The sequence below is a fragment of the Agrobacterium salinitolerans genome (assembly GCF_027498475.1).
Classification (GTDB): domain Bacteria; phylum Pseudomonadota; class Alphaproteobacteria; order Rhizobiales; family Rhizobiaceae; genus Agrobacterium; species Agrobacterium salinitolerans.
Map to the genome: position 1 here is coordinate 228,802 of NZ_JAPZLN010000004.1, position 57,671 is coordinate 286,472.

At 58.8% G+C, this 57,671-nt stretch carries 50 protein-coding genes, 1 tRNA gene and 3 pseudogenes (1 of these 54 running past the window's edge); 20 read left to right on the plus strand and 34 right to left on the minus strand.

Annotation, left to right across the window (positions count from 1 at the left end; genetic code table 11):
- Positions 1–162 precede the first annotated feature (162 nt).
- A complete protein-coding gene (locus O9X91_RS16270; RefSeq protein ID WP_142913528.1) occupies positions 163–1,683 on the minus strand; it encodes an MFS transporter in 1,521 nt (506 codons plus the stop codon).
- Between the two features lie 130 nt (positions 1,684–1,813).
- On the opposite strand from O9X91_RS16270, the gene O9X91_RS16275 reads away from it, so the two are divergent.
- Positions 1,814–2,665, plus strand: a complete 852-nt coding sequence (locus O9X91_RS16275) for a LysR family transcriptional regulator (protein WP_162520545.1) — start codon at positions 1,814–1,816, stop codon at positions 2,663–2,665.
- Between the two features lie 122 nt (positions 2,666–2,787).
- A complete protein-coding gene (locus tag O9X91_RS16280) occupies positions 2,788–3,570 on the plus strand; it encodes a pyrroline-5-carboxylate reductase (protein ID WP_142913530.1) in 783 nt (260 codons plus the stop codon).
- 54 nt (positions 3,571–3,624) lie between these two features.
- On the opposite strand, the gene O9X91_RS16285 is transcribed toward O9X91_RS16280, so the two are convergent.
- The 6 genes from O9X91_RS16285 to O9X91_RS16310 form a co-directional block, all read right to left on the minus strand.
- Positions 3,625–5,223 (minus strand): MFS transporter, encoded by a 1,599-nt coding sequence (locus O9X91_RS16285; protein WP_142913531.1) that lies wholly within the window; start codon positions 5,221–5,223, stop codon positions 3,625–3,627.
- On the minus strand, positions 5,220–5,660 hold the full coding sequence (locus O9X91_RS16290) for a DoxX family protein (protein ID WP_142913532.1): 441 nt from the start codon (positions 5,658–5,660) through the stop codon (positions 5,220–5,222). Before O9X91_RS16290 ends, O9X91_RS16285 begins: the two co-directional genes overlap by 4 nt.
- A 198-nt stretch (positions 5,661–5,858) precedes the next feature.
- Positions 5,859–7,841 (minus strand): amidohydrolase, encoded by a 1,983-nt coding sequence (locus O9X91_RS16295; RefSeq protein ID WP_137411311.1) that lies wholly within the window; start codon positions 7,839–7,841, stop codon positions 5,859–5,861.
- Positions 7,841–8,131, minus strand: a complete 291-nt coding sequence (locus O9X91_RS16300; RefSeq protein WP_137411310.1) for a XapX domain-containing protein — start codon at positions 8,129–8,131, stop codon at positions 7,841–7,843. Before O9X91_RS16300 ends, O9X91_RS16295 begins: the two co-directional genes overlap by 1 nt.
- Positions 8,132–8,203: 72 nt before the next feature.
- The gene (locus O9X91_RS16305) at positions 8,204–8,896 is read right to left on the minus strand and encodes a hydrolase (RefSeq protein WP_077983585.1); all 693 of its coding nucleotides are present in this window, start codon (positions 8,894–8,896) and stop codon (positions 8,204–8,206) included.
- A gap of 141 nt (positions 8,897–9,037) precedes the next feature.
- A complete protein-coding gene (locus O9X91_RS16310; protein ID WP_077983586.1) occupies positions 9,038–9,970 on the minus strand; it encodes a VOC family protein in 933 nt (310 codons plus the stop codon).
- Between the two features lie 119 nt (positions 9,971–10,089).
- Between O9X91_RS16310 and O9X91_RS16315 the strand changes: the two genes are divergently transcribed.
- Positions 10,090–10,989 (plus strand): LysR family transcriptional regulator, encoded by a 900-nt coding sequence (locus tag O9X91_RS16315; RefSeq protein ID WP_137411308.1) that lies wholly within the window; start codon positions 10,090–10,092, stop codon positions 10,987–10,989.
- Between the two features lie 182 nt (positions 10,990–11,171).
- On the opposite strand, the gene O9X91_RS16320 is transcribed toward O9X91_RS16315, so the two are convergent.
- Both O9X91_RS16320 and O9X91_RS23835 read right to left on the minus strand, forming a co-directional pair.
- Positions 11,172–13,115, minus strand: a complete 1,944-nt coding sequence (locus O9X91_RS16320; RefSeq protein ID WP_269833609.1) for a methyl-accepting chemotaxis protein — start codon at positions 13,113–13,115, stop codon at positions 11,172–11,174.
- Positions 13,116–13,570: 455 nt separating this feature from the next.
- Positions 13,571–13,802: pseudogene (locus O9X91_RS23835) on the minus strand (hypothetical protein); the annotation flags it as partial.
- Positions 13,803–14,024: 222 nt separating this feature from the next.
- Here O9X91_RS23835 and O9X91_RS16330 point away from each other — a divergent pair.
- A complete protein-coding gene (locus O9X91_RS16330; protein WP_080794712.1) occupies positions 14,025–14,471 on the plus strand; it encodes a MarR family winged helix-turn-helix transcriptional regulator in 447 nt (148 codons plus the stop codon).
- On the opposite strand, the gene O9X91_RS16335 is transcribed toward O9X91_RS16330, so the two are convergent.
- Positions 14,463–14,918 carry a hypothetical protein gene (locus O9X91_RS16335; RefSeq protein ID WP_269833610.1) on the minus strand — a complete coding sequence of 152 codons (456 nt, stop codon included), beginning with the start codon at positions 14,916–14,918 and terminating at the stop codon, positions 14,463–14,465. The two genes, O9X91_RS16330 and O9X91_RS16335, sit on opposite strands and share 9 nt — an antisense overlap.
- Before the next feature lie 594 nt (positions 14,919–15,512).
- A complete protein-coding gene (locus O9X91_RS16340) occupies positions 15,513–15,815 on the minus strand; it encodes a hypothetical protein (RefSeq protein ID WP_137411304.1) in 303 nt (100 codons plus the stop codon).
- Between the two features lie 306 nt (positions 15,816–16,121).
- On the opposite strand from O9X91_RS16340, the gene O9X91_RS16345 reads away from it, so the two are divergent.
- The 8 genes from O9X91_RS16345 to ggt all read left to right on the plus strand — a co-directional run bounded on the left by O9X91_RS16345 (position 16,122) and on the right by ggt (position 24,169).
- The gene (locus O9X91_RS16345) at positions 16,122–16,409 is read left to right on the plus strand and encodes a BufA1 family periplasmic bufferin-type metallophore (RefSeq protein ID WP_080794706.1); all 288 of its coding nucleotides are present in this window, start codon (positions 16,122–16,124) and stop codon (positions 16,407–16,409) included.
- Positions 16,410–16,473: 64 nt separating this feature from the next.
- Positions 16,474–17,355, plus strand: coding sequence for an MNIO family bufferin maturase (bufB, locus tag O9X91_RS16350; protein ID WP_269834326.1), 882 nt, complete (start codon positions 16,474–16,476; stop codon positions 17,353–17,355).
- Positions 17,352–18,134, plus strand: coding sequence for an HvfC/BufC N-terminal domain-containing protein (locus O9X91_RS16355; RefSeq protein WP_193559323.1), 783 nt, complete (start codon positions 17,352–17,354; stop codon positions 18,132–18,134). Before bufB ends, O9X91_RS16355 begins: the two co-directional genes overlap by 4 nt.
- Positions 18,131–18,628, plus strand: coding sequence for a DoxX family protein (locus tag O9X91_RS16360; protein WP_142913539.1), 498 nt, complete (start codon positions 18,131–18,133; stop codon positions 18,626–18,628). Before O9X91_RS16355 ends, O9X91_RS16360 begins: the two co-directional genes overlap by 4 nt.
- Positions 18,629–18,855: 227 nt before the next feature.
- Entirely contained in the window at positions 18,856–20,124 is a 1,269-nt protein-coding gene (locus O9X91_RS16365) for a sugar ABC transporter substrate-binding protein (RefSeq protein ID WP_269834327.1), read from the plus strand.
- Positions 20,125–20,137: 13 nt separating this feature from the next.
- The gene (locus O9X91_RS16370; RefSeq protein ID WP_269834328.1) at positions 20,138–21,226 is read left to right on the plus strand and encodes a carbohydrate ABC transporter permease; all 1,089 of its coding nucleotides are present in this window, start codon (positions 20,138–20,140) and stop codon (positions 21,224–21,226) included.
- On the plus strand, positions 21,223–22,104 hold the full coding sequence (locus tag O9X91_RS16375; protein ID WP_080794694.1) for a carbohydrate ABC transporter permease: 882 nt from the start codon (positions 21,223–21,225) through the stop codon (positions 22,102–22,104). Before O9X91_RS16370 ends, O9X91_RS16375 begins: the two co-directional genes overlap by 4 nt.
- A gap of 307 nt (positions 22,105–22,411) precedes the next feature.
- Entirely contained in the window at positions 22,412–24,169 is a 1,758-nt protein-coding gene (gene ggt, locus O9X91_RS16380; RefSeq protein WP_269834329.1) for a gamma-glutamyltransferase, read from the plus strand.
- A gap of 6 nt (positions 24,170–24,175) precedes the next feature.
- Here the strand turns inward: ggt and O9X91_RS16385 are convergent, their stop codons facing one another.
- Complete coding sequence (locus tag O9X91_RS16385) at positions 24,176–24,880, minus strand: anti-sigma factor (RefSeq protein WP_077983602.1); 705 nt, start codon at positions 24,878–24,880, stop codon at positions 24,176–24,178.
- Positions 24,877–25,428, minus strand: a complete 552-nt coding sequence (locus tag O9X91_RS16390) for a sigma-70 family RNA polymerase sigma factor (RefSeq protein WP_077983603.1) — start codon at positions 25,426–25,428, stop codon at positions 24,877–24,879. The genes O9X91_RS16385 and O9X91_RS16390 overlap by 4 nt, the downstream gene beginning before the upstream one ends.
- A 184-nt stretch (positions 25,429–25,612) precedes the next feature.
- Between O9X91_RS16390 and O9X91_RS16395 the strand changes: the two genes are divergently transcribed.
- A complete protein-coding gene (locus tag O9X91_RS16395; RefSeq protein ID WP_077983604.1) occupies positions 25,613–26,401 on the plus strand; it encodes a DUF4394 domain-containing protein in 789 nt (262 codons plus the stop codon).
- Between the two features lie 280 nt (positions 26,402–26,681).
- On the opposite strand, the gene O9X91_RS16400 is transcribed toward O9X91_RS16395, so the two are convergent.
- Both O9X91_RS16400 and O9X91_RS16405 read right to left on the minus strand, forming a co-directional pair.
- The gene (locus O9X91_RS16400; RefSeq protein ID WP_269833625.1) at positions 26,682–27,944 is read right to left on the minus strand and encodes a DUF2254 domain-containing protein; all 1,263 of its coding nucleotides are present in this window, start codon (positions 27,942–27,944) and stop codon (positions 26,682–26,684) included.
- Positions 27,945–28,022: 78 nt separating this feature from the next.
- The gene (locus O9X91_RS16405) at positions 28,023–30,005 is read right to left on the minus strand and encodes a BCCT family transporter (RefSeq protein WP_137411297.1); all 1,983 of its coding nucleotides are present in this window, start codon (positions 30,003–30,005) and stop codon (positions 28,023–28,025) included.
- Positions 30,006–30,294: 289 nt separating this feature from the next.
- Between O9X91_RS16405 and O9X91_RS16410 the strand changes: the two genes are divergently transcribed.
- From O9X91_RS16410 to O9X91_RS16420, 3 genes and pseudogenes are all read left to right on the plus strand, one after another.
- On the plus strand, positions 30,295–31,041 hold the full coding sequence (locus tag O9X91_RS16410; protein ID WP_244634994.1) for a potassium channel family protein: 747 nt from the start codon (positions 30,295–30,297) through the stop codon (positions 31,039–31,041).
- A gap of 128 nt (positions 31,042–31,169) precedes the next feature.
- A pseudogene (locus O9X91_RS16415) lies at positions 31,170–31,513 on the plus strand (IS3 family transposase); the annotation flags it as partial.
- 587 nt (positions 31,514–32,100) lie between these two features.
- Positions 32,101–32,502, plus strand: a pseudogene (locus O9X91_RS16420) (transposase); the annotation flags it as partial.
- Positions 32,503–32,668: 166 nt separating this feature from the next.
- On the opposite strand, the gene O9X91_RS16425 reads toward O9X91_RS16420, so the two are convergent.
- Together O9X91_RS16425 and cpdR are read right to left on the minus strand one after the other, a co-directional pair.
- A tRNA-Val gene (locus tag O9X91_RS16425) sits at positions 32,669–32,743 on the minus strand.
- An 81-nt stretch (positions 32,744–32,824) separates the two neighbouring features.
- Positions 32,825–33,187, minus strand: coding sequence for a cell cycle two-component system response regulator CpdR (cpdR, locus tag O9X91_RS16430; RefSeq protein WP_003497910.1), 363 nt, complete (start codon positions 33,185–33,187; stop codon positions 32,825–32,827).
- A gap of 181 nt (positions 33,188–33,368) precedes the next feature.
- Here cpdR and O9X91_RS16435 point away from each other — a divergent pair, with 181 nt between their 5' ends.
- Both O9X91_RS16435 and hisN read left to right on the plus strand, forming a co-directional pair.
- On the plus strand, positions 33,369–34,253 hold the full coding sequence (locus O9X91_RS16435; protein WP_137411295.1) for an N-formylglutamate amidohydrolase: 885 nt from the start codon (positions 33,369–33,371) through the stop codon (positions 34,251–34,253).
- Positions 34,254–34,571: 318 nt separating this feature from the next.
- Positions 34,572–35,348, plus strand: coding sequence for a histidinol-phosphatase (gene hisN, locus O9X91_RS16440; protein ID WP_142913544.1), 777 nt, complete (start codon positions 34,572–34,574; stop codon positions 35,346–35,348).
- Between the two features lie 20 nt (positions 35,349–35,368).
- On the opposite strand, the gene O9X91_RS16445 is transcribed toward hisN, so the two are convergent.
- A complete protein-coding gene (locus tag O9X91_RS16445; protein WP_077983611.1) occupies positions 35,369–36,310 on the minus strand; it encodes an alpha/beta fold hydrolase in 942 nt (313 codons plus the stop codon).
- A gap of 379 nt (positions 36,311–36,689) precedes the next feature.
- Between O9X91_RS16445 and hspL the strand changes: the two genes are divergently transcribed.
- The gene (gene hspL / locus O9X91_RS16450) at positions 36,690–37,172 is read left to right on the plus strand and encodes a heat shock protein HspL (RefSeq protein WP_003519731.1); all 483 of its coding nucleotides are present in this window, start codon (positions 36,690–36,692) and stop codon (positions 37,170–37,172) included.
- A 65-nt stretch (positions 37,173–37,237) separates the two neighbouring features.
- Here the strand turns inward: hspL and O9X91_RS16455 are convergent, their stop codons facing one another.
- Positions 37,238–38,257, minus strand: coding sequence for a bile acid:sodium symporter family protein (locus tag O9X91_RS16455; RefSeq protein WP_269833614.1), 1,020 nt, complete (start codon positions 38,255–38,257; stop codon positions 37,238–37,240).
- Positions 38,258–38,354: 97 nt separating this feature from the next.
- On the opposite strand from O9X91_RS16455, the gene O9X91_RS16460 reads away from it, so the two are divergent.
- Positions 38,355–39,215 (plus strand): LysR family transcriptional regulator, encoded by an 861-nt coding sequence (locus tag O9X91_RS16460; RefSeq protein ID WP_269823878.1) that lies wholly within the window; start codon positions 38,355–38,357, stop codon positions 39,213–39,215.
- A gap of 5 nt (positions 39,216–39,220) precedes the next feature.
- On the opposite strand, the gene glpK is transcribed toward O9X91_RS16460, so the two are convergent.
- The 15 genes from glpK to ntrB all read right to left on the minus strand — a co-directional run.
- Positions 39,221–40,720, minus strand: a complete 1,500-nt coding sequence (gene glpK / locus O9X91_RS16465; protein WP_077983263.1) for a glycerol kinase GlpK — start codon at positions 40,718–40,720, stop codon at positions 39,221–39,223.
- 69 nt (positions 40,721–40,789) lie between these two features.
- Positions 40,790–42,511 carry an ABC transporter substrate-binding protein gene (locus O9X91_RS16470; RefSeq protein ID WP_077983254.1) on the minus strand — a complete coding sequence of 574 codons (1,722 nt, stop codon included), beginning with the start codon at positions 42,509–42,511 and terminating at the stop codon, positions 40,790–40,792.
- Between the two features lie 74 nt (positions 42,512–42,585).
- A complete protein-coding gene (locus O9X91_RS16475; protein ID WP_077983253.1) occupies positions 42,586–42,879 on the minus strand; it encodes a DUF2160 domain-containing protein in 294 nt (97 codons plus the stop codon).
- Between the two features lie 2 nt (positions 42,880–42,881).
- Complete coding sequence (locus tag O9X91_RS16480; RefSeq protein ID WP_077983252.1) at positions 42,882–43,802, minus strand: carbohydrate ABC transporter permease; 921 nt, start codon at positions 43,800–43,802, stop codon at positions 42,882–42,884.
- Between the two features lie 3 nt (positions 43,803–43,805).
- Positions 43,806–44,672, minus strand: coding sequence for a carbohydrate ABC transporter permease (locus O9X91_RS16485; RefSeq protein ID WP_077983251.1), 867 nt, complete (start codon positions 44,670–44,672; stop codon positions 43,806–43,808).
- Between the two features lie 2 nt (positions 44,673–44,674).
- Complete coding sequence (locus tag O9X91_RS16490) at positions 44,675–45,745, minus strand: ABC transporter ATP-binding protein (protein ID WP_137411291.1); 1,071 nt, start codon at positions 45,743–45,745, stop codon at positions 44,675–44,677.
- Positions 45,746–45,757: 12 nt separating this feature from the next.
- Positions 45,758–46,828 carry an ABC transporter ATP-binding protein gene (locus tag O9X91_RS16495; protein WP_269833615.1) on the minus strand — a complete coding sequence of 357 codons (1,071 nt, stop codon included), beginning with the start codon at positions 46,826–46,828 and terminating at the stop codon, positions 45,758–45,760.
- A gap of 36 nt (positions 46,829–46,864) precedes the next feature.
- Positions 46,865–48,388 (minus strand): glycerol-3-phosphate dehydrogenase, encoded by a 1,524-nt coding sequence (locus O9X91_RS16500; protein ID WP_269833616.1) that lies wholly within the window; start codon positions 48,386–48,388, stop codon positions 46,865–46,867.
- Between the two features lie 108 nt (positions 48,389–48,496).
- Positions 48,497–49,270, minus strand: coding sequence for a DeoR/GlpR family DNA-binding transcription regulator (locus O9X91_RS16505; protein ID WP_269833617.1), 774 nt, complete (start codon positions 49,268–49,270; stop codon positions 48,497–48,499).
- Between the two features lie 153 nt (positions 49,271–49,423).
- Positions 49,424–50,884, minus strand: a complete 1,461-nt coding sequence (gene cysG / locus O9X91_RS16510) for a siroheme synthase CysG (RefSeq protein WP_269833618.1) — start codon at positions 50,882–50,884, stop codon at positions 49,424–49,426.
- Positions 50,856–53,504, minus strand: a complete 2,649-nt coding sequence (locus tag O9X91_RS16515) for a nitrate reductase (RefSeq protein ID WP_269833626.1) — start codon at positions 53,502–53,504, stop codon at positions 50,856–50,858. The genes cysG and O9X91_RS16515 overlap by 29 nt, the downstream gene beginning before the upstream one ends.
- 226 nt (positions 53,505–53,730) lie before the next feature.
- A complete protein-coding gene (nirD, locus tag O9X91_RS16520) occupies positions 53,731–54,066 on the minus strand; it encodes a nitrite reductase small subunit NirD (RefSeq protein WP_003519747.1) in 336 nt (111 codons plus the stop codon).
- A 5-nt stretch (positions 54,067–54,071) separates the two neighbouring features.
- On the minus strand, positions 54,072–56,519 hold the full coding sequence (gene nirB / locus O9X91_RS16525) for a nitrite reductase large subunit NirB (RefSeq protein WP_269833619.1): 2,448 nt from the start codon (positions 56,517–56,519) through the stop codon (positions 54,072–54,074).
- A 5-nt stretch (positions 56,520–56,524) separates the two neighbouring features.
- Positions 56,525–57,322, minus strand: coding sequence for an ABC transporter ATP-binding protein (locus tag O9X91_RS16530; RefSeq protein WP_077983241.1), 798 nt, complete (start codon positions 57,320–57,322; stop codon positions 56,525–56,527).
- A gap of 13 nt (positions 57,323–57,335) precedes the next feature.
- A protein-coding gene (gene ntrB / locus O9X91_RS16535) for a nitrate ABC transporter permease (RefSeq protein WP_142913552.1) crosses the window boundary here: on the minus strand, positions 57,336–57,671 show its 3' portion. The gene runs 558 nt beyond the window's last position; 336 of the gene's 894 nt are visible here — the last part of the coding sequence; the start codon falls outside the window, past its right edge — the gene reads right to left on this strand; it ends in the stop codon at positions 57,336–57,338.

The following is a 57,671-nucleotide window of genomic DNA, read 5'->3' on the forward strand; positions in this document are numbered from 1 at the left end:
ATACGATGGTAAACAAGCCACGGGATCGCAGATTTTCCCGAGCTGGCATCATCCATAAAGCTGATCCATTCCAGCATGCTGCGGCCCTGTTTCCGCGCTTGCAGGCGCAACGCTGCTAATGACGAGGCGAAGAAAACAGCTTTCCCTCTGGCAGCCGTCGCCCTAACCTCGGACGGGTTTTCGCGCCGGACCGAAGATCATGAAACTGATGGCGGCAAGGAACCAGACGCTGATGCCGGCATAGAGCATGACCAGCCCGAACCCGTCCGCAAGCGCGCGATGGACGAGTTCTTCCGAAATCCCCTGCGCCGAGGCGCCGGCAGTTCCCGCCGCGATCTTTTCCGCCAGCGACTGCACTTCATGCACATCCGCACCGGAAGGCAGGTTTGCCCAAAGCGAAGCCTGGACGCCCTCGACCAGAATAAAGCCCATGATCGGGATGTTGATGGCGAGCGAAATCATCCGTGCGCTCATGTCGATGCCCGAGGCCATGCCGGAACGGGCGGGAGAAACCGCACCCGTGGTGGTGTTGGTGACGGGCGTATTGGTCAGCCCCAGCCCGATACCGGCGAGGATGCAGCCGGGCAGCATGGTGAGCCAGCTCGCATTTTCGATGCCGCTTCCCAATTTCATCAGCATAAAACCGAGACCGATGGTGAACAGCCCGGCCGGAATGACGAGGCGCGGCTGATAGCGCAACGACAGGCGCTCCGCCAAGGGCGGCATCACCAGCGCTGGCAGCGTATAGGCAAGCAGGCCGAGGCCGGCGGTGACGCTGTCATAACCGAGGCCCGCCTGAAACCAGATCGGCAGATAGATCATGAATGGCCAGAAGCTGATATTCATCGCCGCAGAGCCGATGATCGCCCCCAAAAAAGGCCTGATGCGGAAGACGGAGAAATCGAACATCGGTCTTGAACTAAGCTTTTCAGCAATCACGAAGGCGATGAAGCTTGCCAGAGAAATGCCAAGGATCAGAAGCGCCGCCGGGCCCACAAAACCGAGCGCGGGTCCCTGGGTGATGAAAAAGGCAAGGCAAAAAACGGCGACTGAAAGCGTGACCATGCCGGCAAGATCGAGACGCGCCGCCTCCGGATCACGCGATTCCCCAACGCCGCCGGCGGCAAGCAGCCATGTTCCCGCGCCGAGCAGGACGTGAACGAGGAAAACCCATTCCCAGCTCCAAAGCGCAACGATGACGCCGCCTACGATTGGGCCGAAGCCCAGCCCCATGCCCGAGACGACACCCCACCACCCGAACGCCATGCCGCGTTCGCGTGCCGTGCGGAACTGATGCGACAGGATGGCGATCTGGCACACCAGCATCGCTCCGCCGCTCAGCCCCTGAAGGAAACGGGCGCCGATCAGCACCGAGACGTCTTCCGTCATTCCGCAGGCCAGAGAGGAGAGTGCAAAAGCGGCGATGCTGGCGATGAAGACACGTTTGCGACCGAAGCGATCTGCCAGCGCCCCCGTCGCCATCAGCACCATCGTTACGCCGATCGTGTAGGCGTTCATGATCCACTGAAGCTGGCGGAAATCCGCATGCAGCACCTGTTCGAGTGTTGGCAGGATCGCCGGAACGCTGGAAATTTCCAGCCCGAACATCAGGGCGGAGAGGCAAACGGCAGCGAGCGCCATGGCGCTTCTGCTGTTTGCTGGTGCGGTAACGGCAAGGGTCATTCTTCAGCCTTTCATGGGTCGGTCCGCCACTGCGAAAACCGGTCTGTGGAGGAGGTACGCTAGACAAAGCTTGACCATAACTGAATTGGATGATTGGCTATTTCAGAGACAACAAATTGGAATGATCGATATGAGCACGCTGGATGTTGAGGCCGTCGAGGCCTTCGTCACCATCGCCGATATGCAGAGCTTCACCCGTGCTGCCGAAGCGCTCGGTACCACTCAGGGCGCCATCAGCGTCAAGCTCAAGCGGCTGGAAGATAGGCTCGGCCAGCGGCTGCTCGAACGCACGCCGCGCTCCGTGCGGCTCTCAGCGCAGGGCGCGGTGTTTCTGGCCCCCGCCCGCGAGTTTCTCGCCGCGCATGATCGGGCGCTGGCGGGTCTTTCCTCGCCGCGCCGCCGCTTCGGCCTTGGCATTGCCGCCCACGTTGCGGGACCGGAGGTTCCGACCCTGCTTGCACGTCTCAACGACCACGACCCCGGGCTTACGATTGAAGTGCGCATGGATCATTCCCGATCCCTGCTGGACGCCTTCGACCGCGGGGAGATCGATGCGGCGATCATCCGGCGCGAGGATGACCGGCGCGACGGCGAAGTGCTCGGACCGGAACACTTCGGCTGGTATGCGACCCCGCAATTCGAATATCGTCAGGGTGAACCGCTGCGGCTGGCGGCGCTCTCACCCGCCTGTGGCGTGCGCGACATCGCCACCCGCGCCCTGGATGCGGCTGCGATTGCGTGGACGGAAGTGTTTCTCGGCGGCACATCGTCGATGGTGACCGCCGCCGTCTCGGCGGGCCTTGCGGTTTCCGCCTTCTCCTGCCGTCTTGCGCCACCCGGCACCGTGGAGGTCAGCCAGCGTTTTGGCCTGCCGCCACTGCCTTCCACGGAAATCATCATGTTCTCGACCCTGACGGACGGCAGATCTCGGGAAGCGTTACGCACACTCGCCGCGGCATTTCGCGAGCACCGCCCAGCATAATCACTATGGTCCCGCAGATTGCGTCGCCTGCTTGTCGACAATTCCCGGCAGAAAATTTAGCATCGGACGAAAAATGAAACGACCGATGCTTCTCTCGGTCCAATCGCCGCAGCGGAGACTTCATGTCACTTCCTCAGAAAATCGGCTTTATCGGAACCGGCGCCATCACCGACGCGATGGTGCGTGGCCTGCTCGCGAAGCCCGCCGCCGTTCCACATGTGATGGTGTCACAACGCAGTGCCGATATTTCCGCCAGGCTTGCCGCCGATTTCCCACAGGTGATCGTCTCTGGCGATAATCAGGCAATCGTCGATGGCTGCGATACCGTCATGCTGGCTATCCGGCCGCAGATAGCTGAGGAAGTCATTCGGTCTCTCCGGTTCCGGGACGCGCAGAAAATCATCAGCGTCGTTGCCGCAACCGGCCGCGAGACGCTTCTGGACTGGATCGGCGCGGATGTGCGTCTCGCCCAAGCGATCCCGCTGCCCTTCGTCGCCCGGCGCAAGGGCGTCACCGCCATTTTTCCCGCCGATACGGATACGGCTGCAATCTTCAACGTGCTTGGTAATGCGGTGGAATGCGAGACGAAAGCGGAATACGATCTTCTGGCCGCCGCCAGCGCGCTGATGGCCACCTATTTCGGCATCATGCAGACAACGACCGAATGGTTGGCTGAAAACGGTCTGCCAGAAGAAAAGGCCCGTTCCTATATTACTCCCCTATTCGCCGGTCTCTCCGAGGTGGCGGTATTGGCCGGAAGCAAGGCTGATTTTAGCGAGACCAGCCGCGAATTCGCCACCAAAGGCGGCCTCAACGAGCAGGTGCTGCTGGACTTTAACGGCAAGGGAGGTTCAAGGACTCTGAAAGAAGCATTGAGCCGCGTGCTGGAGCGGATTACGCAATAGCCGGATAGTTGCAGCGGCAATAACAAAAAAGGGACCTTTCGGCCCCTTTCTGTCTTATGCCTTCCCCGGACGATTGATTGTGAGGAAGTGCCGCACGACAGGCTTTTCCAGCCCGGAATGATAAGCCAGCACCTTGCCCTGCAAATCCGCATCAGCGTGGGAAACCCGCTTGTGCTGGCGCAGATGCTCGGCCCAGGATTCCACCATGAACCATTCAACGATCTTTTGCGGATCGGCGGAGTCTTCCGTCACACCCCAACCATAGGCGCCATCGCGGCGACGTTCCTGGGAAAGTTCGTCCAGCGCATGCAGGAAAGCCGAGCGGTGACGCTTTTCGACATTATATTCGATCAGGATCAGAACCGGGCCGCGATCATGGGCGACCGGCTCGGCAACGAGCGGTTCGGGCCAATGGTTGGACGGCACCATATCCGCATCGCCCGCAGGCAATTTCAGGCGGTGCATGACGACGCCCGCAATCAGCAATCCCGCAGCGCCAATCAGCAACGCACCCGGAACGCCTGTCGCTTCACCAACAGCGCCCCAGCCAAGGCTGCCGACCGTCATCGCGCCATTGAAGACGGTGAGGTAAACGGCAAGGCCACGGCCGCGCACCCAGTTCGGCAGAACCGCCTGGGCGGCACCATTCAGCGTGGTCAGCGCCGTGATCCATGCGCCACCGAGGAAGAGCAGGATGATGATGGCAAGCCACTTTGGCGGTGCGAAGGACAACCCGGCCATGACGAGCGCAGTGGTGAGAGCCGCACCCAGCAGCAGGGCATCGGCATCGAAACGGCCGCGCAGCTTCGGCATGATCAGCGCGCCGCCAATGGCGCCGGCGCCGACGGCACCGAGCAGGATGCCATAGAAGCTCGCATCGCCGCCGAGCAATTGCCGGGCGACCAAAGGCAACAGCGCCCACACAGCACTGGCAAATGCAAAGAAGATCGCAGCCCGCAGCAGGACGACATGCAGTGGCCGGCTCGCGCGGGTGTAACGAAGGCCTGCCCGGAAAGCGCCGAGGAAATCTTCGGCCAGCGCATCGTCGGCGTTCTTCACCCGCGGCCACCACAATAGGGCGGCGATGACAATGAAATAGCTGGCAACGTCGGCGCCATAGGTAACGGCCGCACCGAAGGCCGCAAGCAGAATGCCGCCGGCGGCAGGACCGATGGAACGGGCGATGTTGATGCCGAGCGAGTTCAGCGCCACGGCGCTCTTGATATCCTCACGCTTCACCAGTTCCGGCACGATGGCCTGCCACGTCGGGCCCATCAGCGCCGCACCGATACCGCCGAGGAAGGTGAGCCCGATCAGGGCGCTGACGGATAGAAGTCCGGTGTGAGCAAGAACCATGAGGGTGACGCTGACCGAGGCCAGCAGAAGCTGCACCGCGATCAGGAATTTGCGGCGGTCGAGAATATCCGTCAGCACGCCGGCCGGGATTGCCAAGAGAAAGATCGGCAGCGTCCCTGCCGCCTGAACCATGGCGACGGCCGCCGGCGAGGCTGAAAGATCGGTCATCAGCCATGAACTGGCGACATCGCGCATGAAGCTGCCGGTATTGCCAAGCACCGTCGCCGCCCAGAGGACGGCGAAAACCGGTTGAGCAAGGGGAGCAAAGCTGCTCGCGGAGGATTTTGCGGCACTCATTTGCCTGTTCCTTTCGTGAGATCGATTGCGGCGACGATGATGAAGGCACCGGCAAGGCCAAGATGCTCGAAGAAGGCGTTGGTGGCCATCATGCGGTTCATGCCAGGCGCCATTTCCCAGAAGCGCAAAGCGATGAAGGTGGCCAGAAGCGTGAAACCTGCAAGTGAGAGAGCACCGGCCCAGCGGAGGAAGCCCGACACCACCAATGCGGAGGCGGTAAGCTCGAACAGGATGACGACGACGGCGAATGCGGCCGCCGGCTGAAGGCCAAAATGGTTCATCTCGGCGATAGCGCCGGGGAAGTCGAAGATCTTGGTCAGCGGCCCCTGAATATAGGCCGAGCAAAGCGCGAGAAGCGCAAGGGTCTTTGTGGTGGGGGCGGCAACGACATTTGCGAGGAAGCCGCGAAGTCGAAGGGTTGAAGATGGCTCGGTCATTTTTGCTCCTGCGATCTGGCCGGTCGGTTCGAGCGGCGCTGCGTTCATCTGATGGAGCGATATTGGCGCAAAGGATTACCGCCAACAATTGCATCAATAGTTTCGATATAATTGTTATTTTCGCAATATTGAGTTTATGGTCGATTTTCATGCCAACGGACGGCGGCATGCGCCGCCCGTTGGATCTTTAAGATCGGCTCAGACTGCCCAGCAGGAGCAGCCCAACGCGCCGAAGAACCCCTTGAGGTCAGCAATCGGCAGTTTCGACGTCCAGGCACCGGCATGGTCATGACCATGGACGCCGCAATCGCTGGCACAGCCGCAAGAGGTGATGGCTGCGCGTCTGAGCGAGTTCTTTCCAGCACCCTGCGGCTCTCCCCAGGCGGCATAACCTCCAAAGGTTCGCACAGGCGACCAATCGGGCATGGCCGGCGGAATATTGCTTTCATCGAGTGTCCTGAAGTCGCCGGCGCCATAGACGATCTTGCCGCCGACCATGGTCAGTTCGGAGGTAAGGAAGGAGATTTCATCCTCCGCGCAGGAGAAATAATCCTTGTCCGGCACCACGAGATCGGCGAACTGGCCTTTTTCGATGCGGCCCTTCTTGCCTTCCTCGTTGGAAAACCAGGTGACTTTTTCGGTCCACATGCGCAACGCCGTCTCACGGTCGAGGCAGTTGGCGCGCGGATAAAGCTGCATGCCGCCCACCGTCTTGCCCGTCACCATCCAGAACAGCGATACCCACGGATTATAGGAGGCGACGCGCGTTGCATCCGTACCGGCCGAAACATTCACGCCCTTTTCCAGCATCCGGGCAATAGGCGGTGTGGCTTCCGCCACGCCCTGGCCGTAACGCTCGACGAAATATTCGCCCTGATAGGCCATCCGGTGCTGGGTGGCGATGCCGCCGCCAAGGGCGGCGATACGGTCGATGGAGCGATCGGAGATGGTTTCGGCATGGTCGAAGAACCAGTTCAGACCTTCGAGCGGGATATCGCGATTGACCTTTTCGAAGACGTCGAGCGCCCGCGAAATCGTCTCGTCATAGGTGGCGTGCAGACGCCAGGGCCAGCGGTTTTCCGCCAGTATCCGGACGACGTCTTCGAGTTCGCCTTCCATTTCCGGCGGCATGTCCGGTCTCGGCTGACGGAAATCCTCGAAATCGGCTGCGGAAAAGACCAGCATTTCGCCTGCACCATTGTGCCGGAAATAGTCGTTACCCTGCTTGTATTTGACCGATGACGTCCAGTTGAGGAAATCCTCCTTCTCCTGTTTCGGCTTCTGGGTGAAGAGATTATAGGCCAGCCGAACCGTCATCTGGTTCTCATCCGACAGTTTCTGAATCACCTCGTAGTCGTCGGGATAGTTCTGGAAGCCGCCACCGGCGTCGATTACACCGGTCACACCCAGCCGGTTCAGCTCACGCATGAAATGGCGGGTGGAATTGACCTGATAATCGAGCGGCAGCTTCGGTCCCTTTGCGAGCGTCGAATAGAGAATGCCGGCATTCGGCTTGGCGAGCAGCAGGCCGGTCGGATTACCGTTCGCATCGCGGGTGATCTCGCCGCCGGGCGGGTTCGGCGTATCCTTGGTATAGCCGACGGCGCGAAGCGCTGCGCCGTTCAGCAGCGCCCGGTCATAAAGATGCAGCAAAAAGACCGGCGTATCCGGCGCCACCGCATTGATCTCCTCAATGGTCGGCAGGCGCTTTTCGACGAATTGATGTTCGGTGAAACCGCCGACGACACGTACCCATTGTGGAGCTGGAGTAATGGCCACCTGGCGCTTCAGCATGTCCATGGCATCTGCAAGCGAGCGCACGCCATCCCAGCGCAGTTCCATGTTGAAGTTCAGGCCGCCGCGCACGACGTGGGTGTGGTTGTCGATCAGGCCGGGCAGAACCCGCTTTCCCTTCAGGTCGATGATCTTCGTGTCCGGCCCGGCAAGGGCCATGATCTCGGTGTCGCTTCCCACCTCCAGGAACAGTCCGTCCTTGATGGCGACTGCCGTTGCATTCGGATTGCCGCGATCGAGCGTCGTGACGCGGCCGTTGTGAAGGATCGTATCTGGATGCATGGAAGAACCTCCGCTCTTGATGGGATCAGCGGCTTTAGCCGGTGAAAACAGATTCGGAAAGGCAAGGCTCGAGGCCGCGCCAAGAAAGGTACGACGTGTCGTCATCAGCTTCTCTCCCGCTCGGTCGGCCGCTTGACTTCGGCAAGGCCAGTTGTTTCAGCGCCGCCCTTCGGCATATGGCCGAACATGTGCGGCTTGATCTGGTTGAACCACGAAACGGCGGCCGGTTCCTTGCCGGCGATCGTCTTCGCGAAGGGGATGATCTGCTCTCCGACCAATATGCCGAGCAGACCGACGAGAGCGATGACGGGCGGTGCGGGAGAGCGCACATTGAGCAGGCTGTAAACGATGCCGACCAGCAGACCGGCGCCAAGGGACAGAAGATAGACTTTCATGGGAACCTCCTCGATGGATGAAAGCCGCACCGGGCTGGATGGCGATCCTGCCGGCGCGGCGCGGGTGAAAGCTTATTTCTTGGCCGGGTTCGGGCCGATGCGCTTGCCGTGCTTGACGCGTTCTTCACCACCATGGACATGGGTGACGGCATAATCGATACCCATGCCGTAGGCGCCGGAATGTTCCTTCACCAGCGAGGTGACGGCGTCGTAGGTTTCCTTGCGTGCCCAGTCGCGCTGCCATTCAAGCAGCACCTGCTGCCAGGTGACGGGAATGACACCGGCCTGCACCATGCGGTCCATGGCATATTTGTGCGCATCGGCGGAGGTGCCGCCAGACGCATCCGCCACCATGTAGATTTCGTAATCCGTGACATCATGGAGCGCCGAGAGCGCGAATGTGGTGTTGCAGACTTCCGTCCACAGGCCCGAGACGACGATCTTCTTGCGACCGTTGGCGGCATTCTTCGCCAGGGCATCGCGGACATTCTGGTCATCCCAGGAATTCATCGAAGTACGTTCCAGAATGTCGTTTTCCGGGAAGACCGCGAGCAGTTCAGGGAAGGTGTTGCCGGAGAAGCTTTCCGTTTCGACCGTGGTAATGGTCGTCGGGATATTGAAAATCTTTGCCGCCTTGGCGAGGCCGACGACATTGTTTTTCAGGGTCTGCCGGTCGATCGACTGCACACCGAAAGCCATCTGCGGTTGCTGGTCGATGAAGATGAGCTGGCTGTTGGCGGGGGTAAGGACTTCGAGCTTGGACATTTTCAGTTCTCCGTTCAGGTGGTTGTTGCCGGTCTGCGGCTATGGAAATTGAGAAGGCTTGGCCGGTCGGCTGCCAGCGGGGCAGCCGTCTTGAATGGCTTGGATATGCTTCAGTCAGTCGATGCGGAGCAAAAGCCCGCTTTATGCCGCAAGCGGAGCGAGGTTCGCCTCGATCTGATTGCGGAAAGGTTCGTAGCGGTTCGGCAGCTTGAGCGCTTCGCCCAGATGCGCGGTATCCTCGTCGCGGTCGAAACCGGGTTCATTGGTGGCGATCTCGAACAGGATGCCGCCCGGCGTGCGGAAATAGATCGCCCAGAAATAATCGCGGTCGATGACGGGGGTGACCTGATAGCCCGTATCCATCAGCGCCTTGCGCACTTCCAGCTGCTTCTCGCGGTTTTCGACCGCGAAGGCGATATGGTGGACAGAACCTGCTCCCGGACGGGCAAAGGGCGTCTTGGGCAGGGCGGCAAGATCGATCGTATCTGCCCCGTTGCCGCCGGGAATGACGAAACGTGTCACATTGCCTTCAACTTCAGTCCGATCATAACCCATGAAACGCAGCAGTTCTTCGGTTGCGGCAGTGTCATGCAAATTAAAGCGTGCGCCGGTGAAACCGCGTATGGCGTTATCTTCGGAAATTCCCTCGGCCAGCCAGGCGGCACGGGCGTCATCGCCGGTTTCGATCAGTGCAAGGCCATCGCCATCGGGACCAGTGAAGCGCAGGCGATTGGCGCCAAAGACCGTGTCGGTCTGAATGCCGGCGGCGCCTTTGGCAATGAGACGCTCTTTCCAGAAGCCCAGCGAACCCTTCGGGATGGAAAACTGCGTCTCGCCCACTTCGCCGACACCGGGACGACCGGTCATCATGTTGGCGAAGGGAAAATAGGTCATGACCGTACCCGGTGTTCCCTTTTCGTCACCGTAATAGAGGTGATAGACGCTGGGTTCGTCAAAGTTGACGGTTTTCTTGACCCGGCGCAGGCCGAGCGTATCGGTGAAGAAACTGTTGTTCTGCCGCGCATCCGACGCCATGGAGGTGACGTGGTGCAGGCCCTTGATATCCTTGATCATCGTCGGCGCCTTTCATCTTTGGTGTGTCCGTTTCGATGGATAAAGATGTAACCTGCTTGATTGCCTCGCGGAATTGCAATATTTCTCTCGAATGAATTGCGATTTTTGAAATAATAGCGATGAACGATTATAAAGCTCTCAAAACCTTCCTGATGGCGGCCGAAAAGCGCAACTTCGCGCAGGTCGCCCGCGAACTGGGCATGACGGCGGCTGCCGTCACCCGTGCAATTGCCGCGCTTGAAGACGATCTCGGTGTGCAATTATTCGTCCGCACCACCCGCCAGGTGTCGTTGACGACCGACGGCGCCGTCTTCGCCGCACAGATCCAGCCGGCGGTCGAGGCGCTGGAGAATGCCCGGCGCGATGTCCGCAACGCGCACAAGGCCGATGAGGGGCGGCTGAGGATTAGCGCGCCGACATGGCTCGGCAAGACGGTGCTGCCGCCGATCCTGTCCGGCTTCCGGGAACTCTATCCGAAGATGTGCTTCGAGATTTCGCTCTCGGACGGCCTGATCAATATCGTGGATGACGACTACGATCTGGCAATCCGCATTTCGTCGGCCCCATCGGACAAATTCACCATCTGGCGCAAGATCAGGGCCGTGCCGAGAATATTGGTGGCGGCCCCGGGCAGCCGGTTCACGCAGATGGAACATCCGGGCGAACTGACCCCTGACGATTGCCTTGCCTATAGCGGCGAAAGCCGGCGGGAGAACTGGGTCCTGTCGGACGGCGGATCGAGCATCGCCATCTCGGCCGGCCGCGCATTCAGCGCCAATAATGGCGAGGTTCTGGCCGATATGGCGGCGGAAGGCGCCGGTGTGGCCATGCTGCCGGGATTTCACATTGCCGAACATATCCGCAGCGGCCGGCTCGTTCATGTCCTGCCTGACTGGGCTCCGCCGGAACTTTGGCTGACGCTTTATTATCCGCCCTATCAGGCACTGCCGCCGCGCATCGCGACTTTCTCGAAATTCTTCGAAGAGCAGTTACCCGCGCATATGGTGATGCTGGGCTAGGGTCGCACCGCCGTTTTCTCCGGTCGGGACGGCCACAATTCCTGCTCCGCGACGGGCCGGCTGACATTGCCCAAAAGCAAGGTCCCGGTGATCGGAGTCCGAAACCTCCGATCACCGGGACCAATTTTTAGAGCCACGCTTTCAGCGCCTCAGCTGAAGGCGCCGTAAAGACAGGGCAAGGATCAAAACTCCTCCCAATTGTCGGGCGCGGTATTCAACGCGGCATTGCCTGAAAAAGCAGCCCTTATCCTGCCGCCAAGCGCACGCGCGGGAGACGCTGTGGGCCTGTCGGCAACCGACGCCGTGCGCACGAGGGCGGAGGTCTCGCCATAACCGCCTTCGGACAGTTTGAACTGGGCGATCAGCCCGTTGAGCGAAGAGGCCTCGCGTGCAAGCCCGTGGCTGGCGGCGGTGCTTTCCTCCACCATGGCGGCGTTCTTCTGGGTGTCCTGATCCATCTGGTTCACGGCCGTATTGATCTGCTGAAGACCGGAGGATTGTTCCTGCGCCGATTCCGCGATGGCAGCGACGTGCCGGTTGATTTCCTGCACCTCCGTCACGATCAGTTCCAGCGCCTTGCCGGTTTCACCAACCAGCTGCACGCCTTGCTGAACCTGACCATTGGATGTCGTGATCAGGTTCTTGATCTCCTTGGCGGCGCCGGCGGATCGTTGCGCCAATTCGCGAACCTCCTGCGCGACAACGGCAAAACCCTTGCCCGCCTCACCCGCACGGGCAGCTTCCACGCCCGCATTCAGCGCCAGAAGGTTGGTCTGGAAGGCGATCTCGTCGATCACGCCGATGATGTTGGAAATCTCATTGGCGGATGTTGCGATCTGCTCCATTGCGGCGACGGCCTGCTGCACCACCTCTCCGGATTTTTCAGCGCCGACTTTGGCGCGGCCGACGAGGAGACCCGCTTCCTGCGCCCGTTTCGTGGCGTCCTTCACCGTCGTGGTGATCTCTTCCAGCGCAGCCGCAGTCTCTTCAACGGCAGCCGCCTGCTGCTCCGTGCGCTTGGCCAGATCGTCCGCCGCAGACCTGATCTCATTGGCGCCGGCGTCGATACCGCGGGCGTTCTGCGCCACCTGGCTTAAGGTCGACTGCAACTGTTCCGCAGCCCGGTTGAAATCACCGCGTATACCGTCGAGACCGGAGACGAACGGCTGAACGATCCGGTAAGTAACGTCGCCCTGTGCTATTTTCGAAAGGGCCGTGGCAAGATTGTCGACGGCAAACTGTACGTCGGCAGCCTCCCTGGCCTTCTGTTTTTCACGCTCGATCCGGTCCTTTTCCGAAGTCGACCGGTTGGCTTCTGTCTCAGTCTCAAGGCGGAGGCGTTCGATTGCGCTCTCGCGAAACGCCTGAACCGCGGCCGCCATCTGGCCGACTTCATCCTTGCGATCCATCCCGGAAATTTCGCTTGCCGTATCGCCGGCCGCGAGCGATTCCATGCGCGCGCGAAGTCGCGCAATCGGGGTGGTGATGCCCCGGGAGGAAATGAGCAGGCCAAGTGCGATCACGGCCAGCGAAACGAGCGCGAGCGTAATCAGGCCTGTCCAGATCGTCGTATTGGTGCTGGCGGTAAGGCGTTCTCTACCCTCATTCATCACCTGGATGAGCTGCTCATTGCCGGCGCTGATCTTTGGCGAGACTTCGGCAATTTTCCGAAGCACGTTGAGCGCCATCTGCTGCGCTTCGGCGCGTTGCCCTGCCTGCATGAGGGCGATGACCTGATTGCCGATCTCCTCGACTTCGACAACACCCTTTAGGATATCGCGCGCGGCATCGGTGCGTGCCGGCACCAGCTCCATGATCTTATTCTGACGTTCTTCAAGCTGCTTACGGTCGGCTCTGAAGGTTTTGACAGCGGCTTCGAAATCAGCGCTCGTCGGGTCGTTAAGGCTGGCGCGAAGCATCTGCATGCCGAGCGCATTGAGGTTTCCGCTGGTTCTGGCGTTCAGAACCGCAGCAAGGGCCTCATGGCCGATGAAATCGCTATAGACGTTGTCGGTGCTTTTATATTGCAGGCTGACGTAGCCTATGCCGGAAAGCGACATCAGGCTCATCAGCGCGATGACAAAAACGACCTTTGTTTTTATCTTGGTATTGTTCAGGAAAGACATGAATGGCCTCAAGGCAAACATTTCTCCAGCCGCCCTCGCGGGAGGCCGGAGAATATATAATGAAACATCGCGGGTAGCTGTTGCCCCTCATAGGGCGACAAGCGGACGGCCTTTTTCGAGTCACCGCCGGGCGGGTCGTTCCGGGTCCGCTTGTTCTACCGGCTCCGCCGATGAAACCTTGGAACCTGCGTATTTTAGATTTCACAAAATAACTAAATGAAGTGTTACCCGGGATAGGCAAGTGCTGACAATTCGCCGCGCCGCAGACGGCTCCGAGCATCGAAATCACGATTTATGGAATATCAAATGCCTGGTAGATTGGCCTCTTGATCTGCATGTTTTCGGGATTGCCTGATAAGCCAGTCTCCGAACAGCACAACGTTGCGGTTATTTGCCTTTCTCTCCGGATAAACGACGTAATAGGAGTCCTCGGAACGCGTGGCTTCTCCGAAAGGCATATGCAAATCGACATTGGCCTTGTCATGCCAACGAAATGTTTCCAGCACCTCCTTTACGAAACAGTCGGCATCCGAAGACACGGAAAGGATTGCGCTTCAGCGCCTCGTCATTGACGCGTGCCACGAGTGCCATCGGCGTGCCGTAGGCAGGAACCTCCTCACGGTATATTTCTGACATGGCGCTTGAAAACGCTGCACGGATCTCGCTGGTGGAAACATAGTTGGACATGCGCGTGCGGCCCTATCGATCGCTCGGCGACAAGCCGCCGCCAGCCTTCTTGCAACTCGCCATCTTTTTATGGCCGCGACGGCAGATTAGGGTTCGCGGGAACCGCAGTGACCCCAAGTCATTTCCGGCCTGTGTTCATAGGGTTTGCTGCGCGCACAGTCCTCCTAAATCGGACCATAATAATGTAGTGTCATACCGTGAATTATTGGAAGGGTTTTACGAATGAGCCTCGCTGGAGATGTCGCGGAAGACGCTGAACTCCCCTCTACTCTCTATGATGGACTTGCCGGCTTTCGGCTTGCCATGCGGCGCTTCCTGTCGCTCAGTGACGCTGCTCTCGCAAAAGCCGACGTCACTTCTCAGCAATACCAGGCCATGCTGGTCATCAAGACCGCACCGGAAGGGAAAATGAGAATACGGGATTTCTCGGAACTGATGCTCATCCAGGCGCATGGGGCGGTGCAATTGGTCGACCGGTTGGCGGCGGCCGGTCTGGTGGAAAGAACACCGTCACAGAGAGACAAAAGGAGCATTCTGATTAGCCTCACCCCAAAGGGCGAACACATTTTGCGAACGCTTGCCAGAATACATCTGGAAGGACTCTTGGCCAATCAAGACCTGCTTGTCGAATCCCTTGGGAAACTGCGCGATCTGAACGAACTAACCTAAAGGCTGCGTCACAACCGCGGACGATATGACCATTGAAGCGATATTCTCCATGGTAATCGCAAATGGAATCAGCCACAGCAATGTCAATACAGTGCCCGACACCCAAAACCATCGACCGAGCTCCAACTGAGAGGAGCCGGTCGATTTTTTGCCAGGCTGAGGCGACCGCGCAAGTCGCCACGCCGCCCCTGCGAAAAACAACGCGCTGAAAAATCCACCAAATATAATGACAAAAATACTTGTCGCAGTGACGAGGCCGGCCAACAGCCTTAACCAGAGTGGCGTTACACTATCACCAGTCAAGGCAATCATCGTTGCACCGACAACTATGATTACCGGAGCGATTGGAAGCCACAAGATCAGCCAGCCGTAGGTTTCATCGAGCGCGCGGCCAGCAACCTTGATTGCAGCCAATATCCGAGTTGTTATTGGCACCGCATGAAACACGACCACATCCTCCTTAGCCGATAGCCGCGAAGTATATCACGGGGTGACATAAAGCGGCAGACGCGACCCGGCCGTACTGAACACATTTTGGTCACATTTAGGTGTTGCGCGACACGTATGGCGGGATAAAGCGACGAGAAACATGTTAGCCCGACAACAACGATTGACAAAACTGAAGAGGGACAACCGGCCGCACCGGAGCTCCCAAGCGGATAGATCGCTGATCAATCGGCTGGCGACCGCGCAATCTCAGGAGGCGCAGTCGTAATTCAGCTACTCATCGACGTTGTTATTTTGCGAGAAGTCCTTCTCATCACCGGCCTGAAGGATGTCAGCCCTTCCCAATGATAAATCCTGCGATACCCGAATCGGCCGTTTGTCTCTTCGATGCATCAGATAAGTGACGACACATTGATCGCCTCTGGAGCTTACTGACAGCAATCTGTCCGACGTCCCACGCATGAATGCTTCAGCGGCGGCGGCACAGTCAGTCTGGGCAACGGCTGGCGCACCAACCAAATTCAGCAGGGCGCACAAGACGAAAGCCACAGTGAGAGAAACCGAAGAACACAAAATGTCACGCACACCCATCAATCAGTGTGTCCGGCGAAACGCTTGCAGTTCATTCCGGTCGAAGAGGGCTTCACACACTTCCTGAATCATAAATCGTGCGGCGCTCGCGACCGGAGCCGATAGGGTTTCGCCCTGCCTGGCCGCATAGCCAATCCGCAAAAGACCTTCCAGTTCCGTTGAATTATCAATCAGCCCATCGAATTTTTCGAGAAAATCAGCGGGTAGAGTTCGAACTGCACCGCCCGGCCTTTCAATCAGGCCATGTTGCAAAAGTCGCGTTTCAAGCAACGAAGACAATTTTGCAATCTCACTGACGTCGCTCATCTGTTCCCCCCGAATGATACAGTCTCCCAACCGATTTTATATCACGACATGATATTTTTTTCAATGTCGAGTTGCTCGACGAAAACCGGGTTCGGGTTGAGAGAGCGGGAAAATCAAATACTGCGACCGCCGACGCCCTCTGCAGGCCGTGATGACGCGCGCCGACCGTTGAGACGAAAATCGTTGGTCACAGATTGCGGTCACGCTTTCGTGTTCGCCTCACGCTGTAACGTCGCTCCCGGAAAGATCGAATACAGCCATACGCGGCCGATGAACGGTCTGCGGACATTCAAGAGGAGATCATTTATGAACCGTTCCACGCTCACCCTCGCTTTGGCAGGCTCACTCGCAAGCGCTGTCGCATCTGTGTCTTTTGCTGCGCCGCTGGCACCGGAAAAGATGGCCGGAAACGAGAAATGCTACGGCATCGCCCTGAAGGGGCAGAATGATTGCGCTGCCGGCGCCGGCACGACCTGCGCCGGAACCTCCACCATGGATTACCAGGGCAATGCCTGGAAGGCCGTACCCGCCGGCACGTGCACCACGATGAACGTGGATGGCCACAAGGGCATGCTGGAGCCGTCTAAAAGCTGAGCCGCGACACCGGAGGCCCGCTTGCCGGGCCTCCTCCTCATCCGTCAAAACCGGGAGACCAGCAATGACCGTTTCAGCCGACCGCGCCACCGTCCTGCCACCCCGTGCTGGCCTCGGCCTCAAGCCGGAACATTACGACACTATTCTCGACGCAAGGCCGGATATCGGTTTTTTCGAAGTCCACGCGGAAAACTATATGGGCGCCGGTGGCCCGCCGCACCGTTATCTTGAAGCCGTTGCAGCACTTTATCCCCTGTCGCTGCATGGCGTTGGCCTGTCGATCGGTTCGGCCCGTGACCTCGACACCGGGCATCTGAGACGGCTTCGCGACCTTATCGATCGTTACCGGCCGCAGAGCTTTTCGGAGCATCTGGCGTGGTCGACCCATGACACCGGTTTCCTCAACGATCTTCTGCCCTTGCCCTACACGGCCGAAACCCTGTCGCGTGTCGCCGACCATGTCGATGAGACCCAGCAATGGCTGGGCCGGCAAATGCTGATTGAAAATCCATCAACCTATGTGCTGTTTTCCGAAAGCACCATCGATGAGGTGGATTTCCTCACCGCCATTGCAAGCCGAACCGGATGCGGGCTGTTGCTCGATGTGAACAATGTCATGGTCTCGGCGGTGAACCATCGCCTCGATCCGGTCGCCTATATCGACCGCTTCCCGGTCGAGCTGGTGGGTGAAATCCACCTTGCCGGTTATGACGAGACCATCGACAGCGTTGGAGACCGGCTGCTGATCGATGTCCACGGCACCGCCGTCAGATCCGATGTGATGGAGCTTTACCGGCACACGCTATCGCGCAGCGGCGCTTTGCCAACCCTGATCGAATGGGACAACGACGTGCCAGACTTTACGACGCTTCAGGCAGAAGCGGTGCGCGCTGACATCCTGTTGAACGAAGCGGCCCTGAAAAGCCGCTCCAGCCAGGCGGCGTGACCATGCGGTTTTACGAAAGCCAAGGCGCCTTTGCCGCCGCCCTGCTCGATCCGGGCCAACCGCTACCGTACGGCATCACCACCGCGCGCGGTGCTGCCGATCCCTCGCGTTTTGCCATCTATCGCAACAACGTCTATGTCGGGCTGACGACGGCGTTGGGGCTACGTTTTCCAGTGACGAAACGGCTGGTTGGCGTTGAGTTCTTTGCCGGAATGGCCCGTGCCTATGCCGCCGACCGCAAACCGGCCTCACCGCTCATCATGCAGTACGGCGACGATTTCCCGGATTTTGTTGCGACTTTCCCGCCAGCATCGTCTCTCGCCTATCTCGCGGATGTGGCGCGGATCGAGGCGGCGTGGAGCACGGCCTATCACGCGGCAGACAGAGCGCCGCTCGAAGTCTCCCAACTCGCCGCCCTTTCACCCGAACACCTTCTCGATAGGGTGCTTATCCCGCATCCTTCTGCCCGGCTTGTGCAATCGCCGTTTCCGGCCGGCAGCATCTGGAACGCCCACCAGGGCGAAACCGTGACACCGCCTGTCGACTGGCGAGCCGAAACGGTGCTTGTCGTGCGGCCGGCCATGCAGGTCGAGATCAACGTCCTGCCATCGGCAGATGTTGCCTTCGCGGCGCGTCTCTTTGCCGGCGCAAGCCTTGGCGAAGCGGCTGAGACGGCTTTGGCCGCAAAATCTTCCTTTGATTTCGGATCGGCCTTGATTGGCCTGATCGGCCTTGGCGCTTTTAGCGCCGTTGAACACCGTGAAGGGGACCTTCCATGACCACAGAACTTGCCTCCGCACGCAGCCTCAGTGGCGCGTTCTTAGCACTTCATCGCCACGCCGAATGCCTGCTCGCCTCCATTCCGCAATCATTGCCGCTTTTGGCACTGCGGTTTGGCTTGGCAATTCCGTTCTTCAAATCGGGACTGACCAAATGGGACGGATTTCTGACGTTATCGACCGGCGCCAGATATCTGTTCGAACAGGAATTCAGGCTGCATATCTTCGGCAACCTGATCCCCTACCCTATGCCGCTGGTCATGGCGGCGGCCTCGGGCATTGCCGAACTCGTTCTGCCCGTGCTGCTAGTTCTCGGCCTTTTCACCCGTTACGCCGCTTTGGGTCTGCTGGTGATGACGGCGGTGATCCAGCTTACCGTTCCGGATGGCTGGGCCAATTTCCATCTGCCCTGGGCTGCCATGGCGCTGACCCTCGTGGTCTATGGCGGCGGCCGGATAGCGCTGGATGCCCTTGTCAAATTGCGCCGACACTGACCGAACGTTGATCGTGGAACACCCCGGCCGCCTGAATTCCAGGGCGTGATGCTGGCAACGTCGATCTTCGCAGGCATGGTCAGGGCCCTTGTTGTTTCTCCCTGATGTTCATGCCTGGAAAGCTTCTTCCTGTCGCGTTCTCGAGACGACGCAATGCCAGAACGCATTTTTTTTGCGGAACAATCTGTGGATGTTGAAGTTACCCTTCATCAGGAGGAGGACTATCCATGATCGCAAAAGCCATTTTAGTGGGGGCAGCCACTGCCTTGTCGACGCTTTTTTCCACCGTTGCGCTGGCGCAGACCGAGCTGACGATGTGGTATCATGGTGCCGGAAACGTTGAAGAGCGCAAGATCCTGACCGGCATCATCGAGGACTTCAATTCATCCCAGACAGACTGGAGGGTATCGCTTCAGGAGTTCCCTCAAACCGCATATAACGAATCCGTCACCGCCGCTGCGCTTTCCAGCAAGTTGCCTGACATTTTGGATGTCGACGGCCCGAACATGCCGAACTGGGCGTGGTCAGGTTATCTGCAGCCATTGCAGATCGACGAGGCAAAGCTTGCGAACTTCCTGCCGGGCGCGGTGGGAAAGTGGGGGGACAAGCTCTATTCAGTAGGCCTGTGGGACGCAGCCGTCGCGGTCTTTGCCCGCAAATCCGTTCTCGATGAAAATGGCATTCGCATTCCAACGCTGGACCAGCCATGGAGCGGCGAAGAATTTAATGCAGCGCTCGAAAAGCTCGCGGCCAGCGGCAAGTTCGACTATGCGATCGACCTCGGCATGGCCGATAAAACCGAATGGTACAGCTACGCCTTCAGCCCGTTTCTGGAAAGCTTCGGCGGCAGCTTGATTGACAAGGAAAATTATCAAACCGCCGAGAACGTCCTTAACGGAGACAGTGCCATCAAGTTCGGAGAATGGTGGCAGTCCCTGTTCCAGAAGAAGCTCGCACCCGGAACATCGCAGTCGCCTGCCGACCATGAAACCGGATTTCTGGAGGGCCGCCACGCCCTGCAATGGATGGGCAACTGGGTTGCGGTGAAGGCTCTGGAGAAATATGGGGACGACCTGCTGTTCCTGCCGGCCCCTGATTTCGGGAACGGTCCGAAGATCGGCGCCGGATCCTGGCAGTTTGGCGTGTCGGCCACCAGCAAACATCCCGAAGGCGCGTCCGCCTTCATCGAATTCGCCATACAGGACAAATATCTCGCGCAGTTCTCCGACGCGATCGGCCTGATCCCGGCCACGTCTTCAGCGGCCCAGATGACGAAGAATTACAAGCAGGGCGGCCCGCTCGAGGTTTTCTTCGAGCTCTCCAAGCGTCAGGGAACATTGCGTCCGGTGACGCCAGCTTATGCCTTCATCTCTCCGGTCTTTTCCAAGGCCGTGTCCGACATTGCCAATGGCGCGGATGTGGCCGATACGCTGGACAATGCAACCGACGAGATAAACAACAACATAGAGCGTAATTCCGGTTACCAACCCAAATAGGGGCATGTGATCGATGGCGCTCTTTTCCTCAAAGGGGAAACTGACCCGGGACGGTTTCATCGGCTGGTTCATGGCTGGACCGGCCATGGTGCTGATCGGGCTGTTCCTGATCACGCCCTTTCTGCTGGGGCTCGGTTTTTCCTTCACCAACCAGCGGCTGACATCTCCCAATCCGACCGAGTTTGTCGGCGTTGAAAACTACACCCGGCTGCTGGGTATCGGCGTGCTCACGCTCGAGCCGGAAAGGGAGGCGGATGGGAGCCTCAAGCAGGGTGCGGATGGCGCCATCTCCTATCCGCGAATTCGCAATTTCACCCGCAACAATCCCGACTATCCCTATCTGGAAGGGATGCGGGAATATAAGAGCTTCACCTGGGGCGAGAACCAGATCGTCATTCTGGCGCGCGACGTTGTGTTTTTGACAGCACTCGTCAATACGCTTTCCTTCGTGGCGGTCGTTGCGCCGGTTCAGGCAGCACTTGCGTTGTTTCTTGCCCTGTTGGTGAACCAGAAGATTCCCGGCGTCACGATTTTCCGTGCGATCTACTTCATGCCTGTGGTGCTGTCGGTGGTGGTGGTGGCCCTGCTCTGGCGGTTTATCTATGCGGCGGATAACGGGCTCCTGAACAGCCTTTTGAGTTACATGAGCTTCGGGCTGTTCCAGCCCGTCGACTGGCTGGGCAGAACCGATACCGCCCTATGGGCCATTCTGGTGATGTCAGTCTGGCAGGGCGTCGGTTTCCATATGGTCATATGGCTTTCCGGCCTGCAGACAATCTCTCCGGATCTTTACGAGGCGGCTGATATCGAAGGCGCGAGCCGCTGGCAGAAATTCAGCATGATAACCTGGCCGCTGCTGCGCAACACGGCCGTGCTGATTATCATCGTCATTACCATGCAGGCTTTTGCCCTTTTTGCGCAGATCGATGTGATGACCAAGGGCGGACCCCGCGATTCGACGCAAAGCATCGTCTATCAGGCGGTTGAGCGAGGATACCGCCAGCAGGACATTGCGGCCGGTTCCGCAATTTCGGTCGTGCTGTTCCTGCTTGTTCTGTGCATTTCGCTGACCCAGCGATACCTCACAAGGGAGAAGCAATGATGCAGGCCGGACAACGCAAAAGCCTCGGCTTTCTCATCGGCAACTATCTACTTTTGCTCGCCTTCGCGGCGATATTCATTTTGCCGCTGTTGTTCATGGGGTTCTCGTCGCTAAAACCGAACGACCAGTTGCTGAATGACGCCACGTCGATACGAGCCTTTCTGCCGGTCGGGGATCTTTCGTTTGAAAACTATACAGCAGCTTTCGCCCGGGCGCCGATTGCGACCTTCATATTCAATTCGGTGCTGGTGACGGGCGTTACCGTATTTCTCGCCCTGCTGCTTGGCTCGCTTGCGGCCTTCGCCTTCACCTTCTTGAACTGGCGCGGAAAGGACGTTCTCTTCTCGATCATCCTCGCCACGCTCATCATTCCTTTTGAAACCATTGCCGTGCCGTTGCTACTGGAAGTCAACAGCCTGCCATGGATTGGCAGCAACGGGTTTACCTGGGGATGGCTCAACTCCTGGCATGTGCAGATCATCCCATGGATCGCAGACGGGCTGACGATTTTCCTTTTCGTGCAATATTTCAAGGATCTCCCGAAGGAGTTGCTGGAGGCGGCGCGCATCGACGGGGCCGGCTGGCTGCGGATTTATGCGCAGGTGGTGATGCCGCTCAGCGGCCCGGTGATCGCAACCGCTGCGATCTTGAAATTTCTCGTCATGTACAGCCAGCAATATCTATGGCCGCTTCTTGTCACTCAATCCGAGACATACAGACCTGTCATGGTCGGGCTGCAATACTTTTTCCAGCTCAACACGCCCTGGGGTGAAGTCATGGCTTATCTGACCATCATTACGCTGCCGGTGCTGATTTTTTATCTCTGCCTGCAGAGGCTGTTCATCTCCAGTATCGCAGCGAGCGGTATAAAGGGATAGCGCCTCATCCTGCACGGGGTGAAGGCCTGACATAAGGCGATAGTGAGAATGAACTGGGACTTGCGGGAGCTTGCTGGCATTCCATTGGCGCCGAATATTCTGGCCAACCCGGAGGCTGTTGTGTTTTCTTACGAACTTGAACGCTGAACGGCGCCGGCAGATCGTCGTTCCAGATTGGCTGATCACACTGCCATTAAAATCGTATGTTTGACCGGGAAGGGCAGTCGCCCGAGAGTTGATCTTAAGCGCCCCGCGAGATTTGCCCTTCTCACATTCATGGTTTGCGCCGCTTTGAAGGATGAGGCCGATGAAAATGAGATTTCTCTGTGAGGCTGTTCTCGCCTTGATGTTTTCCACCGCAATCGCCTCCGCCCAGCAGGCGTCCGACACGGTGGCGCCGGAAAGGGCAACCGGGCTTGCCACCGCCAAACGTGTCGAGTCGAAGAACTTCATGGTCGCCGCAGCCAATCCGCTGGCGACCAAAGCGGGACGCGACGTGATTGCGGCGGGCGGCAACGCCATAGATGCGATGGTGGCGGTGCAGACCGTGCTGGGCCTCGTTGAACCACAGAGCTCCGGTCTCGGCGGCGGCGCCTTCCTTGTTTATTACCACGCAGAAAGCGGCAAGCTGACGACGTTGGATGGCCGGGAGACGGCACCGATGGAAGCCACGCCAAAACTCTTCCTGGATGAAAATGGCCAGCCGCTTAAATTCATGAACGCGGTCATCGGCGGCCGTTCCGTCGGAACGCCGGGAACGGTGCGACTTCTGGAGGAAGCTCATAAACGCTATGGCAAGGCTGAATGGGCGAGCCTGCTGAAACCGGCGGAAACGCTGGCGACCGAGGGCTTTCAGGTGTCGCCTCGCCTTGCCTCTCTGATCGCGTCCGAGGGTGACCGGCTGAAGACATATCCAGAGGCGCGGTCCTATTTCTTTGACACCGCCGGGGCCGCGTTGCAGGCTGGTACTTTGTTGAAAAATCCGTCCTATGCCGAAACGCTTGCAATGATCGCCAAAGGCGGTGCAGATGCGTTTTACAAGGGGCAAATTGCCGAAGCCATTGTCAAAACCGTGCGCGAGGCGGCCGACAATGCCGGCGTGCTGTCGCTTTCCGACCTTGCCAATTATCGCGTCATCGAACGCGAGCCTGTCTGCTTTATCTATCGTGCGCTTGATGTTTGCGGCATGGGGCCGCCATCTTCTGGCGGTATCGCCATTGGCCAGATACTCGGCATGGCGGAGAACTTCGATCTAAGCTCGCTGGGGCCCAAAAATGTCGAAAGCTGGCGCATTATCGGCGATGCGCAGCGTCTTGCCTTCGCCGACCGCGAGCGTTACGTCGCTGACGCCGATTTCGTGCCGCTACCGGTCAAGGGCCTGCTCGACAAGGCCTATCTAGGCGAAAGGGCAAGCTTGCTCGACGGCGAAAAGGCCTTGGCCAAAGATGTCGTCAAGGCCGGCGAGCCGGAATGGGACCATGCGCTGCTTTTCGGCCGGGATGCCGCGCTTGAGTTGCCCTCGACGAGCCATTTCGTCATCGTCGACAGGCAGGGCAACGTTGTTTCGATGACAACGACGATCGAAAGCGGTTTCGGCTCGCGTCTGATGACGAAAGGCTTCCTGCTCAATAACGAATTGACGGACTTTTCCTTCAAGACCCACGATGGCGGCCTGCCGATCGCCAACCGAGTCGAGCCCGGCAAACGGCCGCGCTCTTCGATGGCCCCGACTATCGTGATGAAAGATGGAAAACCGCTGCTCGCTATTGGTTCGCCCGGCGGCAGCCAGATCATCGGCTATGTGGCGCAGGCGCTGATCGCCTATATCGACTGGGGCATGCCGGTTGAGGCGATCGTCGCCCAGCCGCATCTCATCAACCGGTTCGGCACCTACGACATCGAGGCAGACACCAGCGCGGAGGAGCTGGCAGGACCGCTGAAGGCGCTGGGTTACGAGGTGAAACCGGGTGAGATGAATTCCGGTTTGCATGCGATCGAGCTGACCGCCCAGGGTTTGGCCGGTAGCGCCGATCCAAGACGCGAGGGAGCGGTTCTCGGGGACTGAACACACCTATCGCGGCATTCGAGCAAATCCCTTTGCGAGAATGGGCCCGGTGGGCCTGCCGGTTGGCGAACCACCCGCCTGCTCGAGGGTGATTTCGTAGAGCTGATCGCTTCTGGGAGCCGGCAGAGCCGGCCCTTCTAGCTTTGCTGAACGCACACCCTCGATCAATCCGAGAGAAACGGGGCCGACTTCCTTCGAAGGTAAGGTCCACAACTGAATCGTCTTGTCGCGCGGCACTGCAAAATCAGCCAGCATCCGCACGGTTGCCTTCTCGTTTCCAAAATCCTCGACAACAGCCTTAACCTGACCGTTCTCATCAAGGAGCACGGCGATCACGAGCGGATCGATCGGGCGGGTAAGGCTGAAGGCCAGACCCGCGGCCAGGAGGAAACTCGCGGCAATGGCAGAGAGGGCGATGCCACGCCAGCTGTTAGACCTATTGTCGTTTGCTGTCTTGGGCGACGTAGCGTATGCAGCGCCGGTCTGCGGCAACAGGCGGGTTTCAATTTTTTCCCACAGGTCGTCTTTGATTGCGGCAGGTTCAACAGTGGTATCGAGGGGAAGAAAACGCTCGCGGCTTCTGGAGACTGCCGCCCGCAGAGCATCATCATGCACGAGTGCAGCTTCAATAGCCTCGGCCTCGAGAGCGTCCAGCAATCCCAGAACGTAGTCGTCGGCAAGATCGGGAATGTCTTTGCGATCAAATTTCATGCCATGCACTCCCGCAGAGCGATAAGCCCTCGCCTGATCCAGGATTTTGTTGTTCCCAGGGGAATGCGAAGCCTGCCGGCGATTTCCCCATGGGAGTATCCCGCGACATAGGCCATCAGGATTCCCTGGCGTTTCGTCTCATCGAGACTTCCGAGACACTCATAGAGCCGCGAATTCCTGTCGAGTTTCTGCCAGACTGCAACCACCTCCGTTGCTTCTTCACCATCGCGAAGCATCTCGACATCCTCAACGATCAGCTCGCGTCTCGTATCACGGACAAGATTGAGTGCCCGGTTGCGAACGATTGCGTAAATCCATCCTCGTGCCGACCCCTGGTCGGCACGGTATTGATGAGCATGTGTCCAGATTCGCACAAAGCTCTCCTGAACGACCTCCTCGGCCAGTTCGCGCCGCTTGACAATGCGTTGGGCGACCGCGACCAGACGTCCGGCCTCGCGATCGAAAATCAAGCGCAAGGCGCTTTTATCGCCTTTCGCGCAGGCTGCAAGCGCCCTGTCGAGATCGTTCGGCACAGGGCCCGTCTGCATTTGAATCCTTTCCACTCGTGATCGAAAGCACCGTCAACTGTGCATAATACCCATCAGACAGGTTAATGGATGCACTTAAAAAATAATTTTTCCTGTCTGCATCCAAATGCGTTGCCCCCCGTGTCCTAGAGACGGAAGCGTTCAAACGACGCCTTCCGAATGGCTCAATTCACGGGAGAAACACATGCGCACTATCCGCCTCACTCTTCTCGCCTCAATGGCCCTGACGGCATCGGCAGGCATTGCCGTTTCAGCGCCGGTCCTTGGCCTCATGGGAGACAAGACCCTCGTCATGTTCGATACGGAGAAGCCCGCAGTTACGAAGTCGATGGATGTGACTGGTGTAGACAGGCTTGTCGGCATCGACTTTCGTCCGGGCAACAAGACCGTCGTCGGTGTGACGCCGGATCATAACATTGTCACCATCGATCTCGAAACCGGCGCTGCAACCGAGGTCGCCAAGATGGACAAGATGCTTACCCTTGCCGATGCGCCGGTTGTCGTTGATTTCAATCCTGCCGCTGACCGTCTGCGTTTCATGACGGGCACGACAAATCACCGCGTGCATCCCGATACCGGGGCCGTCACGGTAGATGGCGCACTCGCTTTCGAGGATGGCGACATGCATAAGGGCGAAACGCCAAACATCGTCGCTGCGGCCTACACCAACTCGACCGGCAAGCCCGAGAAAACGGCAATGTACAATATCGATGCCACCATCGGTGCCCTGATCCAACAGACAAAACCCAATGACGGAACATTGAAGGCGATCGGCAAGCTCGGCCTGAAGGAAATGCCGGCAAACTATGCCTTTGATATCCAGGGAGAAGAAGGCGGCAAGAACACTGCCTATCTCGCCGCGGGCAAGATGCTTTACACCGTCGATCTGGAAACAGGCGCTGCGACCGAAATTGGTTCCATTACCGGCGCCGAGGGTGAGCTGCGCGACATCACCGTTCTCCCCGCAATGTGAGCCTTTGTCGCGACAATGAAAACGTGAATGAAAGGGCTGCCCCCTGAATGGAGCCAGCCCTTTCCATCTGCACGGCCGAAAGGGTTACATTTCGGGAAGCAGGACCTTGTCTATGACGTGAACGACGCCGTTCGGCTGCTTGATAGCAACGATCTTGGTGTCACCCCGTAAATTTAATAGTTGCAGGAAAACATAGTCCAAGGCGCAAAGAGAACGTCTTGCCATTCGGTTATAATTCTCGTTCTTCCGCGGGAAGCAGAGGCTAGGCGAAACATCCTGGTTACGACTGGTTTTTGTTCAGCAGCGCTGCCGTATGTCGTAGCCTGGCCAAGTCTTCGTCAATCATTGCAGTTGCTTCAGAACGCTTGAGAGCGCTTGCCGCGTTCAGCATTGCAATCTTCTTGAACTCCGCATCGCCGAATTTCGATAGGGTAAGAAAGGCTTTCTGTAATCGAAGCCCGACTTCGATGATGGACGCACCGTCTCGTGCGATGGGCAAGAAGAGGTCATCAAATAGGTCTTCAAGTCGAATTGGGGTAACGAAGAGCCGAGGATGCACCACCTTTGTTTTGCTGTCCTGCAAATCCCAGACGGACAGCACGCGTATCGCTCGGGAGATCACATCAATCGCAGTGCCGGGATCGTTGATAGCCGGTGAAAGCGCTCTGGAGGCAATTTCAGACAAAACCGCAGCCCCGAAGCGAGGATCCTGATCGAACGACCTGACATTACCAATAGTAAAAGCCGAGGCGATACGCTCGTAAACATTGTCATGAACCTCACCGTTAACCCAGGCCAGCGGAGTGTTGGGTGCAACCAGCTTGCCCGCTATCGCGACAATGAAAATGTCAAAATCGAACTCCTCGGCGATCTCGGAGAGAAGCGTTGCATCGACGTGTTGAACGTAGCCAACCTCGTTCTGGTGAATGGGCGTATTGGGCTCTCCTAATCTCGGGTCACCCTCAAGCAATCTGTGGCCGCCGAGATTTGGCGTTTCCACCCATGCCGTCAGTGCTTCAATCGTTGTCCGTTCAACCCGCTCCGTGGTTTCGGTCACTCGCCCAAGTCGCGAAAGATGATCAATCCAGCGCAGCAGCGTGACGATAATGAGAACGATCACGCCGATGGTGACCACAAAAAGGATGAGGCGTCCGCGATCCCCGTATGCACCTGTCGTAAGCGCAATTATTCCGACCAGACTGAACAGGAAGGAGCCCACGAAGGTAGCCAGCACATTCTGTGTCGTACTGTCTTCCATGACCAGTTTCGTGGCTCGCGGCGTGACGTTGGTGGTGGCCGCGGAATAGGCGGAAACCATTGTGCTCAATGAGAAAGTCGTTACCGTCAACATGCTGGAGGCAATAATACCGAGAATCTTGTCAACGGCGTCCGCGCCTATTTTTGTTGGCAGTTCTTGCGGGATGTAAGGCGAAAGCGCGACGGCAAGCAGAGCAGTCACGACACCAGCCATGGAAAAAAGCGTTGCCCTGAACCATATCCGTCGAACGATCTGGCCCAGCCACCACCGCCACTTTGACTTCATCACTCGCCAGCTCCCTTCAAAAGCGACCACCCGGACCGTCACTTGTGCCGGGTGGTCAAAACTCGTGCAATCCGAACATTATGCCGTGTGTTCCGGCGCGCCATGGACAAGCTGAAACTCCGGCGAGTTGACCAGATGCAGGTAGCGTTCAAATTGAATCAAGACATCGCTGATGATCTGATCCTGCGACATGCCCATCAGATCGTAGCCGCTATTGCCGCTGGAGAAAAAGGTTCTCGCTTCGTATCGAAACTCTGCCTCGCCTGCGCGGATGGTGGTGAAGCTTGCAACCCGATGTTTCTGGACCGATACACCATAGATAAAGTCACGGACGTCAGACGCAGGAGATCGAAGGGTGACAACGCCGGCCCCCTCCCGATCTACCTCCGTCGGTCTCCCGCGCGACTGAAGTTCGGCAGCAACCTTGTCAAGCGCGGGTGCGACCTTGTCATCGATGAAGATCGCAACTTCTTTCTCCGTCGTGGTGCTCAGCATCAGAGCGAGCCTTCGTTGCCAGGTCTGACCAGAAGCGGGCTCCGCGGGCCCAACGTTTCGGCTGCTGTGCACCTCACGCTGCGCTAAATCCTGCTGCATTCCAAGATACAGCGACACGACCAAGGCCAGCATTACCACGGTAAAAGGCAATGCGCTGGCGACGGTTGCGGACTGCAACGCGGTGAGACCACCCGCCATCAGCAGGCATGCGGCAACGAGCCCCTCCATCGAACACCAAAAAATCCGCTGGCCCGTTGTCGTTTCCGTTTCACCGCCAGCGGCGATGGAATCCACCACAAGCGCCCCGGAATCAGCCGAAGTGATGAAGAATATGGAGACCAGCAGAACCGCCAGTGTCGAAGTGACGCCAGAAAGAGGCAAATATTCGAAGAAGCGGAAAAGGCCTACGGAAACGTCGTTCGAGATGGCGGCGCCCAGAGCGCCCGCGGCTACACCTGTATCAATGAACATTGCCGTGTTGCCGAATACCGTCATCCAGAAGAATGTAAAACCGGCCGGGATGAACAGCACGGCAGCAACAAATTCGCGCACGGTTCTTCCGCGAGATATCCGCGCGATGAACATTCCCACGAACGGCGACCAGGAAATCCACCAGGCCCAATAAAACAGCGTCCACGAATCGATCCAGGGCGTGGGCTCGTAGGCGTAAATGTTGAAGGTTCGCAGGACGATCGTATCGAGATAGAGGCCGAGATTCTGCACGAAGTCCCGGAAGAGCTGTGTCGTCGGTCCGGCGATCAGCACGAAAAGCATGAGCAGTACGGCGACAACCAGATTGGTCTCCGATAATATTCTCACGCCTTTATCCAGGCCTGTCACAACCGAGATGGTGGCCATACCGGTCACCACGACAATCAGGACAAGCTGTACGCTGGTGCTGATCGGCAAGCCTACAAGGTGGTTGAGGCCGGCATTGATCTGCGCGACGCCGACCCCTAGCGATGTCGCAATGCCGAACATGGTGCCGACAATCGCAAAAATGTCGACCGCGTGTCCGATCGGGCCGTTAATCCTGTTCTTCAACAATGGATACAAGCCTGAGCGAACTGTCAGCGGAAGGTTGTAGCGGTAACCGAAATAGGCGAGCGACAAGCCAACGACGGCGTAAATCGCCCAGGCGTGTATGCCCCAGTGAAAGAAAGTCACAGTCATCGCTTCGCGCATTGCCGCCACGCTTTTCGGTTCGGCGGTCGGCGGCGCCATATAGTGGGTCATCGGTTCGCCAACGGCATAGAACATGAGACCGATGCCCATCCCGGCGGCAAACAACATCGCAATCCACGACAGGAAACGGAAATCGGGAACTGAATCGTCCGGTCCCAGTTTGAGCTGGCCAAACCTGCCGAAACACAATAGCAGCATCGCCGCCAGAAATACGCCGACAGAAAGCAGGTAGAACCAGCCGAAAGCGCCGAGAATGGAACCTTGAATGATACCAAAAAGTGCTTCCGCCTGGCCGGGGAGCACGATACCGATGGCGACGAACAAGGTGATGACAATCACCGACCCGTAGAACACCGGCGGATTGATGATGAACGATTTCATAGCTGCAATGGCCTTCCCTTATGCGTATGAGCAGATGGATTTTAAATATGCTCTTTGATTTTACCCCAAGTTTCGGCAAAAGATCATCACAGACTGTACATCTTCCGCTGTTGGAGAATGCGGAAACGACGATTTGGCTCCATATTCTTCCTCAATAAGGTTGCCGCCTTGCCGCATGACGCGCCTTTTGCTTGGCATTGACCCGGTCTTCACTCGCGCCTATCCGTTAGAAATGATATTCACGACAAAAACCAGAAGGTCCGTCTCGTCTCGTCTCGAAATCTTGCAGATGAAGTTGCGTCGTATCGAGCGCGGGCGCGACACATGGGCACTTCGTTGGCAAGCTGTGCTTGCTGTTATCGATGTCAGCATCATCTCGTTCTTCATTTTCGGGCCATTTTTGCGCAGCGGGCCTTCCTATCTGATCATTGATTACATGATCGCGGTGTGGATACTTGCCGAACTGTTCGCACGCGCATTCGCAACTGGCTCTTTAGGCGCGCTCCTCAAGAGGCCGATGACTTGGATTGATCTTGTTATTCTTGCCACGTTGTTGTTTCCAAACGCGCTTTTCAATTTTGCTTTCCTGAGGGCGATGCGTCTCTGGGCCGTGGGCGAAAGCCCGCTCTTCGCCGTCATCCTGAAACGGCTCGGTTGCCATCACTACAAGGACGTTGCGCGCGCATCACTTAACTTCCTCGTCTTCCTGTTCATGGTGACAGGATTTGTCTACACGACCTTCTTCTATCACCAGAGCGGTTTAGTCGGCTTCATCGACGCCCTTTACTTTACGGTCGCGACGATGACGACGACAGGTTTCGGCGACATTACGCTTCCTGGACCTCTCGGAAAACTGACCTCCGTGGTTACGATGATTGTCGGTATTTCTCTCTTCGTCAGGTTGGCGCAGTCGATCGTGCGCCCCCGCAAGGTACTCTTTCCGTGCGGAAAATGCGGACTGCAAAGGCACGAGGTTGACGCGGTCCATTGCAAGGCCTGCGGACACCTGCTCAACATTCCAAACAATAATGACTAATACGCGTCCTTACTGACTCGGCGTCTGTGGCAATCACTACAGGTTGCTCTCCAGTCGAGGCGCGCGGCTTCATGATGGACTTGCTTCGGAAAAGTGGAGAGGTTTTCTTGAGTTGAAAGGAAACCGTTATGACGAAGAAAGTGGCCTCTACGAAAGAATACGAGCGTGAGGCTGTTCGCGTGGCCGAAACGAACGGGCGTACGCGGCGCGAGGTTGCTGATGATCTTGGAATCGGGCTGTCGACACTGACGCGATGGCTTAGCCGAAGCGGGGATGTGGCTATGGATGATCCCAGACGTCGTGAAGGCGATGAAGATAAGGCGGCTGAACTCAAACGGCTGCGGCGGGAGAATGAGATTTTGCGTCAGGAGCGGGATATTCTGAAGAAGGCGACGGCTTTTTTCGCCAAGGAGGGAAGTCGAGGAGGCCTCGCTTCATCGATCAGGCGAGAAAAGAGGTCCCCGCACATCGCCACCGCTTCTGAATGGCCATATCGACTGGACGATGATCAGTCAGGCCCGTGGGATCGAAGCCCAGCTGACGGCAGAACTGAAAAAGCAGCTCCGGCCAGGCTTGGATGCAATCATCCGCTGGCTCGGCGCACCACCAACAGCCGAAGAACGACGACCGCCAAAGTCGACAGTTAGCTCGGGCAAAATGGCGCCCGCCAGGAAGGCAGCTTCTGCATCCTCAACCAGGAAGCCGCAATGCGCGGCAACCGACGGTGCCTTTGCCCGGTCTGCGTCGACTCCGGAAGCAATCCTATCTCGAAGTGGTTTGCATGAGGACTGAGTATTGATGGCGCACCGGTCGAACCGGGGATTGGGACAACCCTTCCGAGCCAAGCGCTTCGTGCGCATAGAGGTGATTGGGATCCAATCTGCGGACTTCATCAAGGCCCGCGGCCACATGTGCGCCGCAGGTCGAGGCCTGACACATGGCTGCACCCGACCGCATCGAAACTTACTTTTTCCACTTGCAAAAACGGGGCCGTCCACAGATGGCTCGGGAAATCTGCACCGCTAGGATAAGTGGAATTTCTGCCTGACTTCGGCTTAGATGCCAGGAACAGGAGATACCACGAGGAGACGACCGCGCCGGAACCAAAGCCTGGCTCTCAAGGCAAAGGTGGCGCTCGCTACGATCCGCGGCGAGCAGACTCTGGTGGAATTATCGCAGCAGTTTGACGTGCACGCCAACCAGATCCAACAGTGGAAAGACCAGCTCCTTGAGGGGGCGACAGGCGTTTTCGGCGATGAAGCCAAAGCAGAACCGGCGGGTCCAACCGTCGACGTCAAAACGCTGCACGCCATGTGACAAACTGCGTTTGCACGGAGATCGGCGAACTGACACTGGAGAACGATTTTTATCCGGTGCGCTAGGCAAGGCAGGATTACTGGGCGCAAAGAAATGATCGACCGCGGGCACAAATTGTCGGTCGCACGCCAGACAAAGCTTCTCGCGCCGGATTACTCGAGCGCAGGTCGAATGGCCATAGACGCTTATTTCGAGTCGCTTGGCTTGTGACCTACACTGTTCCAAGGCTAGTTCACGTGTCAGAAGCGTGTCAGTCGCTAAAAATGAAAAATCCCCAGAAGGGGATTTCTCAATGATATCAAAATTCGGATGGTGGGCGTGACAGGGATTGAACCTGTGACCCCTACGATGTCAACGTAGTGCTCTCCCGCTGAGCTACACGCCCTCCGTGGCGGCGGATAGACCACAAAACCGGTTCATGCGTCAACTGCTTTTTTTCGGTTTTGTGAAGGTTTTTTGAGAGGCCTTACGCCACAAGGAGTTTGTTCACTTCATCCACGAGATCGCGCAGATGGAATGGCTTGGAAAGCACCTTGGCATCCTTCGGAGCCTTCGAATCGGCATTCAGCGCGACGGCTGCGAAGCCGGTGATGAACATCACCTTCAGGTCCGGGTCGAGTTCGGTGGCGCGCCGCGCCAGCTCGATGCCGTCCATTTCGGGCATGACGATATCAGTCAGCAGAAGCGAGAAAGGCTCTTCGCGAAGCCGGTCGTAGGCGCTGGCGCCATTGTCGAAGGAAGAAACCTTGTAACCGGCTTTTTCCAGCGCCTTGACGAGAAAGCGGCGCATATCATTGTCGTCTTCAGCGAGAAGAATTTTCTGATTCATCATAAGTGACCGTAACTACTCAATGTTTGGGATACCCTAGCCCGATTATAGGATTTTCACGGTAAATATCCTGTGAACACGTGAATCGGTATAGCGCTGCTTGGGCGATAGTATGGACTTGCCGCACCGTAACTGGCAACATGAACATCCCGATTGTTTGCGACATGGTAAATGGCACTGAATGGACTGGGTAACGGGTGAATATGAACTCTTCGAAGTAACGGAACCTGCCGTTCAGACCCTGCCATTCGTCTATAATTCCCCCCATAGCGGCCGCTGCTACCCCATCTCCTTCTTGGAATCGGCAAGGCTCGATTCGCATGAGATCCGCCGCTCCGAAGATCACTTCGTCGACGAGTTGTTCGCGGCGGCGCCGGAGATCGGCGCGCCGCTTCTTAAAGCGAATTTCCCGCGCGCCTATCTGGACGTCAATCGCGAGCCCTACGAACTCGATCCCCGCATGTTCGACGGCACGCTCCCGCCTTACGCCAATATCGGCTCCATGCGGGTCGCCGGCGGCCTGGGCACAGTGCCGCGCATCGTCGCCGAGAATATGGACATCTATGCCCACCGCCTGCCCGTCGACGAGGCGCTTTCGCGGATCGAGACGATTTACAAGCCCTATCATGCCTGTCTGCGCCGCCTGCTTTCACGCACCCACGCCAATTTCGGAATGGCGGTGCTGATTGACTGCCATTCCATGCCGGGCAATATTCGCGTCGCCGGCTCGAATCTGAGGCCGGATGTGATCATCGGCGATCGCTATGGCACCAGCGCATCCCAGGAAGTCTCCCGCGCCGCGCTGCATTTTCTTGAGGAACTGGGTTTCGTCGCGGTCTGCAACAAACCCTATGCCGGCGGCTTCATCACCGAACATTACGGCCGGCCAATCCGCTCTCTCCATGCACTGCAGATCGAGGTCAACCGAGCGCTTTACGTTGATGAAAAAACGCTTTTGAAAAAAGCCGATTTTCCCGCCATTCAGGCGTCGCTTGAAATCTTCATGCGCCAGCTCGGCGCCTTCGTTTCCGAATACGCGATAGAAACGTCGCTCGCTGCCGAATAGCAGCGCGAATCATCCGCTATTTCAATTTTTATCCCGTATCGTCTGGCGGCCCGCCGGACAAAAAAAACCGCGCCTTGGCGCGGTCAAGTCTAGGGAGGAAACACCCAAGGAGGGTATTTACAGTCAAAGACTGCAGGATCACGCTACGTAGTAATTGCACAATTGTCAATCATTTTTTTATATGCATATTTTTTAGGCTTATGCTGAAAATATGGAAACACCGGTACCGCCATTCGTATGAGTGGACGGCGGATGTGATTCCGGTCTATGCATTGCCCCACAAAATTCAGACCAAATATCCAGGCAATGAGGTTTCGCATGCTGCCCGACCGGGATTTCTTCTTCAAACTTGCCGATGCCGCCAGCGCAGAAACGCTCCCCCGCTTTCGCACGGGCATTGCCGTCACCAACAAGCAGGATGGCGGCTATGATCCGGTGACAGAAGGCGATCAGGCGGCGGAAACAGCTATTCGCGCGCTTATCGAACAGCGTTTTCCGCAGCATGGCATTCTGGGCGAAGAACACGGCAATATTGGTCTCGACCGCGATCACATCTGGGTCATAGACCCGATTGACGGCACACGCGCCTTCATTTCCGGCGTGCCTGTCTGGGGCACGCTGATCGGTTTCCAGTCCGCCGGCCGCGCCACCATGGGCATGATGGACCAGCCTTTCACGAAGGAGCGTTATTTCGCCGATGGCGAAGCGGCCTGGTATTTCGGGCCGGATGGCGAGCGGAAAATCCACACGCGCGACTGTGCGTCGCTATCGGACGCCGTGCTGTTCACTACGACACCCCACATCTTTACTGCGGAAGAAAAGCCCTTCTACGAAAAAGTACAGGATCAGGTCCGCCTTTTCCGCTACGGCGTGGATTGTTACGCCTATTGCCTGCTTGCGGCCGGCCACGTCGATTTGGTGATCGAATCCGGCTTGAAGCCCTATGATGTCGGCGCGTTGATCCCTGTGATCGAGCAGGCCGGCGGCATCATGACGACCTGGGATGGCAGGCGTCCGGAAAATGGCGGGCGCATTCTGGCGGCCGGCTCCAAGGCCGTGCACGAAGAAGCTCTTGCCATTCTCTCGAAACTCTAGGCAGCCCGCTTAAGCGGCCATCACTCCGGCGCGAAAAAGGCGTCGATGGCCGCCAGCGCCTGTTTGCGGAAAACATCGCGCTCATGCAGCAATTCGTGGCGCGCACCGGTGATCGGAAGAAGCTGCGCTGCCCGGAAATTGCGTGAGAGTTCTTCCTGTGCCTTGTAGGGCGTAATGGTATCCAGCATCGGCGCCAGAATGAGGGTCGGAATGGTGATATTCGTCAGATGGTCCTGAGTGACCACCCGTCCCATGGTCTTCAGCGCCTCATAGACCCAGCGCGCCGTCGGCGCACCGATGAAAAGCTCCGGAAACTGCCTGTGCAGCGAGAGATTTCTTGCAAAACGTCTGGAGTCCGAGGTGAGCGGATTGCCGTCAAAATCCCGCTCGCGCTGATCCTTGCCGAGCTGAACCCGCCCGAGGCCAACGAGACTTAGAGCCGTCGCCACCACCCGAATGACGGATGAGGGGACGGATTGCTGGCTGTCCAGCTCGATGAAGGGCGAGCAAAGCGCCAGACGGTCGATCCGGTTCGACAGGCCGGGCGCGGCGGCAAGCGCTGCAAGAGCGCCGGTGGAATGCGCGATCATGAAGAACGGCAGCCGCGTATCCGGCAACACCACCTGTTCGAGAAAAAGGCCGATATCACGCTGGTAGTCGGAGAACCTTCGCACATGCCCGGCGCCCGGTTTTTTCAGCAATCTTTCGGAACCGCCCTGCCCGCGCGTATCGAAGGTCGCAACCCAGAAACCCATGGCGGTGAGATCGCTCACCGTTTCGAAATATTTCTCGATACATTCGTTCCTGCCATGTAGCAGAACCACGGTTCCGCGGGCCACCTGGCGGCTGGCGCGAAAGATCGCATAGCGAAGCTGTTTGCCGCGATAGCCGGTAAAATATCCGACGGTATGGTTGTCGGGAACCGGGTTGTCTTCGCTGGCGCGCAATGTGGCTTCGATCATCGGTCTTTTCCGGCTTTTCTGCCTCTTCGGGATAGGTCGGCGGCGCGGGAAGGTCAAAGAAAAAATTGCCGGAACCGTCGGTTAAAGCAGTCGCGGTTCCGGCGAATAAGACAGAAGAAGAAGGGACGTTATTGCTTCTGTCCACGGAGAATGTCTCCGATGACCGATGTTTTATGGCTCTCAAACTGAACGATGCCGGAACCTGACGTTCAGCCATGGTTCATGTTGCTTTCGCCTTTTCACGCCCCCTTGACGCGGCGGCAAGCCATTCCCATCTCATTCATGCGGTCGCCAGAACGGGACCGCGCCAAATGTCCGGCCGTCGCCAGAACGGGATGCCGGGCTTAACCGCAAACAGTCGCTTCTTAAGGAGGACACCATGCGTCACGTTGATTTTTCCCCCCTCTATCGTTCCACCGTCGGCTTCGACCGTCTTTTCTCGATGCTTGACGGCCTCGGCCAGCCCGAGCAGGCCCAGTCCTATCCGCCCTACAATATCGAGCGGACCGGCGAGAACACCTATCGCATCACCATGGCCGTCGCTGGTTTCGACGAGAACGAACTCAGCATCGAATCCCGCGCCAATGCGCTGACTGTAAAAGCCGAGAAATCCGCGGATGAGAAATCCACGGAAGGCGAGTTTCTTTATCGCGGTATCGCCACGCGCGCTTTCGAGCGTCGCTTCCAGCTTGCCGATCACGTCGAAGTCCAGACCGCTTCCCTGAAGAACGGCCTGCTCCACATCGACCTCGTCCGCAATATTCCGGAAGCCATGAAGCCGCGCCGCATTGCGATCTCGTCCGACAGCGCAGATGCGCCGAAGACCATAGAAGCCCAGATTTCGCCGGCTCAGGTCAACTAAGCTTTCCTTCATGCAAAACGAACGGCCCCTTCATGGGGCCGTTTTATTTGCGGAGAACCCTCGCGTCAGCGGCTGGAAGCAGCCGCGCCTTCCGTGGCAACCGGTTCCGGCATCGCCGCTTTTTCATGGGCCTTGCGCGCGTAACGCTGAGCCAGAACCGCGCAGACCATCAGCTGAATCTGATGAAAAAGCATGATTGGCAGGACGATCGCGCCGATGCTCTGGCTGGCAAAGATGGCGCCCGCCATGGGCACGCCGCTGGCGAGGCTCTTTTTCGAACCGCAGAAGGTGATGGTGATTTCATCGGCCTTGTCGAAACCCAGCAAACGGCTGCCGAACATCGTCACGCACAGAACAAGCGCCAGCAGCAGGATATTGATGACGATGACCACGCCAATATCCCTGAGCGAAAATGTGTGCCAGATGCCTTCGATAACCGCATCGGAAAAAGCGAGATAAACGACCATAAGGATGGAGCCGCGATCGACCGGCGCCAGCAATTTCTTGCGCGCCCTGATCCAGTCGCCGATCCACGGCTGCAAAACCTGACCGACGATAAAGGGCAGAAGCAGTTGCAGGAAGATTTGCAGAAACGCATCCAGCGAAAATCCACCACCATGGCCGCCCACCGTAAACAGCAGGCCGACCAGCAGCGGGGTGAGGAACATGCCGAAAATATTCGAAGCGGAGGCAGAACAAATTGCCGCCGGCACGTTTCCGCCCGCCATGGAGGTGAAGGCAATGGAGGACTGCACGGTGGATGGCAGCACGCAGAGGAACAACATGCCCATATAAAGCGGGGCAGGCAGAATATTCTCGGGAATGAAACCGATCGCCACGCCGAGCAGCGGGAACAGGCCGAAGGTCACGAGAAGGATCGCCAGATGCAGGCGCCAGTGCAGGATACCGGCAATCACCACATCCCGGGAAAGCCGCGCGCCGTGGAGGAAAAACAGCAACGCTATCGCGAGTTTTGTCGCCAGCCCGAAATACTCCGCCGGCTCACCGCTGATCGGCAAAATGGAAGCCAAAAGTACGGTGGCCACCAGCATCATGGTGAAGCGATCAGGTAGGAAGCGGGTCATGGGAGGTCTTTCCGGCATCGGTTTGCTTGAAACGCGCGTTACTATCGCTCATCATGAATTCCGATGCAAAGATTAACAGTTATCGCGATTCAGGATAATGCTGAACCTTCAACATCTTGCGAGCTTCGTGATGCTTCACCAGACCGGCAGCTTCACGCTGGCGGCCGAACGGCTGGGGATTGGCCAGTCCACTGTCAGCCAGCATATTCAAAGGCTTGAGACCGCACTTGGCCGCCGGCTGATCGCGCGCAGCACCCATCAGGTAAAACTGACGGGTGAAGGTGAGGCGCTCCTCGGTTACGCCCGCAACATGCTTGATATCGACAGCAAGGTCTCATCGCTGTTCAGCGAAAACCGCCTGCGCGGGCGCTTAAGGCTCGGTGTGTCAGAAGATTTCGTCGCCAGCCGGCTGACGGCCATTCTGGAGGAGTTCATCCGCCTTTATCCACTGGTCGATCTGGAGCTGACGGTTTCGCTGAGCGGCGTGCTTTACCAGATGCAGGACAATGGTGAACTGGATGTGGTGCTCGCCAAACGCCGTCTTGGCGACAAGCTCGGGCACTTTCTCTACCGCGAACCGCTCGTATGGCTGGCGCGCGACCCGGAGCGGATGCTGAACCAGCCGGATGCGCTGCCGCTGATTGCCTTTCCGCCGCCGAGCATCACCCGAAAGGCGGCGCAGGAGGCGCTCGACCGGGCCGGCCTCGCCTGGCGGATCGTCTGCACCTGCGGCAGTCTCAGCGGGCTGACCGCGGCAGCAAGGGCGGGCATGGGCATTCTGGTGCAGCCGCGCAGCATGGCACCGGCAGGCCTGAAGGAAATTACCTCAGGCGTGCTACCGCCTCTGGAGGACGTGGAATTCGTGCTTCAACCAAGCAAGGGCGCGGATGCGAAGCTGGTGCGCGCGCTTTCCGATCTCGTTTCCAGCAAGAGCATCGCACCCGGCAGTTTCGTGTAGCCTGTTCAATTCTCCCGTCGCGACAGGCAGCGGCCGACGCTATCGCGCCAGCCGGCAATGGCGTCTTTCCTTTCGGCCTCTTCCATTGCGGGGCTGAAACGGCGATCACGCCGCCAATGCTCAGCAAAGGCCTTGCGGTCCGGCCAGATGCCGGCGCGTGAGGCGGCAAGCCAGGCCGCTCCAAGAATGGTCGTTTCCAGAAAAACCGGCCGATCGACCGGTGCGGCGAGAATATCCGCCAGGCGCTGCATGGTCCAATCGGAGGCAACCATGCCGCCATCGACCCGGAGCACTGTCTTGCCGTTGTCACCCGCCCAGTCCTTGCGCATGGCGTCCAGCAGGTCGAAGGTCTGATAGGCGACGCTTTCCAGCGCCGCGCGGGCAAATTCAGCCGGGCCCGTGCCGCGCGTCAGGCCGAAGATCGCGCCACGGGCCTCCGCGTCCCAATAGGGCGCGCCAAGACCGGTGAAGGCCGGAACCAGATAGACACGCTGATGGGCGTCGGCCTTTTCCGCAAGTGCGCTAACCTCGGAAGCGACCGAGATGAAACCAAGCTCATCGCGCAGCCATTGCACGGCGGCACCGGCAATGAAAATGGAGCCTTCCAGCGCATAGGTGGTGACACCGTCGAGACGGTAAGCGATGGTCGTCAGCAGCCGGTTGGTCGAGGCGACGCGATCCGTGCCGGTATTAAGGAGCGCAAAGCAGCCCGTGCCGTAGGTGGATTTCATCATGCCCGGTTCGAAGCAGGCATTGCCGATGACGGCTGCCTGCTGGTCGCCGGCCACACCCAGAATCGGAATTTCCGCGCCCAGCAACGACTTGTCGGTCACGCCGAAATCGGCGGCGCAATCCAGCACTTCCGGCAGCATGGCGCTGGGAATGTCGAGGATCGACAGAAGCTCATCGTCCCATGTATTTTCTTCGATATTGTAGATCAGCGTCCGCGAGGCATTGGTGGCGTCGGTGACATGGCGGCGGCCGCCAGTCAGGCGATAAATCAGGAAACTGTCGACAGTGCCGAAGCAGATTTCTCCCTTCACGGCTTTTTCGCGAAGACCGCTGACGCTGTCCAGAAGCCATTTCAGCTTCGTGCCGGAAAAATAGGGATCGAGCAACAGACCGGTCTTTTTCGAAAACAGCGGCTCAAGTCCCCGGCGTTTTAGATCCTCGCAGATGGGCGCGGCGCGCCGATCCTGCCAGACCACGGCCCGATGCACGGCCTCGCCCGTGTTCCTGTCCCACAGTACCGTCGTTTCGCGCTGGTTGGTAATGCCGATCGCCTCGATATCGGAGGCGGCGATGCCGGCATCGGCAAGCGCCAGCCGAATGGTTTCGAGCACGCTTCTCCAGATATCCTCGGCATCGTGTTCAACCCAGCCCGAGGCCGGGAAATGTTGCGGAAATTCTCGCTGCCCGACACCGATGACCCGCATGTCGCGATCAAAGACCATCGACCGTGTCGATGTCGTTCCCTGATCGATCGCCAGAATATAACCGCCCATCATGCCACTCCCTTTCAGACGCAATGACCGGGGCGGCAAGCCGCCCCGGTTTCAGATTTTACGCAGAAATCACTTCTGCCAGCTTTTGACCAGTTCGTCGTAGTTGACGGTGACCGGCTTTTCCTTTTCGTCGGCTATCTTCAACTGCGGCGCCAGATTGCCCTTCGAAACGGCATCCTTGTTCCAGTATTCGATATCGTGCTCTTCCGCCAGCTTCGGGCCGATATCGCCCTGCACGCCAGCGCGTTCCAGACGGCTCATGACCTTTTCCTGCTCGGCGCAGAGAGAGTCCATCGCGGCCTGCGCGGTTTTCGCACCCGACGAAGCATCCCCGATCGCCTGCCACCACAATTGCGCCAGCTTCGGATAATCTGGAACGTTGGTGCCGGTCGGCGACCATTGCACGCGGGCCGGCGAACGATAGAACTCGATGAGACCGCCGAGCTTGGAGGCCCGGTCCGTGAAGCTCTTGTGGTGGATGGTGGTGTCGCGAATGAAGGTCAGGCCCACATGGCTCTTCTTCACATCCACGGTCTTGGAGGTCACGAACTGCGCGTAGAGCCAGGCGGCCTTGGCGCGGTCGTCGGGGGTGGATTTCATCAGCGTCCACGAACCCACATCCTGATAACCGAGTTTCATGCCGTCCTTCCAGTAGACGCCATGTGGCGAAGGTGCGACACGCCATTTCGGCGAACCGTCCTCGTTCACGACCGGCAGGCCGGGTTTGGCCATATCGGCGGTAAACGCCGTATACCAGAAGATCTGCTGGGCGATATTGCCCTGCGCCGGCACCGGACCGGATTCGGAGAAGGTCATGCCCTGCGCCTCCGGCGGCGCATATTTCTTCAGCCATTCAAGATATTTCTCGATGGAGTAGACCGAAGCCGGACCGTTGGTATCGCCGCCGCGCGCCACGCAGGAGCCGACCGGCTGCGACTTGTCGTTGACCTTGATGCCCCATTCATCGACGGGCAGACCATTCGGCAGGCCCTTGTCGCCGTTGCCGGCCATGGAAAGCCAGGCATCTGTGAAGCGCCAGCCGAGCGACGGGTCCTTCTTGCCATAGTCCATATGGCCGAAGACCTTCTTGCCGTCGACATCCCGGCCGGTGAAGAATTCGGCAATATCCTCATAGGCCGACCAGTTGACCGGCACGCCGAGGTCATACCCGTATTTAGCCTTGAAATCGGCCTTGTTCTTTTCATCGTTGAACCAGTCGTAACGGAACCAGTAGAGGTTCGCGAACTGCTGATCCGGAAGCTGGTAGAGCTTCTTGTCCGGCGCCGTCGTAAAGGCGCTGCCGATGAAGTCCTTAAGGTCGAGACCGGGATTGGTGACGTCCTTGCCTTCATTGGCCATGAAGTCGGTCAGGTTGCGCACCTGCTGGTAGCGCCAATGGGTGCCGATGAGGTCGCTATCGTTGACCCAGCCGTCATAAAGGTTTTGGCCGGTCTGCATCTGGGTCTGGATTTTTTCGACAACGTCACCCTCCTGGATCAGGTCGTGCGTGACCTTGATGCCGGTAATGGCGGTGAAGGCCGGGGCCAGAACCTTGGATTCGTATTCATGGGTCGTCAGAGATTCCGAAACGACCTTGATTTCCATGCCCGCAAAAGGTTTCGCGGCATCGACAAACCATTGCAGCTCCTTTTCCTGATCCGCACGGGAAAGGGACGACATGTCGCCGATTTCCTTATCCAGAAACTGCTTTGCTTCCTCCATTCCGGCGAAAGCGGAACCCGTCATTGCCAGCAGCATGGCCGCCGTCGTCGTCATCAAATGCCGTCGCATATCAGTCCTCCCAAGGGTTTGCGATTGCATGAAGTCTACGGGTGCGGTTTTCCTCCGCCGCACCGTTTCCTGCTCTAGACAAAACGGAAAACGCCGATGGCGTAGACCAAGGATAGAGCGAGAGCCCACCACAGGTTCGGGCCGACCAGCCCGAGCCATGCGAGATGAATGAAGGCGCTGCCGAGCAGCGAGATGAACAACCTGTCGCCCCGCGTGGTCTCGAAGCGCAACAGGCCGAAGCGGGGATTGCCGCCGGGCGAGAGTTGCTCCCACACCCACATGCCGACGAGCAGCACGGCGATAGCGCCGAAAAACGCACCCGTCTGCCAAGTCCACGCCATCCAGGTAAAATCGGGCATCTTCATCATGGTCAAACCCTCCCGAGCGCAAAGCCCTTGGCGATATAATTGCGCACGAACCAGATCACCAGCGCGCCGGGGATCAGCGTCAGCACGCCGGCGGCGGCAAGCAAGCCCCAGTCCATACCGGCGGCCGAAACGGTGCGTGTCATGGTCGCAGCGATCGGTTTTGCGTCCGTCGTCGTCAGCGTGCGGGCGATCAGAAGCTCGACCCACGAGAACATGAAGCTGAAGAAGCAGGCGACACCAATGCCGGAAGCGATGAGCGGCATGAAAATCTTCACGAAGAATTTCGGGAAGGAGTAGCCGTCAATATAGGCGGTCTCGTCGATTTCCTTCGGCACGCCGGACATGAAGCCTTCGAGAATCCACACCGCCAGCGGCACGTTGAACAGGCAATGCGCCAGCGCCACGGCTATATGCGTATCGATCAGCCCGAAAGCCGAATACAGCTGGAAGAAGGGCAGCGCGAAGACGGCGGGCGGCGCCATGCGGTTGGTCAAAAGCCAGAAGAACAGGTGCTTGTCGCCCAGAAAACGATAACGCGAGAAGGCGTAGGCCGCCGGCAGCGCAGCCGCGACCGAAATCACCATGTTCATCACGACATAGATGATTGAATTGATATAGCCCGAATACCAGGACGAATCGGTAAAGATCGTCCGGTAGTTCTGCAACGTCGGCTCATGCGGATAAAGCGTCATGGACGAGACGATTTCCGTGTTCGTCTTGAAGCTCATATTGACGAGCCAGTAGATCGGAACAAGCAGCAGCAGGATATAGATCGTCGGGACCAGCCAGGAAAAACGCGACGGCCCATGGCGGCGACGCCGCGCATTGACGGCAAGTCCGGATCGCCCCGTCGCATTCGCTCTCACCGGCGAACTGCCGATGCCGTTGCGCTCCACGCTTGTGGTGACATTCGAGGCGCTCATGTCTCAAGTCTCCGCGTCGTGGCTGGTCATGACGGTGTAGAACACCCAGGACAGCAGCAGGATGATGAGGAAGTAGATCAGCGACATGGCTGCCGCCGGCCCGAGGTCAAACTGGCCGAGCGCAACCTTAACGAGATCTATCGACAGGAAGGTCGTGGAATTGCCCGGGCCGCCGCCGGTGACAACGAAAGGCTCGGTATAGATCATGAAACTGTCCATGAAGCGAAGCAGGAAGGCGATCAGCAGTACCCGCTTCATCTTCGGCAGCTGGATGTACCGGAACACCGCAAAACGCGACGCGCCATCGATCCTTGCCGCTTGATAATAGGCGTCCGGAATGGAGACGAGACTGGCGTAACACAGAAGCACGACAAGGCTCGTCCAGTGCCAGACATCCATGATGACCACGGTGATCCACGCATCGACCGGATCGTTGACATAGTTGTAATCGAGCCCGAGTTGATTGGCGTAATAGCCGAGCAGACCGATATCGCTGCGGCCGAAAACCTGCCAGATCGTGCCGACGACATTCCACGGCACCAGCAGCGGCAGCGCCATGGTGACAAGGCAGACGGGCACGCCGATGCCGGACTTCGGCATCTTGAGCGCGATGAAGATGCCGAGCGGAATTTCAATCGCCAGAATAATGCCGGAAAACAAAAGGTTGCGGCCCAGCGCATCCCAGAAACGGGCGGAACGGAGAATGTCCTCGAACCATTGCGTTCCCGCCCAGAAGAACTGGTTATTGCCGAACGTATCCTGCACCGAATAATTCACGACGGTCATCAGCGGAATGACGGCGGAAAAGGCGACCAGCACCAGCACCGGCAGCACCATGAACCATGCCTTGTTGTTCCAGCTCTTTTCCATGGTCAGGCCCCCATCTTTACACGCCAGGAATCGGCGAAGACGCCAATGGCGGCCGGATCGAAGCGAACGCCCGCTTCAGCCGGGATTTCCTCGTCTTCGGCAACGACAATCGCAAGCTTCTGTCCGGCAAACCGGGCGCGCACGATCTTCTGCCGGCCGATATCCTCGACCTTGTCGACAATGATGGGCATGCCGCCCCGTTCCAGCCGGACAAATTCTGGACGGATGCCGATCTCGATGCGTTGCCCTCCCTCAACCTTTGGCGCACCGGCCAGCGGTACGTCGAGGCCGCCGACCATTGCGGTCGCGCCGGCGATACTGGCGGGCAGCACGTTCATGCCGGGCGAGCCGATGAAATAACCGACGAATGTATGGCCCGGCCGCTCGAAGAGCTCAGCCGGCGTGCCGATCTGGACGATCTGCCCGTCATACATGACCACAACCTTGTCGGCGAAGGTCAGCGCTTCGGTCTGGTCGTGGGTCACATAGACCATGGTGAAACCGGATTGCCGGTGCAACCGCTTCAGCTGCGAGCGCAACACCCATTTCATGTGCGGATCGATGACCGTCAACGGCTCATCGAAGAGGATCGCGTTGACATCGGACCGCACCAGCCCGCGCGCCAGCGAAATCTTCTGTTTCTGATCCGCCGTCAGACCACGCGCATGGCGTTTGGCCATGCCGGAAAGATCGGTCATTTCCAGGATTTCCCGCACCCGGCGGTCGACTTCGGCTTCCGGCACATGCCGGTTGCGCAGCGGAAAGGCCAGATTGTCGTAGACCGTCATCGTGTCGTAAACGACCGGGAACTGGAACACCTGCGCAATATTGCGGTCTTCCGTGGCGAAATCCGTCACGTCGGTTCCGTCAAAAGCGATGCGGCCTTCGGAGGGGCGCAGCAGCCCGGAAATGATGTTGAGCAGCGTGGTCTTGCCGCAGCCGGAAGGCCCCAGCAGCGCGTAGGCCCCGCCGTCTTCCCATTCATGGTGGACTTCCTTCAGCGCATAGTCGCCGGCAGCCTGCGCCTTTGCGTTATAAGCGTGGCGGATGTGATCGAGCGTGATGCGTGCCATGATCGATCTCCCTCAAGCCGCTTTGCCGATGGCGCGGCCATTCGCGTCAAAGGCCATCAGGTGTTTTGTATCGAGAAACAGTTCTATGTCCCTGTCCGGCTCGATGTCGTGAATGCCATGCGCCAGCATGACCCAGCGCCGGCCCGAAAATTCTACATGCACGAAGCTTTCCGATCCGGCGATTTCCGAAATCAGCGTCCGCGCCCGGATCGACTGGCGGGCCTCGCCCTTCGCTTGCGGGAAAAGATGATGCGGCTGGAAAGCGATGGTCAAAGGTCCATCCGGCACGGCGGCAAGATGCGCGGGCACCGCAATTACCGCCTGGTCGGCACGGGTGAATGCGCCGCCCGCCTTGACGACCTCGATGGTATTGAGCGGCGGGTCCGCAAAAATTTCGGCGGTGACGATATCCACCGGACGCCGGTAAACCTCGATGGTGTGGCTGAACTGCGTTACCCTGCCCTCGTTGAGCGTTGCGGTATTGCCGCCCAAAAGCAGCGCCTCGGAAGGTTCGGTGGTGGCATAAACGAAAATGGCGCCGGATTCGGCGAAGATGCGCGGCAGCTCCTCGCGCAGCTCTTCGCGCAGCTTGTAATCGAGATTGGCCAGCGGCTCATCAAGCAGCACCAGATCGGCATTTTTGACGATGGCGCGGGCGAGTGCTGTGCGCTGCTGCTGGCCGCCGGAAAGATTGAGCGGCGTACGGTCTAGATAGGGCGTCAGCTTCAAAAGCTCGGCGGCTTTCCTCACTTCCCTGTCGATGGTCGCCTGGTCCTTGCCGGCAACGCGCATGGGCGAGGCGATGTTTTCATAAACGCTGAGCGCCGGATAGTTGATGAACTGCTGATAGACCATGGCGACGTTGCGCTTCTGCACCGGAAAACCCGTTACGTCTTCGCCATTGAAAAAGATCGAGCCGGCGCTCGGCTTGTCCAGCCCGGCCATCAGCCGCATCAGCGTCGTCTTGCCCGAAAGTGTCGGTCCAAGCAGGACGTTCAGGCTTCCGCGCTGCAACGTCAGATCGGTCGGGTGAATATGATATTCACCGCCAACCATCTTCGAGACGTTTCGCAATTCAAGCATGGTGATCCAAAGCCTCCTCCGCTTTTATCCGGATCGTCAGATTGCCCTTAAGCGCCCACCTGCAATGTCTTCGACATAATCCTCCAGCGCACGCACCTCTTCCGGGGTAAAAAAGAGGCCCTGCTTGGTGCGGCGCCACAGAATATCCTCGGCCGTCAGCGCCCATTCCCGCGCCATCAGCCAGCGAACCTCAGCTTCGTAGAGCGTACCGCCGAAATACCGCCCCAGCGCCGCCGCCTCTGTGGCATCGCCGATCAGTACCGCCGCATCCGTTCCGTAGCAGCGCACAAGCCGCTCCGCATGACGCTCTTCAAGAAAGGGGTAACGCGACCGCAGCGCCGAAACTTCCGCGTTGTAGGCCTCCGCGCCGAAATTCCCACCCGGCAGATGCGAACCCGCCGTCCATGGCGCACCCTTTTCACCCAGCGCATCGCCAATTTTTTCAAGAGCATGTTCGGCAAGCCGCCTATAGGTGGTAAGCTTGCCGCCGAATATATTAAGGAGCGGCGCTTCGCCCTCCGCCCCTTCGGTTTTCAGCACATAATCGCGGGTCGCTTCCTGCGCCTTCGATGCCCCGTCATCGAATAGCGGGCGCACGCCGGAATAGGTCCAGACGATATCCTCAGGCTTCACCGGTTCAGCGAAATATTCGCTCGCCGCATTGCAAAGATAGCTGATCTCCTCTTCGCTGATCTTAACAGCCCGGGGGTCGGCGGTATAGTCGCGATCCGTCGTGCCGATCAGCGTAAAGTCCTGTTCATAGGGAATGGCGAAGATGATCCGCCCGTCCGGATTCTGGAAAAAATACGCACGCGGATCGGAAAATTTCTTGCGCACGATGATGTGGCTGCCCTGCACCAGGCGGACATTATGGACATTGTTTTTGCCGAATGCCGAGGACAACACCTTGTCCACCCAGGGACCCGCGGCATTCACCAGCATGCGCGCCCGGTAGGTCTTGGCCTCTCCGACCGCATTTTTCGTTTCGACTCGCCAGAAGGCGCCTTCGCGCCGAGCTGAAACCACCTGCGTCCGGTTGAGGATGAGCGCGCCGCGATTGGCAGCGTCGCGGGCATTCAGCACCACCAGGCGGGCATCGTCCACCCAGCCATCCGAATATTCGAAGGCGCGGGCAAAAATCGGTTTCAAAGGTTTCCCGGCGGGATCGCGGCGCAGATCGAGCGAGCGGGTCGCAGGCAGAAGCTTGCGGCCGCCGAGATGGTCGTACAGAAATAGCCCGAGACGCACGAGCCAGGCCGGGCGCACCCCGCCCTTCTGGAACGGCAGTACGAAGCGCATGGGCCAGATGATGTGCGGCGCCATAGCCCACAGCACTTCACGTTCCATCAGCGCTTCGCGCACGAGACGAAACTCGTAATGTTCGAGATAACGCAAACCGCCATGTATGAGCTTGGTAGCGGCGGAAGACGTGCCGGAGGCAAAATCGTTCATTTCCGCAAGTGCGACGGAATAACCTCTGCCGACGGCATCACGCGCGATTCCGCAGCCATTGATACCGCCGCCGATCACGAAAATATCGTGAATTGCCTCGTCAGACATGAATCCTCCCGCGCTTTCATCGACGCTCTCCCCATCGACATATTGAAAGCACGAACATCTAATTCGAAGACAAAACGAATGTCAAACGAAATTGATAGATCGTCCCGATCAGGACTCGCGCGTCTCGGTTTCGATCAACCGGACGTCATGATCGGCGCAGATGGACCGGATCGAATCCACCGGACAATGATCGGTGATGAAAGTATGCACCTGGGAAAGATGGCCGATACGAACCGGAGCCGTGCGCTCGAATTTGAGCGAATCCGACACGAGAATGACATGGCGCGCATTGGAGATGATTGCCTGCGCGACCTTCACCTCACGAAAGTCAAAATCCAGCAAGGCGCCGTCCTCATCTATGGCCGAAACGCCGATGACGGCGAAATCCACCTTGAACTGGCGAATGAAATCCACCGCCGCCTCGCCGACGATACCGCCATCGGAACCGCGCACGACACCACCGGCAATCACCACCTCGATACCGGGGAAGACCCTCAACCTGTTGGCAACATTGATGTTGTTGGTAATGACCATCAACTCGTGATGATCCGCCAGCGCTTCGCCCACGGCTTCGGTCGTCGTGCCGATATTGATGAAAAGTGACGAGTTGTTGGGGATGAGGGCGGCAGCGGCGGCGCCGATCGCCTGCTTTTCGGAAGAGGCTATCGCCCGACGCGCCTCGTATTTGACGTTTTCGTTGCCGCTTGGAAAAAGCGCGCCGCCATGGATGCGGGTCAGAACCCGCGTATCGCAGAGATCGTTTAAGTCCTTGCGGATCGTCTGGGGTGTCACCGAAAACCGCGCCGCCAGCTCATCGACCAGCACCCGCCCATTGGCCTTCGCCAGCGCAACGATTTCCTCCTGACGCGGTGTGAGCAGCATTTCACCCTCCCTCCTCTTTCAATTTTTTCGTTTTATTGAAGAGCGAAGGGAAAACCAATGTCAAGGGACCGTTCCACAGTAGCGATAGTGGCGGTATCAAAACAGCGAAATGCGGTTCCGCAGGCAGGGCTTGAAGCCACTTGACGATATTATTTAGCCGACTTTCTCAATCAACAGGTTGGAGCGGGACATCGCCGAGGAGGCGACAGCAAATACATCGCCGATACCGATCAGCACAGGTTCGTTCACGCCCAGTCTCTTGACGGCGGCACCGAGTTCCATCAGGGGGCCGCACCAGCGCTGCTCATTCGCCCGGCTGACGGAAATCATGACCGCAACGGGCGTTGAAGCGGGCATGCCGTGAGCGAGCAGGCAGGCCTCTATGCTGGCTGCGGTTCGCCCGCCCATGTAAAAAATCGTGGTCACGGAAGGGTTTGACAGGGATTGCCAGTCGATATTCTCCGGTAGCTTTCCCTGCCGGGAATGGCCGGTGATGAAGCGTACCGACTGGGCATGGTCGCGATGGGTCAGGGAAACACCCAGACGCGAGGCCATGGCACTTGCGGCAGTGATGCCGGGCACAATCTCGACCGGGATATTTTCGGCTTCCAGCGCGGCGATCTCCTCGCCGGCGCGCCCGAAAATCATCGGATCGCCGGATTTCAACCGCACCACCCGTTTGCCGGCCTTGGCGAGGCGGATCATCATGTCATTGATGTCTTCCTGCCGGCAACTTTCCCGACCGCCGCGCTTGCCGACCAGCATGCGCTTCGCCTCCCGTCGCGCCAGTTCAAGCACCTCGGCTGAAACGAGATCGTCGAACAGGATGACATCGGCCGCCTGCAAAGCGCGCACCGCTTTCAGCGTCAGCAGTTCGGCATCGCCCGGTCCGGCGCCCACAAGCGTCACAAGGCCGCGCCCCAATCCTGCCCGCGCAGCCTGCATTCCGATATCCGCAAGCAGCCGTTCCTCGCTGCCCTCATCCAGCCTTTCGGTGAAGGCCCGATCGACGAATTTTTCCCAGAAATAACGCCGCGACGCGCCGGGAGCGAGCCGCAGATTGACGCGCTCGCGGATTGCCTGGGCGAGCGCGCCCCAGTCCTTCAGCGAAAGCGGCAGCAATGTCTCGATGCGCCGGCGGATGGCCTGTGCCAGAATGGGCGCGGCACCGTCGGTGGAGATCGACACCACCACCGGCGAGCGATTGACGATGGAGCCGAACTGGAACTGGCAGAATTCCGGCTTGTCGATGACATTGACGGGCACGCCGGCCCCCCGTGCGGCGGAATAAAAAGCTTCAGCCTCCACATCCGTTTCGCAATCCGCCAGCGCAAGTTCGGCATTTTCGAATATGCCCGGATGCCAAGGCTCGTCATGGACGTTCAGGCATGAGTTTCTTTCGATAAGAGCCGCAAAGGTCTCCGACAAATCGCCTTTGCTGCAATAGACATGCACCTCCGCCCCGCAGGCCAGCAGAAGTTCCGCCTTCCAGGCGGCGCCTTCCGATCCGCCCGCCAGAACCACACGCTTGCTCTCGAGCCCCCAGAAGACCGGCAGCTTGGCCAGTCTTTCCATGCGGGCCGGTTCATTCCGCTGCGGTTTTAAGGCATCCATCGATGATCCCCCTGATTTCGGCGCGGCAGGAGCCGCAATTGGTTCCGGCATTCAGCGCTTTGCCGATGGCTTCGACGCTGTGACAACCCTCACGGATGGCGGCGGTAATCTGGTTCATCCCGACGTTAAAGCAGGAGCAGACAGTGGCGCCCGGATCGGCGCGGCCGGCGCCGGGGCGACCAGCGACCAGCGCAAAACGCATGCGCAAATCTTCATGGCGTTCGGTCAACTGCGAGATCGCCCAATTGCGGGCAACGGCCACCGGCTGCCTCGCGATGAACAGCGCCGCCAGCAGGATATCGCCGTCGAAGAAGGCAAGGCGCAGGTCGCCCGTGTGCCGGTCGCTGTAACCCAAGGGCTCGATTCTGGCCTCAATGCCGAAGACCTGCCGCGCCCAGAATGTCCAGTCCTGCGGCTCCTCCGCAAAAGCGAGTTCCATGCGATAGCCGCCATCCGCTTTGGCCATGGCCCAATAGGCACAATCTTGCGCATCCGGCCGGATGCGGGAGATGGCGAAACCATAGGCTTTTGCTTCGAAGCGCCTTGCCCTTACGCCCATGTTTTTCGAGGCGGGCTGACCGGAATGCGGGTCCGTCACCGGGGCAACCACGACATCGATGCGCGCCTGCGAGGCGAACTGGTCGTTCCAGTGCATCGGCGCAAACACCGAGCCGCGCGCCTGCCTCTCACTGATCAGCGCCCGCAGCAACACCTTGCCATGAGGACTTTCCAGCTCCACCAGATCGGCGCTTTCTATTCCCAGCGCCTGCGCATCGCGCGGGTGAAACTCGGCGAAAGGCTCGGCGATATGGGCGGTGAGGCGGGCGCTTTTGCCGGTGCGGGTCATCGTGTGCCATTGGTCGCGAACGCGCCCGGTATTCAGCGTCAGCGGATAGTCCGCCGATGTCCTGTTTGTCTGCGGCAAGGCGGTGGCGATCAGCCTTGCCTTGCCATCTTCATGATAAAACCGGCCGTTCGCGAAAAAGCGCGTCACCTCGGCCTTGCCGGCCTCGGCTTTCGGCCATTGGAAGGGAGTCATCCCGTCGTAGCCATCCCGGTCGATCCCGCCGATATCGAAATCACGGCTACCGGCATTTTCGAAAGCGGAAAGAGCGGCATGTTCGGCAAAAATCTCCGATGGATTGCGATAGGCGAAGGCCGCGCCGAAGCCCATGCGCCGGCCCACTTCCGCCATCTGCCACCAGTCGGCCCTGGCTTGGCCAGGCACAGGCAGAAAGCCGCGCTGGCGGGAAATGCGGCGCTCGGAGTTGGTGACGGTCCCGTCCTTTTCCCCCCAGCCAAGCGATGGCAGAAGCACATGCGCATGGCGAGCCGTGTCGGTACTCGCCATGACATCGGAGACGACGACAAAAGGACAGGCCTTTATCGCCGCCTCGACGGCACCGGCATCCGGCATGGAGACGACCGGGTTCGTGGCCATGATCCACAGCGCCTTGATGCGACCGTCCGCCACCGCCCGGAACATGTCCACCGCCTTCAGGCCGGGCTTTTGCGCGATGACGGGCGATCCCCAGAAGCGCTGGACACGGCCGCGATCCTCGGCGCTTTCGATAGCCATATGGGCGGCCAGCATATTGGCAAGCCCGCCCACCTCTCGCCCGCCCATGGCGTTCGGCTGGCCGGTCAGCGAAAATGGCCCCATGCCCGGCCGGCCGATGCGGCCGGTGGCGAGATGGCAATTGATGATGGCGTTGACCTTGTCGGTGCCGCTTTCAGACTGGTTGACGCCCTGGCTGTAGCAGGTGACGGTTTTTTCCGTGCGCTCGAACAATTCGTAAAAGGATATCAGTTCGGCGATGGTCAGGCCGGTGGCCGCCGCGATTTCCGTCAGGCTATGCGCGCGTGCGGTCTGCATGGCGGCATCGAAGCCGACCGTATGGTTTTGCACGTAAGCGCGATCGATGGCCAAACTGTCGGAAAGATGTGCCAGCAGGCCGGTAAACAGCGCCACATCCCCATCCGGGCGGATCGCAAGGTGCATATCGGCAATATCGGCGCTCATCGTCCGGCGCGGATCGATGACGACGACCTTCATCCCCGGCCGCGCCGCCTTCGCCGCCGCCAGCCTTTGATAAAGAACGGGATGGCACCAGGCGAGGTTGGAACCGGTGAGGATCACCAGATCGGCAAGCTCCATATCCTCGTAGGTGCCCGGCACCGTATCGGCGCCGAAGGCGCGGCGGTGGCCGGCGACGGAGGACGACATGCAGAGCCTTGAATTGGTGTCGATATTGGCCGAGCCGATGAAACCTTTCATCAGCTTGTTCGCCAGGTAATAATCCTCGGTCAGCAACTGGCCGGAAACGTAAAAGGCGACCGAATCCGGGCCGTGTTCGGCAATGGCGTCGAAAAAACGGGACGCGACGAGATCGAGCGCCTCGCCCCATGCCGCCCGCCGGCCGGCGATTTCAGGGTAAAGCAGGCGGCCGTCGAGATCGATGGTTTCGGCCAGAGCAGAACCTTTAGAGCACAGGCGACCGAAATTGGCGGGGTGGTCCGGATCGCCTTTGACGGAAACGACGCCGTCATCGGCAACGGTGGCGATGACGCCACAGCCGACGCCGCAATAGGGACAGGTGGTTTTGGTTTCAACGGGTATGGTTTTGCCCTCTTATTTGCCCTCTCGGCGCGTGGCGTTTACCCCCCTCTGTCCTGCCGGACATCTCCCCCTCAAGGGGGGAGATCAATTGTGGCGCGAACGCCGATTCACAGCTTGCGATACGGCCTGCGGCTATGAAGATGGGAGCCATCCGCTTGTCGATCTCCCCCCTTGAGGGGGAGATGTCCGGCAGGACAGAGGGGGGTATCTTCGCCGCCATCTCCATTCACTCCGCCGCAATCATCAGGGTCTCAAGCGCAATAGAAAGCCGCCCATCCAGATTACGCACCGGAATCGTCCGTACCTCCCCTTCATCCGCCCCCAACGCCTTGCCGGTTTCCAGCGAAATCACCCAATTGTGCAGCGGACACGTCACCGAAGCCCCGTGCACGATGCCCTGGGAGAGCGGCCCGCCCTTGTGCGGGCAATGATCCTCGATGGCGAAGACCTGATTTTCCGCCGTGCGGAACACCGCAATCTTGCCCATCGGTGTCTTCACGCACCGCGCGCCGCGCAGCGGGATGTCGGAGATATCGCCAATATCGATCCAGTTGCTGTCCATCGTTCTCACTCCGCCGCCTCGCTGAAACCGATCGCCGCCATGGGCCTGAACTCATGCTTGTCGCGGCCGGAGACACGCTCCGACCAGGGATCGATCTGCGCGAATTTTTGACTGAAGACGAAGCGCTCGAAATAGGCCCGGCGCTTGTCAGCATCCTCCATGATTTGGCGGCGCACCTCGTCGTAACCGATGCGCTTGGCCCATTTGTAGATACGCTCGAGATAGCGCGCCTGTTCGCGATACATCTGCGTCAGCGCGACGATATGTTCCAGCGCCTCGTCCTCGGTATGGACGAGACCCAGAACTTCCGTGCCCTTGATATCGAGACCCGCAGCACCGGCGAAGTGGATTTCAAAACCGGAATCGACGCAGATGACGCCGATATCCTTGCAGGTGGCCTCCGCGCAGTTACGCGGACAGCCGGAAACGGCAAGCTTCAGCTTGGCGGGCGTCCACGAGCCCCACATGAATTTTTCGATGCGGATGCCGAGCCCGGTCGAATCCTGCGTGCCGAAACGGCACCATTGCTGACCGACACAGGTTTTTACCGTGCGCAAGCCCTTGGCGTAGGCCTGACCGGAAATGAAGCCGGCCTTGCCGAGATCGGCCCAGACGGCGGGCAGATCCTCCTTCTCGATGCCGAGCAGGTCGATACGCTGGCCGCCCGTTACCTTCACCATAGGGATATCGAACTTGTCGACCACATCGGCAATCGCCCTAAGCTCAGAGGAGGAGGTGACGCCGCCCCACATGCGCGGCACGACGGAATAGGTGCCGTCCTTCTGGATATTGGCGTGAACGCGCTCATTGATGTAGCGCGACTGGTAATCATCGGCATATTCGTCCGGGAAGTCGCAGACGAGGTAATAATTAAGCGCCGGCCGGCACTTGGCGCAGCCGCAGGAGGTCTTCCATTCCAGTTCCTGCATCACGGCGGGAATGGTCTTCAGACCCTTGGCCTCAATGAGCCGGCGCACATCGTCATGGCCGAGATCCGTGCATTTGCACATGGGCTGCACGGCGGCGGGGTTGTAGCTGTCGCCGAGCGTCAGCGTCATCAGCTGCTCGACAAGGCCGGTGCAATTGCCGCAGGAGGCGGACGCCTTGGTGTGGGCCCGCACATCGTCGAGCGATGTCAGCCCCTTGGAGGTGATGGCCGTGGTGATCTTGCCCTTGCACACGCCGTTGCAGCCGCAGATTTCCGCATCATCCGGCAAGGCTGCAACGGCCGCCATAGGGTCCAGCGGCGACCCTCCCTGATAGGCCTGGCCGAAGATCAGGGTTTCGCGCATGGCGGAAATGTCGGTGGATTTCTTCATCAGGTCGAAGAACCATGATCCGTCCGCCGTCTCGCCGTAAAGAACCGCGCCGATGATGCGGTTGTCCTTGAGGATCAGGCGCTTGTAGACACCGGCCGTGGCATCGCGCAGCACGATTTCCTCGCGGTCGTCACCTTCGGCGAAATCGCCGGCGGAAAACAGGTTGATGCCGGTGACCTTCAGCTTCGTATTGGTGACGGAGCCGTGATATTCGGCCGAACCGCCGCGAAGCCGGTCGGCCAGCACCCGCGCCGATTCGTAAAGCGGTGCAACCAGCCCGTAGCAGATGCCGCGATGTTCGGCGCATTCGCCGAGCGCGTAGATCGAGGCATCCGAGGTCATCATGCCGTCATCCACGACGATGCCGCGATTGACGGCGATGCCGGCTTCCTTTGCGAGACCGGAGGCGGGACGGATGCCGACCGCCATCACCACCATATCGCCCTTGATAACACGGCCGTCTTCCAGCTCTATGCCTTCGACCTTGTCTTCACCGAGGATGCACTTGGTGTTGGCCTTGGTGACGATGTCGATGCCGCGCTCGTTCAGCGCTTTTTCCAGAAGATAGGCCGCTGCCGGATCGAGCTGGCGCTCCATGATCGTCGGCATCAGGTGGATGACGGTGACATCCATGCCCTGACGCTTGAGGCCATAGGCCGCTTCCAGCCCGAGAAGACCGGCGCCGATGACGATGGCGCGGCCTTTCCCCTCGGCGATTTCCAGCATTTTCGTGACGTCGTCGAGATCGCGATAGGCAAGCACGCCCGGCAGCTGATGGCCGGGAACGGGAATGATGAAGGGCAGAGAGCCGGTGGCGATCACCAGCTTGTCGTAGGAAACCGTGATGCCGTTTTCGCTGGTCACGGTCTTTCTGTCGCGGTCGATGCCGGTGACCTTCGCGCCCTTGTGCAGCGTGACATTATTGGCGGCGTACCATTCGTCATTATGAATGACGATATCCTCATAGCTCTTTTCGCCTGAAAGAACCGGCGAGAGCATGATGCGGTCGTAATTGACGCGCGGCTCGGCGTTGAAAATGGTGACGTCGTAGAGGCCGGGAGTGGTTTCGAACAGGTTCTCCAGCATGCGCCCCGGCGCCATGCCATTGCCGATGATGACGAGTTTTTGCGTCATGGTCGTTACTCCGCAGCTTCGATGAAGCGGTGACGTTCGTAAAGGAATTTCAGCACGGCCTCGCGGCATTTGAGATAGGTCTTGTCGGAGGCGAGCTCGATGCGGTTGCGCGGGCGTGCCAGCGGCACGTCCAGCACTTCGCCGATATGGGCGGCGGGACCGTTGGTCATCATCACGATACGGTCGGAGAGCAGCACCGCCTCGTCGACATCATGGGTGATCATGACCATGGTGTTGCCGAGCCGGGCGTGGATTTCCATCACCGCGTCTTGAAGATGGGCGCGGGTCAGCGCGTCGAGCGCTCCGAAAGGCTCGTCCAGCAGCAGGATTTTCGGCTCCATGGCGAGCGCCCGTGCGATGCCGACGCGCTGCTTCATGCCGCCGGAAATTTCAGACGGTTTCTTGTCTTTTGCGTGGGCCATCTGCACGAGATCGAGATTGCGCATGACCCAGTCGTGCCGCTCGGCCCGTGTCTTGGTGTTGCGGAACACTTTCTCCACGGCGAGATTGACGTTTTCATAGACCGAAAGCCACGGCAGCAGGCTGTGGTTCTGGAACACGACAGCGCGTTCCGGACCGGGCTCGTTGACCTCCCGGTTTTCGAGAAGCACCGCACCGGCGGAGACTTTTGTCAGCCCGGCGATGAGGTTCAGCATGGTGGACTTGCCACAGCCGGAATGGCCGATGACCGAGACGAATTCGCCTCTGCCGATGGTGAGGTTGATGCCTTTCAACACCTCGGCGCGTGCGCCGCCCTTGTCGAAATATTTGTCGATATGATCGAGCTTAAGATAAACGTTCATAATTTTGGCCCCCTCAATTAGCCGCAGCGCCGCGGGTGATGACCTTGCCGAGAGCAGCCACCAGCTTGTCGAGCATGAAGCCGACAATGCCGATGTAAGCGAGCGCCACGATGATGTCGGGCAGGCGCGAGGAGTTCCACGCATCCCAGATGAAGAAACCGATGCCGACGCCGCCGGTCAGCATTTCCGCCGCAACGATGGCGAGCCACGAAAGGCCGATGCCGATACGCAGGCCGGTGAAGATATAGGGCGCCGCCGAAGGCAGCATGATCTTGAAGAAAAATTCCAGCTGGTTGAGCCGCAGCACCTGCGCCACGTTGCGGTAGTCCTGCGGAATATTGCGCACGCC

Coding starts and splice junctions, on each gene's coding strand:
- O9X91_RS16270 (WP_142913528.1), bottom strand. CDS start 1,683: ATGACCCTTGCCGTTACCGCACCAGCAAACAGCAGAAGCGCCATGGCG.
- O9X91_RS16275 (WP_162520545.1), top strand. CDS start 1,814: ATGAGCACGCTGGATGTTGAGGCCGTCGAGGCCTTCGTCACCATCGCC.
- O9X91_RS16280 (WP_142913530.1), top strand. CDS start 2,788: ATGTCACTTCCTCAGAAAATCGGCTTTATCGGAACCGGCGCCATCACC.
- O9X91_RS16285 (WP_142913531.1), bottom strand. CDS start 5,223: ATGAGTGCCGCAAAATCCTCCGCGAGCAGCTTTGCTCCCCTTGCTCAA.
- O9X91_RS16290 (WP_142913532.1), bottom strand. CDS start 5,660: ATGACCGAGCCATCTTCAACCCTTCGACTTCGCGGCTTCCTCGCAAAT.
- O9X91_RS16295 (WP_137411311.1), bottom strand. CDS start 7,841: ATGACGACACGTCGTACCTTTCTTGGCGCGGCCTCGAGCCTTGCCTTT.
- O9X91_RS16300 (WP_137411310.1), bottom strand. CDS start 8,131: ATGAAAGTCTATCTTCTGTCCCTTGGCGCCGGTCTGCTGGTCGGCATC.
- O9X91_RS16305 (WP_077983585.1), bottom strand. CDS start 8,896: ATGTCCAAGCTCGAAGTCCTTACCCCCGCCAACAGCCAGCTCATCTTC.
- O9X91_RS16310 (WP_077983586.1), bottom strand. CDS start 9,970: ATGATCAAGGATATCAAGGGCCTGCACCACGTCACCTCCATGGCGTCG.
- O9X91_RS16315 (WP_137411308.1), top strand. CDS start 10,090: ATGAACGATTATAAAGCTCTCAAAACCTTCCTGATGGCGGCCGAAAAG.
- O9X91_RS16320 (WP_269833609.1), bottom strand. CDS start 13,115: ATGTCTTTCCTGAACAATACCAAGATAAAAACAAAGGTCGTTTTTGTC.
- O9X91_RS16330 (WP_080794712.1), top strand. CDS start 14,025: ATGAGCCTCGCTGGAGATGTCGCGGAAGACGCTGAACTCCCCTCTACT.
- O9X91_RS16340 (WP_137411304.1), bottom strand. CDS start 15,815: ATGAGCGACGTCAGTGAGATTGCAAAATTGTCTTCGTTGCTTGAAACG.
- O9X91_RS16345 (WP_080794706.1), top strand. CDS start 16,122: ATGAACCGTTCCACGCTCACCCTCGCTTTGGCAGGCTCACTCGCAAGC.
- bufB (WP_269834326.1), top strand. CDS start 16,474: ATGACCGTTTCAGCCGACCGCGCCACCGTCCTGCCACCCCGTGCTGGC.
- O9X91_RS16360 (WP_142913539.1), top strand. CDS start 18,131: ATGACCACAGAACTTGCCTCCGCACGCAGCCTCAGTGGCGCGTTCTTA.
- O9X91_RS16365 (WP_269834327.1), top strand. CDS start 18,856: ATGATCGCAAAAGCCATTTTAGTGGGGGCAGCCACTGCCTTGTCGACG.
- O9X91_RS16370 (WP_269834328.1), top strand. CDS start 20,138: ATGGCGCTCTTTTCCTCAAAGGGGAAACTGACCCGGGACGGTTTCATC.
- O9X91_RS16375 (WP_080794694.1), top strand. CDS start 21,223: ATGATGCAGGCCGGACAACGCAAAAGCCTCGGCTTTCTCATCGGCAAC.
- ggt (WP_269834329.1), top strand. CDS start 22,412: ATGAAAATGAGATTTCTCTGTGAGGCTGTTCTCGCCTTGATGTTTTCC.
- O9X91_RS16385 (WP_077983602.1), bottom strand. CDS start 24,880: ATGAAATTTGATCGCAAAGACATTCCCGATCTTGCCGACGACTACGTT.
- O9X91_RS16390 (WP_077983603.1), bottom strand. CDS start 25,428: ATGCAGACGGGCCCTGTGCCGAACGATCTCGACAGGGCGCTTGCAGCC.
- O9X91_RS16395 (WP_077983604.1), top strand. CDS start 25,613: ATGCGCACTATCCGCCTCACTCTTCTCGCCTCAATGGCCCTGACGGCA.
- O9X91_RS16400 (WP_269833625.1), bottom strand. CDS start 27,944: ATGAAGTCAAAGTGGCGGTGGTGGCTGGGCCAGATCGTTCGACGGATA.
- O9X91_RS16405 (WP_137411297.1), bottom strand. CDS start 30,005: ATGAAATCGTTCATCATCAATCCGCCGGTGTTCTACGGGTCGGTGATT.
- O9X91_RS16410 (WP_244634994.1), top strand. CDS start 30,295: ATGAAGTTGCGTCGTATCGAGCGCGGGCGCGACACATGGGCACTTCGT.
- cpdR (WP_003497910.1), bottom strand. CDS start 33,187: ATGAATCAGAAAATTCTTCTCGCTGAAGACGACAATGATATGCGCCGC.
- O9X91_RS16435 (WP_137411295.1), top strand. CDS start 33,369: ATGGACTGGGTAACGGGTGAATATGAACTCTTCGAAGTAACGGAACCT.
- hisN (WP_142913544.1), top strand. CDS start 34,572: ATGCTGCCCGACCGGGATTTCTTCTTCAAACTTGCCGATGCCGCCAGC.
- O9X91_RS16445 (WP_077983611.1), bottom strand. CDS start 36,310: ATGATCGAAGCCACATTGCGCGCCAGCGAAGACAACCCGGTTCCCGAC.
- hspL (WP_003519731.1), top strand. CDS start 36,690: ATGCGTCACGTTGATTTTTCCCCCCTCTATCGTTCCACCGTCGGCTTC.
- O9X91_RS16455 (WP_269833614.1), bottom strand. CDS start 38,257: ATGACCCGCTTCCTACCTGATCGCTTCACCATGATGCTGGTGGCCACC.
- O9X91_RS16460 (WP_269823878.1), top strand. CDS start 38,355: ATGCTGAACCTTCAACATCTTGCGAGCTTCGTGATGCTTCACCAGACC.
- glpK (WP_077983263.1), bottom strand. CDS start 40,720: ATGGGCGGTTATATTCTGGCGATCGATCAGGGAACGACATCGACACGG.
- O9X91_RS16470 (WP_077983254.1), bottom strand. CDS start 42,511: ATGCGACGGCATTTGATGACGACGACGGCGGCCATGCTGCTGGCAATG.
- O9X91_RS16475 (WP_077983253.1), bottom strand. CDS start 42,879: ATGATGAAGATGCCCGATTTTACCTGGATGGCGTGGACTTGGCAGACG.
- O9X91_RS16480 (WP_077983252.1), bottom strand. CDS start 43,802: ATGAGCGCCTCGAATGTCACCACAAGCGTGGAGCGCAACGGCATCGGC.
- O9X91_RS16485 (WP_077983251.1), bottom strand. CDS start 44,672: ATGGAAAAGAGCTGGAACAACAAGGCATGGTTCATGGTGCTGCCGGTG.
- O9X91_RS16490 (WP_137411291.1), bottom strand. CDS start 45,745: ATGGCACGCATCACGCTCGATCACATCCGCCACGCTTATAACGCAAAG.
- O9X91_RS16495 (WP_269833615.1), bottom strand. CDS start 46,828: ATGCTTGAATTGCGAAACGTCTCGAAGATGGTTGGCGGTGAATATCAT.
- O9X91_RS16500 (WP_269833616.1), bottom strand. CDS start 48,388: ATGTCTGACGAGGCAATTCACGATATTTTCGTGATCGGCGGCGGTATC.
- O9X91_RS16505 (WP_269833617.1), bottom strand. CDS start 49,270: ATGCTGCTCACACCGCGTCAGGAGGAAATCGTTGCGCTGGCGAAGGCC.
- cysG (WP_269833618.1), bottom strand. CDS start 50,884: ATGGATGCCTTAAAACCGCAGCGGAATGAACCGGCCCGCATGGAAAGA.
- nirD (WP_003519747.1), bottom strand. CDS start 54,066: ATGGACAGCAACTGGATCGATATTGGCGATATCTCCGACATCCCGCTG.
- nirB (WP_269833619.1), bottom strand. CDS start 56,519: ATGACGCAAAAACTCGTCATCATCGGCAATGGCATGGCGCCGGGGCGC.
- O9X91_RS16530 (WP_077983241.1), bottom strand. CDS start 57,322: ATGAACGTTTATCTTAAGCTCGATCATATCGACAAATATTTCGACAAG.